Below are 56,276 nucleotides of genomic sequence, written 5' to 3' on the forward strand. Positions count from 1 at the left end.
TGCCGAAGAGCAGCCCGGCCAGCCCGCCCACCATGAGGATCACCCCGATCACCTGGATGTCGATGCCCGCGACCGCGAAATCGACTGCCCAGGTGAGGATGGCCCCCAGCATGATGAGAATGATGCTTCCGGCGATGGTCATGGCGAATCCCTCCTTCGCCCTTTGCTCTATCCCCTCCACGAATCTCAAACTTCGGCGTGTGCGCGGGATCGCCGGGCAGCATGGGTTTCATGACCGATATACCCGTAGTGGTGATGGGCCTCATGGGCGCGGGGAAGAGCACGGTGTCCAGACTCGTGGCCGATGCGCTCGGCCGTCCCATGCGGGACAGCGATGCCGACCTCACGGCCCGGTACGGTGCGACGGCCGCCATGATGGCCCTTGACCTGGGCGCCGACGAGTTGCACGCGCGAGAGGCACTGGTGCTGAGGGAGGCCCTGGCCGCCGATCCGGTGCCGGTGATCGCCGCGGCGGCGAGCACGGTCGATGACCCGGAGTCCAGGAAGGCGCTGGCTCCGGCGTTCGTGGTGTTCCTCGACGGGCCACCGGAAGTCCTCGCCGAACGGATGAAATCGAGCCCCCACCGGCCGCACTTCAAGCCCGACCTGGTGGAGATGCTGACCGAGCAGCGCGCCCGCCGACTGGGCCACTTCCAGGAGGTGGCCGACCTGAGCGTGGACACGTCGGCGCACACCCCCGAGGAGATCGCGGCGACGGTGCTCGCCCACTTCCGCCCCCGGCAGCCCATCCCCCCAGCGGAACGGAACCCTTGAACGAGACGTCAGGTGGCGGAGCGGCTGGGCCGAGGGCCGGACCTCGGTCAGGTCGTCATTCGGTTCCACCCGCCTCGTCGACGACCTTCTGGGTGACGACGGCGGCGGCGCTCAGCATCGTCCCGGCTTCGCCCCTGTCGGAGTCGGTGAGCAGGTAGTCACTCATGCCCAGATAGGGACCTGTCCCGTTGCGCCTGCCCGGTTCCTGTGATCTGTATCACGGAAGGCTCCGCCGCAGCGCGGCCGGAGATCAGCACTCGGCCGCCCGTCTCGCCGGGACACGTGCGTGCGCTCTCACTCTGTCAGCACACCGCCGGACGCCTCAGGCGAGGCTCGACTTCTCAGAGGGCGTTTCGCGAGGTCATGACTGTTTGTTCCGGCCTGCCAAAGCGACGTGTTGCGGCATGGGCAGGAATAGCGCACAAAGCGTCCACCGATATGTCGCCTCCTGCAAGCGCTTGGCAATCGGCAACCGATCCCGGGGGATTACAACGGTGGCATGATCCCAGTTCCCACTCCCGCGTTGCTCAAGCAGATCACGGCAAACGAGAACAATGTCTACGCCTCCTACCGTCGGCTGATCGATGCTGCCCTCGCGAAGCAGGCCACGCGTGGCGACTCCTACCAGCGGCTCATCGTCCAGTGGAGCAAGCTCAACCTCATCCCTCCCGGGGAGGCCAAGGAGGGTACGGCACGACGCAGGGCGGCCGAGCTGCCGCAGTTCATCACTGACCTCAACCAGCTTCTCGCTCCCGCAGCCACCCAGGCACAGCAGCCGGCGGAGGATTTTCCACCGGTGGCAGGGAGCCCGTGGATCATCCGGCTGCTGAAACTGGTCGAGGAGAAGGTGGTCCGCCCGATCGAGACTGGTTCGCCGCGAGCGATGGCGAGTGTGCGGACCTGCTTCGGGGACGAGGCCGCGGCGGCCGTCCCCCGGTTCCGGGAGATCCTGCAGCAGCTGCAGGCCATCCATGCCCGCTCAGACGGCAAGAGCAAGGGGATGCTCTACAATCCGGCGCTGCCCCGCTCGATGGGGGCGCTCGGGCGGGGCAGCGGCGCGGTCGCATGCATCGACCTGTCCTCCGAGTTTCGCCCGCACCTCATGTCCGACGTGAAGGCTGCCTCCACGCTGGTGCACGAGGGTTCGCACACGCTCGCGGTGGAGCCCACTGTCGACTTCGCCTACCGCGACGCCCACGCCCACTACTTGCTGCCGCCGAAGCTGGCTCTCCTCAACGCGGGCAACTACGAGCAGGTGGTCATCGACCTGATCGGCGGAATGCCGGGTCAGCTCAACGCCGGTGAGGTCGAGGCGCTCCGGGACGGTGCGGGCGACTCGCTGGCGCAGGTGCACGCGCTGATGTGCTCACGGGTGGTCCGCGCCTGGGTCCGCGTCTACGACCTGATCGGCCTGGCCGCGAACGGGCGGATCACCGCCGGGGAGCTGCGCGGACTGCCGCCGCTGCCTTCAGACTCCGGACCACTGCTCACCGCTGTGCTGAGAGAGCTCTTCGCCCAGCTCGAAACCCTGATGAGCGCGGTGAACGACTACCTCGTCCTCAGGCTCGGCGCCCAGGCGGGAGGCGGGCTCAACCGCGCTCCGGAGCAGCGCACCAAGGACGATCCCGGCGCGCACCAGCGGCCGGCAACGCTCGACGACACCCAACCCCTGACCTTCGAGTCGACGCCCACCGCGACCACGGTCACCGTCTCCTTCGACTGGGCCTCGAAAGGAGCCCCGGACGCCATCGCCAGAAACATCCTCTTCGAGTTGACCGACCGCATCTGGCAGGGCAAGCAAGCCGCCTTCAGCGGCTCCGAAGTGGCCCACGTCGTCCAGTCGATCCAGCTCACCGACCGCCCAGCGCTCCGCATGATGCTTGAGGACTACTACGCGAGGCTGAGCAGAAAGGCCAAGATCGACTAGGGCGTGTTTCGAATGATCGTGAGGCGCCCTGCACCGTCGTCTGGTCCGCGACTACGAATACCGCTCGGCCAGTTTCGAATCGCGCGCGTACCGGGCGACGAGCGACGTGATGGCCCGCTGATCCCAACGACAAAGGGACATCAACTCGCGAACTGCCCTCTCAGACGAGAGCACGCGGGACTCGACCCCTGAGGGTGACGTCAGGCCCGCGCGGAATCAGGCCAGGCCCGGACACCCCAGCGGTGGCTGACATGATCGCCGGGCGTGAGCCGGATGAGGTCCTCCCCTGTCGCGAACGCGTTCGGCGGGCAGCTCATCGGCTCGACCGCGATCCCGGCCCGGCGGTAGCCGTCGGGGAGCGTGTCACCTGTGTAGACCTGCAGCCACTCGATCCCGTCGCCCGCCCACAACTCGACGCCGTATGCCCCGTCCGCGGAGCCGTCCGCGGGACCGTCCGCCGAGGCGTCCGCGGAGCGCAGCCGCACCCGGACCAGCCCGTCGGCGTCGCGCCGCAGGCCGGTGAACGGCGTGTCGAGCGCCAGCCCGCCGACAGGCCGTGCCGTACGGAAGTCGTAGTCCGTTCCTTCGACGCCATGCCGGGCAATCGGGATCTTGCGGTCGTCGACCTCCAGCCACTGGGCCGCGGGCAGCTCCAGCACGGCGTCGTCCACGGCGTCGTCCACGTGCCCGGTGCCGAGCGTGAGGTACGGATGGGCGCCCATGCCGTACGGCGCGGCGCTCGCGCCGACGTTCGTGGCGGCCACCTCCACCTCGAGACCCGAGGGGCTGACCGAGTACGCCACGGTGAGATCGAGCACATGGGGGTATCCGAGCTGGGGGAACAACCGCAGCCTGAAGCGGATCGAGGTGGCGTCCTCAGCCAGGACCGTCCAGGGGAGCCACCGCGTGAACCCGTGCGTGGCATGACCCGTCCTCGGCTCACTGATCGCGAGCTGCCTCGTCTGGCCGTCGAAGTCGTAGCGGCCGTCCTCGACCCGGTTCGGCCAGGGAAGGAGTAACTGCCCCGCCCCTCCGACCGCCGGCTGGCCGGCGGGGTAGTCCATGAGAAGCGGGCGGTCGTCATAAGTCAGGGACCGGATTCCCGCGCCCACCTCGGTCAGGACGGCCCGGTAGCCACCGGCTGCGATCGTGTGCTGCGTCCCGGTCGGCGCGACGGTCGGGACGCTCCTGCCGACACCGGCGCCCGTTTCAGTCCCGCAATCGGGGCTCGTCCCGGTCCCTTTCTCGGCGCCGTTGCCGGGGCCGGTCTGGGGGCCGTCGCCGTTTTCAGGGCTGTGTCCAATCGCGGAGTCCGTCACCCGGCGATTTTCTCATTTCGATCTGCCGCTCGCGTCGTTCGGCCGCCTCCGCATCATGGCGAGCATGTCCCGGCCGCCCGTCCGGAAGAAGCGGACCAGCAGCGCCGCGGCGAGCACGAGGAAGACGACGTTCAGCACGGTCGTGTAGTTGAGCGACGGGTGAGCCTCCAGCACCTTGGCCGCGCGCTGGGCAGGGATCAGCCCCAGCAGCCCGAACAGCACCTCGACGGCGTACCCCGCGATCACCATGGCGGCGTAGAAGGTGACGGTCAGGAAGGCCATCATCCGCCAGCTGTAGTACTTGCGATAGATGTCCAGGATCGGCAGCACGATCAGGTCGGCGAAGATGAACGAGACCACGCCGCCGAAGCTGATCCCGCCGTTCCACAGGACGGCCGCGAGCGGGACGTTGCCGATCGAGCACACGAAGCTGACCACCGCGACCAGCGGCCCGACCAGCGGCCCCCAGATCTTGGCCTCCACCGGATGGCCGGTCAGAAAGAACGAGCGCCAGAACGACTCGGGCACCCACGCGGCCAGCGCCCCGGCGATCAGCAGCCCGCCCACGACATCGATCCAGACGGCCTGCCAGTCCATGACGAAGTAGTGCGCGACAGTCGTACGACCCTGTGGCGAGAGGAGTCTGCGCCACAGGGGACCGTGCTCGACGCTCATGTCCATCTGGGCATGAGCCTCCATGCGGCCCTGCACTCCCCGGCGGGCGATCACGCGGGCCTTCTCCACGAGCCGCGGCCGCAGGAACACGCGGAACATCAACGCGAGCAGGACGATCATGAGCGGGCCGCCGACGAACTCCGCGAGCGTGAACTGCCAGCCCAGCAGCAGCGCCAGCAGGATGCCGAGCTCGATCACCAGGTTGGTCGAGGCGATCTCGAAGGCCATCGCCGCCGTGAAGTTCGCGCCCTTGACGAAGATCGACCGGGCCAGCGCGACCGCCGCGTACGAACACGACGACGAGGCCGCCCCGAGGCCGGCCGCCTTCAGCAGCGAGCGCGGCGAGCCGTCCGGAAGCAGGCGCACCATCTCACGTTTGCTGACCACCGCCTGCACGGCGGCCGACAGCGCGAACCCGAGAATCAGCGCCCACAGGATCTCCCACCCCATCGCGAAGGCGAGCGAGAGAGCGCGCCACAGGGCGTGCAGGGCCGCCGGCGCCACATCCGCGAGCAATGGCCGCTCCCTGAAGCGAGATCCGCGTGGTCACCGCATTCCCCGCACAGCGCGCGTCTCACCCCCGCACGCCGCTTATGAGGAGATCATCTGGCTTCCCAGCCGCTCCTGAGCGGAGAGAAGGCCGCGCAATTCCTCCGCGCTCTCGCCTGAGGCCGTCATGACCAGGCCCTTGTCCATCTCGGCGCGGGACAGCGATCTCGTCAGCCGGGTCGCGTACCAGCGGCCCACGTCACTCCTCCAGATCGACCAGCGTCCGGCGTACTGGCTGCTCAGCTCTCTCCAGGCAGCGTCCTCGGCAGAGAAGCGCACGCGTCACCACCTCCAGGCTAGGTGCCGGGAAACAACGATGTGCTCGTCCGGACACGATGGGTAGTGAGAGGCGGTCTCCCCCTTCCGGAGGCGCCGCCACCCCCGGCACGGCGAAGATCTCCCACTCGCTGCGGTCACTTCACCTGATCTTGATCCGAGCCTCCGTGACCCGAGCCGCCCCATGCCTCCGCCGGATATGACGCGGGTATTCGGAGAAGGTTAGAGATCAGGCCATGTGGGGTTATCTGTCCTGGTAATCGGCGGCGCCACCATCTCGGCAAGGTGCAGTGCTCTCGCTGACGCTCCCCCGGGATGGACCATGAGGATCGTACGGCTGGCCAACTTCGTCGCCCCTCGTTCGGGTGGCCTCCGCACCGCTTTGAACGAACTCGGCGCCGGGTACGCGGCCGCAGGGCACGAGCCGCTGCTCGTGATCCCGGGAGCCGAGTCCGGGGAGCGGGAGACACCGGCGGGACGCGTCATCAGCGTGCCGGGACCGGTCGTGCCGGGGACAGGCGGCTACCGGGTCATCGTCGCGCGAGAGCCGGCTCCTCGACCGCCTGAAACCCGATCGGCTGGAGGTCTCGGACCGCACGACGCTGCGATGGACCGGCCGGTGGGCGCGATCGCGCGGGATCCACTCGGTCATGGTGTCGCACGAGAGCCTCGACGGCCTCTTGCGTCTGTACGGCTCCTGCCTCCTGCCCGGAGCCGGGCCTCCGCTCGGCGGGCTGGCGGACCGGCTCAACCGGGCGAGCGCGGCCGACTTCGATCTCGTGGTCTGCACGACGGGATGGGCGGCGGCCGAGTTCAGCCGCCTCGGCGTGCCCAACCTGGCACGCGTGCCGCTCGGCGTCGACCTGGCCCACTTCACCCCCGAACGCCACGACCCGGCGCTGCGCCGGGCCATCAACTCGGTCGTCGACCACGTGGCCGGCAGGTACGACACGGTCCACGTGGACCTGGCCTCCCATCCCGCGCTGTACAAACGGCGGATGTGGGGAGCCGACCGGCTTCACCCGAGCGAGCGCGGCCACCGGATGCTGGCCCGTCTCTTCGCCGCCGAGCTGGCCGCGAGGGATTTCCCGTACACGCCCTGCCGGACGAGGAGCCCACCGGCGCGAATCCGTCGGCGTGGGCGAGCGCGCGCTGGCTGGCCACCGAGGGCACCGGCTGGGTGGTCAGGCGCTCCAGGGACTTCCTCCCCACGCTCGGAAGGCTCGTCCTCAGCGAGGCCTGGCACGAGATCCGAGGTCAGACCGCCGTGCTCGACGACCGGTTCCACGCCGAGCTCGACGGCATCCTGCGGCGCGTCGATGCCCAGCCCCTCCTCGCGTGACAGCGCGATCGTGAACGTCTCCCCCTACGGAAGATCCCGCCCATGAGAGTCGCCATCGTCTCCGAGTCCTTCCTCCCCCAGGTGAACGGCCTGACGAACTCGGTCTGCCGCGTCCTGGAACACCTGGCCGCCCACGGACACGAGGCGATGGTGATAGCGCCGGGGCCGTGCCCGGCGAGCCATGCCGGATTCCCCGTCCACGCCACCCCGGCGTTCCGCCTGCCGTTCTACCGGTCGTTCCGGGTAGGCCTGCCGAGCCGCGAGATCCGCTGCGTGCTGGAGGAGTTCGAACCGGACGTCGTGCATCTCGCCTCGCCCACGGTCGTCGGAGCGTCGGGCATGACGGCCGCGGCCCGGCTCGGCGTGCCCGCCGTCGCCGTCTATCCAGACCGACCTCGCCGGCTTCGCCCGCCAGTACGGCATGCGCGGCACGGACAGCGCCATCTGGTCATGGCTCCGCCACATCCACAGCCGGGCTGACCGGACGCTCGTCCCCTCCTCGGCGACCATGACCGAGCTGACCGAGCACGGGATCCCCCGGCTCCGGCTCTGGGGCCGCGGCGTGGACCTCGACCGCTTCAACCCGCGCCACCGATCCGAACGGCTACGCCGGGAGCTCGCCCCGGGCGGTGAGGTGATCGTCGGCTACGTCGGCCGCCTGGCCGCCGACAAGCGCGTCCATCTGCTGACCATGCTGGCGGGCCTGCCGGGAACCCGGCTGGTGATCGTGGGTGACGGCCCGGCCGCGAGGGGATTGCGCCTGCCGGACGCCGTGTTCTGCGGGCTGCGCACCGGCGAGGATCTGTCCGAAATTCTCGCCTCGTTCGATATCTTCGTGCACACCGGAGCGAACGAGACGTACTGCCAGGCCGTACAGGAGGCTCTCGCGGCCGGAGTCCCGGTCGTCGCGGCAGCCGCGGGCGGGCCTCTTGATCTGGTCCAGCCGGGACACAACGGGCTGCTCTACCCTCCCGACGCACCATCCGAGATGCGGGAGGCCGTGGCCCGCCTGTCCGCCGATGAGGTGACACGGGTCCGTATGAGCGGCAACGCTCGCGAGTCCGTGCTCGCCCGCACCTGGAGCGCGGTGTGCGACCAGCTCTTCGGCCACTACGAGAGCGTCCTCCACGAGCCGGAGCCCTGGACCGCGCCAGCGACCGATCCGCCGGAGATCCCGGCTGGGTTCGACATGTCTCATCTCGGGGCGTGAGCAGGTGAGCTCGGGGAGAGGTTCGGCTTGAATACCGCGCCGAACCGCCGGGGAGGCGCGCGAAAGCTACATGAAGTAGTTGATATTGGTCACCAGCCAGAACACCAGTGCCGCGACGAGACCCACTCGGATCATCGTCTTCACGCCACCCCATGCCGCCTTGCGTCGGACGGGAACCGCGGCGACGCTTTCGCGCCACCCTTTCCACAGGTCGGCCATTCTCTGCCATTGGCGCCCTGCGGCGAACAGCGCGAAAGCGATGGCGATGAACAGCAGGATCCGCTCATTTGCACCCATGCGTCCTCCTTTGCGGGGGGCACAGACACGTGGACGCGCAGCTCAACGTAACCCTTGTGACGCTCCGCTGTCATCCAAGTTCGCTGCGATACCGACTCTTTCCGTGGTCTCCGGCGGGCCGTACGCCAGGGCACCCCTGCCGTACGGCAGGCTTGGTTACATCCCGGATCGTGCTTCAGTGCTGGAGAAGATCGGCCAGGCGGAGGCGGTCGCTGGGGCGTTCCGCGACGGCAGACGTTCGACCTGCACCCGGCCGTCACGGTCAGTCCGGGAATCGGAGGAAGGCGGACGGGACGTGGTCCACCAGCCACACCCCGTTGGCGCTCACCCGGAAGGCATGACCGGTTGCGTGCATCGCGGCGGCGTCCACCACCAGGACGACCGGCTTGCCCCGCCGCGCGCCCACGCTCGTCGCGGTCTGCCGGTCGGGCGACAGGTGCACATGCTGCCGGTCCATGGGCCGCAGGCCCTCGGCCCGGATCGCGGCCATGCTCCTGGCCACCGTGCCATGAAAGAGGAACGGCGGCGGCTCGACCACCGGCAGATCGAGATCGACGGCCACCGAGTGCCCCTGGCTGGCCCGGATCCTTCCTTCCTCGATCACGTACCGCTTCTTGTCGTTGTCGGCCACGACCTGCCGCAGCTCGACGTGAGAGATCGGGAACCCGTGCGAGGCTGCGGGCCGGAGAAGCACGCCGACCTCCACCCAGCCGTGCGCGTCCAGCTCGATCCCGATCCGCTCGGGCTCATGCCGCAGATGCTTGGCGAGGAACTTGGAAACCCGCACCAGCCGCTCGTTCATCACGACAACCCTTCACCATCGGTCCCGCGACTACGACCAGGGCTTCGGCGGGTGCCGGCGGGACTGGTTGTTGCCGCTCGTGCAGGTAATCAGGCTGCGTGGGCTTCGAACCACAGAGAACCGAGATCGTGTCCGGAAGTAAGCCGCACATCCGCGTCGAGAGCGGCGGCCAGATGCCGCAGCAGCGCGACTGTCGGCGCCGTGCCTCCTTCTTCGATGCATTCGATCTCGTCCTCGGCCATGTCCGCACGCTGGGCGAGCTCCGCGACGGTTAGGCCGAGAGCGATGCGCCGGTCATACAGGGCCTTGCCGAACGCCAGTGCCTCGCGGATCGCGATCCGTTCGGGATCATCGGCCTCCGCGCCAGGGCGTACCCAGCGGGTGTGGTAACCAGCCATCACACCAGCCTTTCAAAGATCTCGGTCGCCGGTCCACGATGGTCACGCTCGCAAATCTTCTGCGCCCGAACCGCCGGTCAATCTGTCGTTGATCATGCTGCTTGGTCTTGCGGAAGACGGTCAGCAACACGATGGTCCTGCTCGGAGTACACCAGTACGTTACCCGGGCCGCAACATCGCGAAGCCGGACCCGCAGCTCCCAGACAGGCCCTTCCAGATGGTCGGACCATGGTCCGCCGAGTTCTGTGCCCTTTTCCGCGAGCAGCCCGGCCACCTCATCGACACGCTTGAAATCGCTGTCACTCACGGTGTCGAACCATTCACGAACTTCCGGCTCAACCTCGAACCTGTACAGCTCGCGCACCCGAGATCCTTTCAGCGATTGCCGATCGTGACCGCATGGACCGTGCTGCTGCACTCACCCTGCGGGGGCTCGACGGAGCAATGCATACGCTTCGCTTCGCCAAGAGCACGGAAAGTAGCATTTTCTCTGTTCGGTTTGCAGTCGATACGTGGCAGTCGGCCCCTGAGGGCTCATGACTGCGGAGGGCCCGGCATCAGTGGCGGGTCAGGTATCCGTGGAGGCGGCGGCATTCCTGGGTGAACATGCTCGTGTTCTTGCGTCCGGCGATCACGCCGACCTCGGGGATCTCACCTCGGGCGTCGGCCCAGCCCGCCACCGTGACGGCGAACTTCACCAGCTTGGCCGCGCCTGGACGAGGCGACTGTCCCGGCGCGGGAAGCATCGCGGGCACCAGCGTCCGCAGCACCTGCCAGACCTCGCGGTGAGCGCCGCAGTGGGCCGCGCTCTCCAGTGCGTTCACGACGTGCTGCTGTTTCAGCCAGGTCCACCGGATGAGCAGCCCCAACTGGGCACCGATCTCTGCTGCGGGAAGATCCCCGCACGCCGCCATCGTCAGGAAGACCGACACCGCGTCGCCGGATTCCTTCTGCGCCATCAGGTACGCCAGGACCAGCGCGGTCGCCGCACCGACCGGACCGTCGGCCGCGGCGAGTCTCGCGGCGTGAACCGGGTAAACGCCAGGCCCGTTCCACTGGTGCAGCAGGTGCGGCAGCAGGTTGACGGCCACGACCTCCCGATGCGAGGGCAGCGTCGGTGACCACCAGTCCATGCAGCCGCCATGGTCCTCCCAGGCCCACTTCGAGGGTTCGGTGAGCAACTCGTCGATCAGGTCCAGCCCGGTCGGCACGGCGTTCAGCACGGGCGTCAGCCGAATTCCGTCGACGCGACCCGGCGGGCGCTCGTCGAAGTAGTGCTCGTTAGCGTCCTCGATGTAACCGCAGCGAACCCCCGCCTCCGGGTCGCGCAGGCCGTCGCCGGCCAGCCAGCGGGCCGCCGTACGGCCCGCCTCGGAGGTCAGCCGCGCCGCCCTGGCCGCCGCTTCGGGATGGGCGCCACGCGGCAGGCGAAGGAGCGCCTGCTGCAGATCGGCGGCGAGGGGCCCGGCATGGGCTGCCTCGCATTCCTCCAACCTGGAGACTAGGACGTCCGGGTCGAGCGCCCCCGTCGAGGAGGTGGGCGTGGCCAGCAGAACCGGGGGCAGCGTGCCGTCCTTGAGCGCGGCCATGACCTCCGCGCACCTGCGCAGGAGGAACAGGTGCGGCGGCGAGACACGCGGAGGGTCGGGTAACCGGTCGCGCGGCGCCTCGGCCACGTGTTCTTTCGGCATGCCGGCCTGTTCGAACTGGGCGAATATCTGCTCCCGAAACTCCGCGGGCAGGTCGGCGAACGCGATGACCTCGCCGTCCTCCTCATCGCTCTGGGAACCGGCACCCTCTCCAGGTGCCTGCCCGTGCCAGTCGCTTACCTCCACCACCTCCACGCCGCTCCACTCGACGTCGTCGCCTTCGTAGTCCCACGTATCGTCCTTCTCGATGAGAACCGATGAGAACGAGGAAAGGCGCCGGCCGTACGGTGTGGGCTCCTCGATCCGGATCCCTGGGTCGGCGCCAGGGGTGATCAGCTCCCTGGCCATCGCGGCCCGCCAGTAGTTGTCGTCGGTCCAATAACGCATGTCGAACAGATGCGGGTAATTGCCGCCGAAAGTCTCAGCCAGAGCCGACCGCAGGCCGTCCCTGTCCTGCCCGGCGAGACGGACGAAGCCGGCCAGCCAGCGCTCGCCGTCCTGCCAGCGCCAGGTGTGCGTGCCGAGCGCCCGCATCTCCACGGGGCTCGCCGGGACGGTCGGAAAAGCCTCAGCCGGGGACGGTTCGGGCAGCGGCGGCGGGGTGAAGGGCGCGGCGGGTTCCTCCACTGCGGGCTCCCCGCCGAAGACCTTGACCAGCCGGGCGCCCAGCGCGGGCGGCAGGGCCCGGATGGCGTCCCTGATCTGTTCGGCGCCGAGAGGGCTGAAGCGCGCCGCGTGCTTGAGCGCCAACTGGGCGACGCGGCCCTGGACGTCGTAGGACTCGTGGTGGAAGGCCGTGACGAGCGCCGGCGCCAGCTCGCCGGCCCGCTCGGGCTCCTGCCGTACGGTCTGGTCGAACCACGTGAGACCGGCCCGGACCAGCGTGGCCTCGGCCCGGAACAGGAGCCCTTCCACCGCCTCCACGACGTCGGCGGGCTCGTGCGCGTCGAGCCGTCGCAGGTGGCGCAGGGCGAGCTCGGCGACCGGCCCCGGGGCGGCGGGCAGCAGCCGCAGGTAGTCACGCCGGCGAGGCTCCACCTCGGCGGCGGACGGTTCGAGCAACTCGTGAAGGCGGACGAAGAACCGCAGGTCCTGTGCGGTCCCGCCGCGCAGGAACCGGCGCACGCACCCGTCGAGCAGCGACTCCCGGTCACCCGAGTCGCGCAGCGTCCTGAGCCACGGCGAGATGGGGTCGACGCGTTCGTGCTGCAACGCCCTGCCGACCCCGTCGGCCTCGAAGATCCGGGGCAGCAGCACCGGGAGCAGCGGATCGGGCTCGGACCCCACCCCGGCCGACACCCAGGCCACGACGAGCGGGTCGTGCTGGGGCGGCTCCGCCCCGGTGTGCCGCAGCATCGCCAGCGCGAGCGGGATCCCGGCATCGCGGGGCCCGCGAATCTTGGCGGCGAGCCGTACGGCCAACTCGGCCTGCCACTCGGCGGGCCTGTGGTCGAGGAGCCGCACGACCTGCGCGGGGTCGCCGAACTCGGCGTTGCGGGCGAACCGGCGCCAGGTGATGAGGTCACGGCGGGTCACCCAGGAGGCCACCGCGCTGACCGCGCTCAACGTGCCGGCTCCGGCCAGCCGTAGGAGGTCGGCCCAATCCTCCCAGGGCTCGTGCTCCGGCTCGCGCCAGGCTCGCCGCCCCCGATAGTCCTCCTCGTCCCACCGCCGGCTCTCCTCCGCCCAGCGTCGCTGCCGCATCGTCTCGGCGTGGTCACGCAGCACGGGGATGCGGCCGCGCAGCTCACCGGCGACGAGCTTGCGCTCGCCGTCGTCCAGCGCGACCAGGCGCTCGATCAGCTTGCCGGCGTCTCCCGCGTCGATGAGGTCGCGGATCTCGTCCCAGGCGGTCATCGCAGGGCTCCCTCGGTGTCGCGTACGGCGATGCGGGCGGCCAGCACGTGCTTGCAGGGGCCGCGTGATCCTCGATGGTCGAACCACCATGGGCAGGTGCAGGAGCCGGCCTCCAGCCCGACCTCCCGGGCTCCTCCGTCGGTGGTCACCCGCGCGACGCCGGCTCCGTCGAGCCGTACGGCACCGGCCGCCACCAGCGCCCGCGCGGCGGCGAGCCGGGGGTTCAGCGTCTCCACGTGCTCGCGGTCGTAGGGAAGCTCGCGGTGGAAATGTCCCGCCTCGGCCAGGTCGTACCCCACCCGGCCCGCCATGCCGAGCTGGGTGAGCGCGGCCCGGACCCTGGCCGGAGTCAGCCCCGAGCGACCGGCCAGCAGCCCTGTCTCCACGGCCGGCTCGAAGTTGAGGAGCATGCCGACCACGTCCGCGTCGGCTTCCGCGTCCTCGCCGGCCAGATCAGCCAGCACCTGCCCCTCGCCGGAGAAACCCCGCCAGGCCTGCGGGGACAGGACCAGCGTGTACCGCATGCCCGGGAGCTCCAGCTCCCACGCGCTCGACGCGACCTGATCATGTACGGCCGGGCCGTACACGCGCAGCGTCTTGGCGAAGCGCAGCAGCGGGTGCAGCGTGGCGAGCCGCCCGACACCGGACAGGCACACCCCGCCACTCGCGGGAGCATCGGTCACCCGCAGGTCACGGCCCGCGGGGACCGCCCATACGGTCGCCGTGGCCTTCCTCGGCAGGCCGCGAAGGAAGCGGACGGCGGCCATCCCCGCCAGCTCGGCGCGCCGGTCGAACCCGGAGACGATCACCTGCACCTCGGCGAACCCGCGTAGCCACCGCTCGGGCAGCGGCACCTTCTTCTCCACCACCGCGCCGTCGAGCGTGGTGACGGTCAGCTCGTCCGCGCCCACGCCGAGATGGAGCGGGTCACGCCCTCCGGTGCGGGCCAGCGCCTCGCGCAGCGGCCCGTTGACGTCGACATTGGTGGTGCCCCGGTCGAACACCTCGCCGTCGAGCGCGCCGCCGAGCAGGTCGAGCCGGGCGTACACGCCGCCGCAGGCCGAGAACGACTCGAGCCGCAACCGCTCCCCGTCGCAGGTGATCACCGGGTCGCGGGTCCAGCCGCCACCGGCGCGCGGCTGGTGGTAGCGGGCCAGCGCCACGTCGGCGACCGCCAGCAACGCGGCCGCGGCCGGGGCCGCCTGCGTCACCAGCCCGCTGAAGAACTTGGGGCGGCCGACCAGGCCGCCGGCGGTTCGCCCGCCCGATGTGGAAAGTCCCAGCTGGTCCCCCACGAGGGTGGAGGGCCCGGCGTAGGAGTACGCCTGCACCGCACTCGTCATGCCAGGCACAGTAGAGATCACTACCGACAAAAGGCGGCCCTGACAGCGCACGGCCCAAGAGCCGGCCCGGCCTCACCGCGGGGCCGCTTCCTTGATCACGCCGCCTGTTCGTTATGGACATTGACCGCGAACTTCCCGATAATTCTGGGAGAACTGTTGCTCGCGAGCCTCTGTCACCGCGGCCTCGCAACCCATCGCCATGTCGATGCCCGGTGACCTCCCATGCCCGGGCACCAGAAGGGTTGTCCCCCCATGAAGCGAACCCCCCGCCTCCTGGTGCTGGCAGTCTCGTTACTGCTGGCGATCGTGGGTGTCCTCGTCACGCAGACGGCGGCTCAGGCCGCCAACCTGCTTGTGAATCCGGGCTTCGAGACCGGAAGCCTCTCGCCCTGGTCCTGCACCGGCGGGCTGGGATCGGTGGTCGGCTCTCCGGTCCACTCAGGCACGAAGGCACTCGCCGGCGCGGCGAGCGCCTCCGACAACGCCCAGTGCACCCAGTCCGTCAGCGTCAAGCCGAGCACCGCCTACACCCTCACCGCCTGGGTCCGCGGCAACTACGTCTATCTCGGCGTCACCGGCGGCCCATCGACCTGGACCCCGTCGGCGACCGCGTACACGCAGCTCACCCTCAACTTCACCACCGCGGCCGGCCAGACCACCGCGCAGATCTACCTGCACGGCTGGTATGCGCAGGGCACCTACTACGCCGACGACGTCAACTTCGACGGGCCCGGAGGGACGACCTCGCCCTCTCCCTCACCGTCTCCCTCGGCTTCTCCTTCTCCTTCTCCTTCGCCGTCGCCGTCCCCCTCACCGTCGCCCTCCCCTTCGCCGTCTCCTTCGCCGTCTCCTTCGGCCTCACCTTCGCCGTCCCCGTCGCCGTCCGCCTCGCCGACGGGAGGCACCTGCGCGGTGAAGTCGAGGCCGTCGGGCAAGGTCCTGCAGGGGTACTGGGAGAACTGGGACGGCGCGTCGAACGGCGTGCACCCGCCGTTCGGATGGGTCCCGATCAACGACTCCCGCATCAAGGCCCACGGCTACAACGTGATCAACGCGGCGTTCCCGGTCATCCGCTCCGACGGCACCGTCCTGTGGGAGGACGGCATGGACGCGGGCGTCAAGGTGTCCACCCCGGCTGAGATGTGCCAGGCCAAGGCCGCCGGCGCGACGATCCTGATGTCCATCGGCGGCGCCGCCGCCGGCATCGACCTCAGCTCCAGCGCCGTCGCCGACCGCTTCGTCGCGACCGTCGTGCCGATCCTCAAGAAGTACAACTTCGACGGCATCGACATCGACATCGAGACCGGCCTCACCGGCAGCGGCAGCATCAGCCAGCTGTCCACGTCGCAGGCGAACCTCATCCGCATCATCGACGGCGTGCTGGCCCAGATGCCCTCCAACTTCGGCCTGACCATGGCCCCCGAGACGGCGTACGTCACCGGCGGCAGCGTCACCTACGGCTCGATCTGGGGATCCTACCTGCCGATCATCAAGAAGTACGCCGACAACGGCCGCCTCTGGTGGCTGAACATGCAGTACTACAACGGCAGCATGTACGGCTGCTCCGGTGACACCTACCAGGCGGGCACGGTTCAGGGATTCACCGTCCAGACCACCTGCCTGAACAACGGCCTGACCGTCCAGGGCACCACGATCAGGGTCCCCTATGACAAGCAGGTCCCCGGTCTGCCGGCGCAGCCCGGAGCCGGGGGCGGCTACATGACGCCCTCCCTGGTGTCTCAGGCCTGGAACAGCTTCAACGGCAGCCTCAAGGGCCTGATGACCTGGTCCATCAACTGGGACGGGTCGAAGAACTGGACCTTCGGCGACAACGTCAAGTCGCTGCAGGGTCGCTAGCCAGTACGCGCGAAGGCCACTCCCGAGTGATCGGGAGTGGCCTTTGCCCTGGTCACAGGTTCTTCCTGGTGCCGAGAAAACAAAAGCCCAGGCCGGTGTCACCGGCCTGGGCTTCGTGTCTGTGCGCCGCCAGGGACTCGAACCCCGGACCCGCTGATTAAGAGTCAGCTGCTCTAACCAACTGAGCTAGCGGCGCTTGCGACGTCCGTAACCTTAGCAGTCCCGTCCACGGCACGCACATCGGAAACGTCGTCGGTGGCTCTCTTATGGGCAAACCCCCAGAGGTGACCCGAAGAGCCGTGCTCAGCCGCTCCAGGCGCCCGTGGAGAAGGGAACGGGCTCGCCCTTCATGCCCGGTCCGTCGCCCCACTTGGTCACGACGTACTGGACATCGATGTGGCCCTCGTCGCTGTTGACCGTGAGCGTGTCGCTGTTCCAGCGGGTGCCGGTCAACTCGGCGAAGGTCTGGCCGTCCATGTCCAGCATGACACCGTCGTCCGACGGGGTGCCGGGGCCGCGGTCACCGATGAAGAACTTGGCCGCCTTGCCCTTGTAGAAGACGTAGCCCTCGGTGCCGAGCGGCCAACTGGGGCTGGCGAACAGACCCTTCTGCATGGGCTTGCCGATGGCCGGCATGCCGGTGTCGCCCTCACGCCCGGAAGCGTCGTCCCAGAAGTACGAGCCCTTGGTGCTGCCACTCAGCAGGACCTGCTCCTTGTTGAAGGTGGCAGAGATGCCGACGACGTTCTCGCTCACCGGAAGCTTCACCGCGGGAGCGGGGGCGGCGGCCATGATCGACATGCCGAGGGCCGCGGCGCCCACCAGGGCGGAAAGGGACTTGACGGTTCGATTACTACGCACGTCGAGCAGAGTCTTCATGAAAACTGGGGGTCTTCCGTGAGACGACAGGGAGAGCGGGCCGTGCGTCACCCATGGGCCTGCCTGGTGAAGGCAGGGCCCACGGAAACGGCCCGCTAGGCCGGGCGAGAGAAGTCGATCGCCCGCAGGACGCGCGCTGAGGCGCTGAGCTATGGGGACCGGCCGGAATGGCGGTCTATGTCACACATATGGTCCGAAGGACCTGGGTCGGAGATCGCTGTGAGGGGTTCCTCACGCGGCCTCGTCACCCGGGACAATCCAGCCACCGGTCGGCAGCAATTTGGACTCTACAGGACGAGTCAGGACAGAGCAAAGCAAATGCCCCATAACACCCAGAAGATCTACGCGCTTACCCCAAGGCCAGGCCAGAAGGCCAAGCTCATGTCACGAAACCACACCCCGACGGAGACCCTCCCAAGAGGCTGTCAAGGACCGCGCGTACGGCAGGCAGCCCCCGGCGTGATCACGCGGAACCATGGGCTGTCTTGCCGGCCGACCGCGGAAATCCAGGCCTGATCGGCGGGCGACGGCCGGGGTCGCACGGGCCGGTCCAGGAGCCGCCACCTGATGACGAGCAAGGGGCGCCCGCTCGGGGATCCACCCGGAAACAGTGACCACGGCAACGGTCCGGCTGCCCAGAGGGCGGCTCCGAGGGGTGTCCGCGCCGATCAGGAGGTATGGCGAGCCCTGCCGATGACAGTCCGGGGGTGATCAGGCGGGAGGAAGAGGGAACAAAAATGCCGGGGCCGGACAGTCCCCCAACTGTCCGGCCCCGGCTGAAGCGGTTCCGCCAGGGAATGCCCTCCCCAAAGGCACCGGCGGGCCCCCGCTTTCTATCGGACGTGGTTCCCCCTCCACGTCCTTTCGGCAAAGCTCTCGGTCGCTCTGATCTGCTCGACCTGCTACCACAGTACAAAGCCGGATGTCATGAAGTCGTCATCCAGAGGTGGATTTTCGGCCTACATCTCCCTACATCCGGGCTTTACCGACCAGATCCGACTCGCACGACTGCTCTCACTCCGCCACACCGGCCACATCGACCCCGCGCCGTCCACAGCCGCCGCGCCCATAGCCGGCGCGTGCAGACCTACTCGCCGAGGACAATCTTGACTTCGGTGCCCTGCTGGAGCGAGCGGCTCACGATGCAGTGCCGTTCGTGGACCCGCTCCGCGACGGTCTCGAACACCTCGCGGCCCTCCGCCGTGGGCGCTTCGGCGTCGTAAGTGACGGTGACGGATCCCAGCAGGGTCGGTGCCGCCTTCTCCGCCGTGACGTCGACCGCCAGCCGTACGAGCCGGTGGCCGCGCTGGGCGGTGAGCGGCTCGACGGTCATGATGTTGCACCCGCCCACGGCGGCCAGCAGCAGTTCAACCGGGCTGAACACACCGTCGCCCGCCCCAATTTTGATCTCCGCACCGCGGCTGTTTCGGGCAACAAATCCGTCTTCAGTGCGCTCTACGTGGACAGATGCCATGCCGTCACCCTACTGGCAGGGCAAGCCGTACGAGCGTGCCTCCCCCCGGAGCGGCGGTGGCCGAGACGCTGCCGCCGTGGCTGTCCACGACCTGACCCACGATCGCCAGGCCCAGCCCCGATCCGGGCAGCGCGCGGGCCTCGGGCGCCCGGTAGAAACGGTCGAAGACGTGGGGCAGATCCTCGGCCGAGATCCCCGGCCCGTGGTCGCGGACGGTCAGCACGCCATCCCGCAGCGAGACCTCGACCCGGCTCCCGGCGGGGCTGTACTTGGCGGCGTTGTCGAGCAGGTTGGCCACAGCCCTCGACAGCCGGTCGGGCACGCCGCGCACGACGGCGGGCTCGACCGCGACCGAGTAGGACGTCGAGGGCCAGTGCCGGGACGCCCGCGCGACCTCCCGCCTCACCAGCTCGTCGAGCCGCACCGTCTCGACCAACGCGGCCGGCTCCTCATCCCGCGCCAGCTCGACCACGTCGGAGACGAGCGCCGTGAGCTCTTCCAGGCCGCCCAGCACGGCCCGGCTCACCTCGTCACGGTCCTTCGGCGACAGACCGCCTCGGATCAGCAGCTCGGTGTTGGTCCGCACGGCCGTCAGCGGGGTTCTCAGCTCGTGCGAGGCGTCGGCGACCAGCCGTTTCTGGGCTTTCGCCGACCGTTCGAGCGCGTCCAGCATCGCGTTGAAGCTGCGGGCCAGGCTGGCCAGCTCGTCGTCGCCCGAGATGTCGATCCGCGTGGTCAGGTCACGGGTGGCCGCCACCCGCCGGGCGGCGTCCTTGAACGCCCCCACCGGCCGCAGCGCCGTCCGCGCGGCGAGCCAGCCGAGCGCGCCCGACAGCACCAGCCCTCCGAGGGCCACGGCGAAGAACGGCCAGCCGAGATCGTCGATGTCCGCCAGCCCCGCGAGCACGCCCCTCGGCGACACATCCGGATAGCCGTCGAACTGGCCCATCGCGCTTTCGACCCTGCGGCAGGTGATCAGGTACGCCGCGACGATCACCACGATCACGCTGACCGCCGCGGCCATCGCGGACGCCAGGGCGAGCCGCCAGTGCAGCTTCACGAGGACTCCCCGGCCGTCTCCCGCGCCGCCTCTCGCGCCGTCTCCCGGGCGGCCTCTCGCGCCGTGTCCCTGAGCGCGTAGCCGAGGCCGTGCACGGTCTGGATCAGCCGCGGCTCCCCGCCGGCCTCGGTCTTCTTGCGCAGGTAGCGGATGTAGACCTCCAGGGAGTTGGAGGCCGGGCGGAAGGCATGGCCCCAGATCCGCTCGAGGATCACCTTGCGGGTGAGCACCTGGCCGCCGTTGCGGATGAGCAAATCAAGCAGGGCGTACTCGGTTCTCGTCAGGTCGATCAGCCGGCCCCCGCGCCTCGCCTGCCTGCTGTCCGGGAGCAGGCTGAGGTCGGCGAAGCCCGCCTCCGGCTCCAGCGGGGCCGTACGGCGGAGCAGCGCCCTGACCCGCGCGAACAGCTCCTCCAGCGCGAACGGCTTAACCAGATAGTCGTCGGCCCCGGCGTCGAGCCCGGCGACGCGGTCCCCGATGCCGTCGAGCGCGGTCAGCATGAGCACCGGGATGCGGTGGCCGTTCTCGCGCAGTGTCCGGCAGACCTCCAGGCCGTCCATCTGGGGCATCAGGACGTCGAGCACCACCAGGCCCGGCGGGCTGCCCGCGATGGCGGCGAGCGCGGCGACGCCGTCGTCGGCGGTGGCGACCCGGTAGCCCTCGACGCGGAGGGCACGCGCGATCGCGTCACGCACCTCCGGCTCGTCGTCCACGACGAGCACGCGTGTCTTGGTCACAGCCGCCATCCTGGTGAGGAGAGATGAAAAGTTCCTGAAGGAACGCCGCCGCGAAGTGTCCACGACCCCGGCGGTGTGGGCGATCCCGCGGTTTCCCGTAGGTTACTCGTTCAGATCTGTCTCATAACCGTCAGCGACCGTCGAAAAATGGGACCCACCGACCCGACTGGCGCGGCCCCACCGGTCCACTCGTGGACGGGTACGGCTCGGGCCTCGATGACGTGGCGCTGGCCGGCGCTCTTCTGGTCGGGCGCGGCCGCCGTCCTGGCCTCATGGGCGGTCCACGCGCGTGGCGACCTCGCGTCCGCCCCGATCACCGCCGTCGGCAGGCTGACCGGCCTGCTCGCCGGATATCTCATCGCGATCCAGCTCATCCTCATGAGCCGGGTGCCGGACACGCGGATCGTCTCTCTATGGCACCGCAGGCTCGGCGGCATGATCTTCACGCTCGTCTGCGCCCACATCGTGTTCACCACCGTGGGCTACGCCGCGGGGGCCAGCCTGGCGGGCCAGACGATGACGTTCATCGAGAGCTACCCCTGGCTGCTGGCGGCCTATGCCGGCACGGCGGTGCTCGTGATGGCCGGCCTGACCTCGGTCCGCGCGATCAAGCGGCGGCTGCGCTACGAGACCTGGTATTACGTCCATCTCTACGCCTACCTCGGCACCGCGCTCGCCTTCGCCCACACGGTCACCATCTCCACCGACATCGCCGGCGTCGCCAAGGCCCTGTGGATCGCCATGTACGGCACGGCCCTCGCCCTGGCCGTCTGGAGACGGATCGTCCGGCCGGTCGCGCTGGCCGCGAGGCACGGCTTCCGAGTGTCGCGCGTGGTCAGGGAGACGCCGGACGTCACCTCCATCCACATCGGGGGCCGCCGGATGCGGGAGTTCACCGCCCGGTCCGGGCAGTTCGTCCGGCTGCGGTTCCTGACCCGCGACAGCTGGTGGCAGGCCCATCCCTTCTCGCTGTCGGCCGCGCCGGACGGGTGCGGCCTGCGCGTGACGGTCAAGGCCCTCGGGGACCACACCCGTGCGCTGCGGAGCGTCCCCATCGGCACCCGTGTTCTGGTCGACGGTCCCTACGGCGGGTTCACGGCCGCCTCCCGCGTCAACGACAAGGTGCTGATGATCGCGGCCGGGATCGGGATCACCCCGATCAGAGCCCTGCTGGAGGAGATGCCGCCCGGAACGGTCGTCGTCTACCGGGCCCGATCCGAGAAGGAGGTCGTCTTCCGCGACGAGCTCGACGAGCTGGCCCGGACTCGCGGCGCCCAGCTCGTATACGTGCTCGGCGAGGACCACCTGCCGAGCCGGAACCCTTGCCCGGACGGGGACCACTCGCCGGACGGGGGCCACTCGCCGGACGGGGACCACTCCCCGGAGGGCGACCACCCGCGAGGCGGGGACCGCCACACGGTCGGCATCGGTGGCCACCGCCGCGTTCCCGAGGCGCTCACCGCTCCGGGTTTGGCGCGGCTGGTGCCCGACATGAGATCCCGCGACGTCTTCCTGTGCGGGCCGCCCGGCCTGGTCCGTCACCTGCGGGCGGAGCTGCGCAAGGCCGGCCTGCGGGACCGGCACGTCCACGTCGACTGCTTCGAGCTGTAGGAATGCCGCAGATTCGCCGTGGCCGGTGCCGGCAGCACGCGGAAAACCTGGAGGACACGACCAAGGGAGGCCGACGTGAAACGAGCCGTTCTCGCCTTGCTGACCACGATCGCCGGTGTGGCCCTCATCGTGACCCACCGGACGACCCCGATGGCGCCGACCGGCATGACGAGGACGGCGTCGCCGAAGACCGTTACCGGTGAGCCGGCGGACACCGGTCACGGCATGATCGCCGTGACCCTCACCCTCTCGCGCGGCAGGATCACCAGAGCGACAGCCGTACAGCACGCGACCTCTCCCCGCTCCCGGCAGGTCAGCGCCCGCGCCATCGCCCGGCTCGACCAGGAGGTGCTGACGGCTCAGAACGCCCACGTGGACACGATCAGCGGCGCCACCATGACGACCGACGGCTACAGACGGTCGCTGCAGAGCGCCTTGGACAGGTCGGGCACCACCCGGTGACAGGCACCGGCACGGGCGGCGGGCGGCGCGTGGAGATGGTCATGGGCACCGCCGTCGGGATCGACGTCCGCACGCCGCTGCCGCCGAGGCTGCTGGACCGGCTGCTCGACGGCGTCTTCGGCTGGCTGCGCTGGGTGGACGACACGTTCAGCACCTACAGGCCCGGCAGCCCGATCAGCCGCCTGGCGCGCGCGGAGCCGGCCGGCCTCCTTCCGGACGCTCATGAGATCCCAGAAATACGCGAGGTCCTGGAACGCTGTGCGGAGCTGCGCGAGACGACAGGGGGCTACTTCGACGCCTACGCAGGCGGCAGGCTCGACCCCTCCGGATACGTGAAGGGATGGGCGGCCGAGCGGGTGTCGGGGGCGCTGGCCGCCGCCGGGGCGACCGACCACTGCGTCAACGCCGGAGGAGACGTGCGCGTCCGGGGCTGGGCGGGGCCGGGCACGGCATGGCGAATAGGCATCCGCCACCCCCACAGGGATGTGGTCTGCAAGGTGCTGGCCGCCCGTGACCTGGCGGTGGCGACCTCGGGAAGCTACGCGCGAGGTCCCCACATCATCGACCCGCACCGGGCCCGGGCGGTGACCGAGCCCGGTTCCGTCACAGTCGCCGGCCCCGACCTGGCCGTGGCCGACGCCTACGCGACGGCGCTCTACGCGATGGGCTCGATGCGGGCGCGAAGCTTCGCCCTGCCCGAGCCGTACGACTTCCTGATCATCACGGACGACGGGCGAGGCCTGAGCACGCCGGGCTTCGCCCGCCACGTGATCACGCCTTCACCGGCCCGGGTGCGGCCCCCCACACAGCCGGACGTACGGCGGGCCGAGGGTCAGGCGTCGGGGTGCCGGGACAGATATTCGACGTAGACCGGCCGGAGCGCGTCGCCGAGCTCGCCCTCTCCTGCCGCCATCGCGTCGCTGAGCAGTGCCGACACCCGGCTGAGGTCGTTGGCCGTCTCGTCGGTGTTGCCGCTCGCGGCCTCGGCCGCCGGGATGACCTTCAGCAGATCCCAGAGGAACGCGAGATCGCCGTGCCGTACGGCATAGTGCACGGCCCGGTCGTGCAGCTCCTTCGCCGACAGCGACTCGAGCTCTTCCACGTCCATCCGCTCACCCCCAAGCCTGGTGATTTCCCGGAGTTTTGCCAGTTATGCCCATGAGCGGGAAAAAGCCAGTCAGAGGCGGACGATCATTTTGCCGGTGTTCTCACCGCGAAGCAAGGCGAGGAACGCCTCCGGCGCGTTGTCGAGCCCCTCCGCCACGGTCTCCGCAAAGGTGATCTTGCCTTCGCGGAGCCAGCCGCCGACCTCGGCGATGAGATCGGGCATCCGGGCGGCGTGGTCGCTGACGATGAAGCCGCGGAGCGTGAGCCGCTTGCCGACGCACTGAACGAGGTTGCGGGGCGCCGGCTGCGGCTCGGTCGCGTTGTAGTTCGCGATGGCACCGCACATGGCGACCCGGCCGAAGGGGTTCAGCGATTCGATGGCGGCTTCGAGGTGGTCGGCTCCGACGTTGTCGAAGTAGACGTCGATGCCGTCGGGGGCGGCCCTCTGGAGCTGCTCGGCGACCGGGCCGTTCTTGTAGTTGAACGCCTCGTCGAATCCGAGCTCCTCCTTGAGGTAGGCCACCTTGGCGTCGGACCCGGCGCTGCCGACGACCCGCGACGCGCCCTTGAGCCGGGCGATCTGCCCGGCGAGGCTCCCCACGGCCCCCGCGGCGGCCGAGACGAACACGGCGTCGCCCTCCTTGAACTCGGCCACGTCGAGCAGCCCGGCGTAGGCCGTCAGGCCCGGCATGCCGAGGACCCCCAGGTAGGCCGAGGGAGAGACGCCGGGCACCTCCGGGACCTTCCGCGCGGCGGACGCGTCGAGCACGGCGTGCTCCCGCCAGCCGAGACTGTGCAGGACGAGGTCGCCCTTCTGGAAGCCGGGCGCGCCGGACTCGACGACCTCGCCGATCGCGCCCCCTTCGAGGGGCCGGCCGATCTGGAACGGCGGCACGTACGACTTGACGTCGTTCATCCGGCCCCGCATGTACGGATCGACCGACATGAACAGGTTGCGGACCAGGACCTGACCCTCGGCGGGACCAGGCAACTCGGCCTCGGCCAGGTCGAAGTTGCCCGGCTCGGGCCAGCCGGTCGGCCGGGATGCGAGGCGGATCTCGCGAGTCCTCATGATGGCTCCCCTCGATCGGCTGAGCCGGCGGCTCGGCGGCCGGCTCAGCGACTTGACTCAGTCACTCGATACAGCGAGTTGATACAGCGACTCGATCCAGCGACTCGATACAGCGCAGCGACGAACATGCGGCTTCACCAGCCCTCATGGCGCGCGCACCATACGATCACACCGTGTCGGCGTGGCGGGTCACCGGGGGGCGCCGAGCGGGCGTGCCCTGTCACGGACCGAAAGCACGTCGAGCCTATCCCCTGCGCACCCGCGCGCGTTTTGCCCCGACATGGAAGGATCTCCCCGTGAAGGTCATACTTAAGATCGTGGTCGTCGCCGCGGCCCTGTGGGCGTCGACGAAGCTGGTGACCGGCATCGCGGTCACCGCCGACACCACCGCCAAGCAGATCGCCACCCTCCTGGCGGTCGCCCTCATCTTCGGCCTCGTCAACGCCATCATCAAGCCGATCATCAAGACGGTCGGCTGCGCGTTCTACGTGGTCACGCTGGGCCTCTTCGCCCTCATCGTCAACGCCGCCCTGCTGCTGCTCACGAGCTGGCTGGCCGAGAAGCTGGACCTTCCCTTCCACGTCAGCGGATTCTGGGCCGCTTTCTGGGGCGCGATCGTCGTCGGCGTGATCAGCTGGGTCCTCAACATGATCCTCGGCGACGACTGAGATCCTCCGGCGGCGCCTTCAGGTGCCTGCCGTACGGCCCGGCCCGTGCCGAACCCAGCCGCTCAGCCGAGAGGCTGGACCGACACGCGCTCGCGCAGGTCGGGGGCCTGGACGATGCGACGGCGCCGCGTCTTGCCGTCCGAGGCGGCGACGACGAGCCGTACAGCGGCGCGGACGATGCCGTCCAGGTCCCAGTTGACGGTCGTCAGCCCCAGTAACTCCGACATCGGATGGTCGTCGTACCCCATCACGGCGACGTCCCCCGGCACCGACAGCCCGAGCTCGGCGGCCGCCTTGTAGACGCCGTACGCGATGGAGTCGGAGAAGCAGAACATCGCGCTCGGCCGGTCGGCGCGGGAGAGGATCTCGCTCGCGACCCCGGCCGAGTCGGCGAGCCCCTGCCGGGCGGTCTGGACCTCGATGTCCAGGCCCAGCCGCTCGGCCTCGGCGATGACATGCACGTCGGCGGGCCGGTCCGGGGTGCTGGGACGGGTGGGGGTGAGCACGGCGACGCGGCGATGGCCCTTCTCGCGCAGGAATTCCAGGGCCATCGTGACCCCGCTCCGGTTGTCGAAGACGACCTCGGCGGCGGTCTGACCGTTCCGCAGGGCGTCTCCGATGGCCACGACCGGCAACGAGTCGGTCAGATCGGCCCAGAACCTGGCCGCCGGGTCCACGGGTTGCACGATCAGCCCGTCGACCCGCTGGTCCCTGAGCTGGAGGGCGAGCGTCCGCTCGCGGGCGGGGTCTCCGGCCGCGTCCAGGATGAGCGCGTAGCGGTCCTTCTCACGCAGTGACCGCCCGATACCGACCGCGAGGGACTGCTGCCAGAGGTCCTCCAGCGAGCCGCAGAGCAGGCCGATCATGCCGGTCCGGCCGCTGGCGAGGGCCCTCGCTATCGGGTCGGCCTCGTAACCCAGCTCGGCGGCGGCCTGCCGTACGCGGAGCATGGTCTCCTCGGACACCTGCATCCCGCGAAGGGCGTAGCTCACCGCCGCAGGTGACAGGCCGGTCGCCTGGGCCACCTCACGGATCGTCGCGCGCTTACGCGGAGCCACTCCGTAACCCTATGCCGGACAGGCCCCGACGTCTTGACAGTGCGGAGGTGAAGCGTTTCACTGAAACGGATCAGTGAATCGCTTCAACGGCTTGACATGGAAGACCTCTAGCCATTACATGTATTATGAGTCGGGAATGGGGACAACGAGGAGGTGGCGATGAGCATCGACGTGCACCAGCACCTGTGGACGCCGTCGTTCCTCGACGCCCTCCGCCGTCGCTCGGAGCCGCCATTTCTCGACGGGTGGACCCTGGTCCTGGACGGCGAGGCGCCCTACGAGGTCGACCCCGGCGACCACGACGTGGACGCCCGGGTGAAGCTCAACGCCGATCTCGACCTCGCCCTGATCTCGCTGTCGAGCCCACTTGGGATCGAGCACCTGCCGCCGTCCGAGGCGTGGCCGCTGATCGACGCCTACCACTTCGGCGCCCGCGGGCTGCCCCGGCCGTTCCGGGCCTGGGCCGCCGCCCCGGTGACCGACATCGATCCCGTACGGCTCTCGCACACCCTGGACCAGGGGTTCGCCGGGCTCCAGCTTCCCGCGACGGCCCTGCAGAGCGCCGAGGGTTTCGGCACGGTGGCCCCGCTGCTCGACGTGCTGGAGGAGCGCGGCCTGCCGCTGTTCGTCCACCCCGGGCCGGCCGCCACCTCCGAGGGGCCGTCGTGGTGGGCCGCGGTCGTGCCGTACGTGCAGCAGATGCACGCCTCGTGGTTCGCCTTCCAGGCTTTCGCCAGGCCCAGGCATCCCGGGCTGAAGGTCTGCTTCGCTCTGCTGGCCGGTTTAGCCCCGCTTCACTCGGAGCGGCAGATCAACCGGGGAGCCTCCGGACGGGGGCTCGTGGACCCGGACGTGTTCGTCGAGACCTCCTCCTACGGGCCCCGCGCCATCGACGCCGTGATCCGGGAGCTCGGGATCGACGTCGTCGTCAACGGCTCGGACGTTCCGTACGCCGAAGCGCCGTCGCTGGAGTTCGGCGACGCCGCCCGCCACGCCATCCGCGTGGCCAACGCCAACCGCCTGTTGTCACGAAAGGAGTCGCAGTCATGAGCACCCCCACCGTCCAGGTCGCCGAGAGCTGTGCTCCTTTTGAGGACCTCCCCGCACGCCCACTTGATCGTTCTGAACTGTCGGCCTTGGTCAACGAGCTGGCGGAGCAGCCCGAGCTGTGGAAGGAACACCTGAGCTTCGAGGGAGCCGAGGACGGAGGCCGCCACTACGCGTCCCTCTACCGGGATTCCTACGTCGATGTATGGCTGCTGTGCTGGCGACCCGAGGACGACACCGGCTGGCACGACCATGACATCTCGTCCGGTGCCGTGCGCGTGGTGTCCGGCGTGCTGAAGGAGTGCAACCCGCGGATCGGCGGCGAGCATCTGGAGACGACGGTCAAGGAGGGTGAGTCCTTCACCTTCGGCCCCGACCACATCCACCGGCTGACCGGAGCGGAGCACGGCAGCGTCTCCATCCACGCCTACTCGCCGCCGCTGTGGCGCCTGGGGCAGTACTCGATCAGCCAGGGCGGGATGATGCGCCGCCTGTCGGTGAGCTACGCCGACGAGCTGCGCCCGCTCGACCCCGCCTGACGAGCGGCCGGCCCTCTTGACGAGCGGCCGGCCCCTCTTAAAGGAGGAACGCCTCTCCGCCGGTATGCGACGCGTATGGTGAAGGTATGAACCGTATCAGCGTCGCGATGCCCGAGGATCTAGAGGCGCATCTCCGCGAGCTCGCCGGCGGCAACATGTCGGCGTACATCATCGACGCCGTGCGAGCTCGCGTCGAGCGGGATCTGAAGGTCAACGCGTACTACGCCAGCATCGGCGGGAAGCCCGACACGGCGGCGGCGGAGCTCTCGGCCGCCGAGGCCCGCATCAGGTCGTTCCTGCAGATTCCCTCGTGACGGTTCTGGGGCGAGGGCTCGTCCTGGACCCCAGCACGCTCCGCGCTCACGCCGCGGGCGACATCTACACCCAGACGATGATCGGCTGGGCGCTGGAGAACGAGCGGCCGATCGTCATCCCAGCCCTGGCGCTCGCCGAGAGCTACCGAACTGCGGCGACCCAGCAGGCGCGCGAGCGCATCACGAGCCTGACACGACTCGCCGAAGCGGTCGACTCACTGGACGCGGCCGGAGGCCGCGACGTGGGGCTGATCTGCGCGTTCGGCAACGAGCCGGAGCTCGCCCACGGCCACACGGCCCTCGTCGCGCTGCTCCGCAGGCGCTCGGCCAGCCCGCTGTACGACTGGGCGATAGTCACCGAGGAGCCGGACCGCTACCGCAAGATCGCCCCCGCCGTCCCCACCGGCTGGAGGTGACCACGTCACATCAATCACGGTCTTGGGGGAACAATCAGAGAGAGCGACGAGACGACGAGATTGTATCCCGATGACCACGAACGGTGACGGCGACGACGCTACGCTGCGTGACATGACCAGCGTGCTTGCCGACTGGCCCTACCCTCCGCCAGGGGGGTGGACGGCCGACGACCTCGACCTGCTCCCCAGCGACGGCCCCAACGGCGAGCTGGACTTCTTCAAGCACGTCGAGCTCGTCGATGGAGCCCTCATCTTCATGTCCCCCCAGAAGCGCTTCCACGAGCGCGTCCTGTACGGCTTGCGCACGATCCTGAACGCCCAACTGCCCGAGAAGGTCGTCGCGGTGGGGCAGATGGACGTCAAGCTCGGCCAGCGGCAACGGCCCTGCCCCGATGTGTCACTCGTGGACTCTTCCGCGGCGGAAGACGACGGCAGGACCTACTACCTGCCGGAGGAGATCTGTCTCGTGGTCGAGGTGGTCTCCCCGGAGTCCGAATATCGGGACCGGGAAGTCAAGCCTCAACGCTACGCCGCTGCCGGGATCCCGCACTTCTGGCGTGTCGAGAACAATGACAACCGGCCGGTTGTCTACGTCTATGAGCTCGATCCGGCCACGCGGACGTACGCGGTGACTGGGATCTACCATTCCCGGCTCGCCGTGGAGGTGCCGTTTCCCATCGAGATCGACCTGGACGGCCTGCCGCGCTAGCGCATGGATCAGACGACGCAGCAGGTGGAGCAGGGGTCGGCGTCGGGAAGGGTGATCCAGAGGCAGCAGGTGCGGCGGCGGTAGCCCGTCTCGTGGGGAACCACCAGACCGTCCACTGGCTCGCCGATCTCCTTCAGCAGCGCCGCCGCCTGGCCGTACGTGCCGGATCTCAGCAGTGGGTGGACGAACGCCTCGGCGGTGGAGCCCCACAGCGTGCGGGCGCCCACCTTTGTGAGCCTGCCGAGGGCCGTGATCAGCGGCTCCTGGCCGTCGAGCAGGGCGTCTCCGATGGCGGTTCCGAGATGGTCGACCACCTTCGTGCCGGGGGCGCCCGCCAGCGGATCGTGCGGGAGCACGGCCACGGTGATCTTCAGCGCCGCGATCGTCACGCCCGCGTCCGACGATCTCACCACGGTGTCCGCGAAGCGCATCAGCGGCACCCGACGCCCGAGCGCCCAGCCGAGGGCCATCGGCAGCGTGTGCCAGTAGCTGTAGGTCTTCCACAGCAGCGCGGCGGCCACATGGCGCGGCGCGCCCCACCGGGCCGCCGTCTCGTCCACCAGGGACAGCAGCGTGCCGTACGGCTCGCGCACCAGCTCGGGGGCGCGGGTCCACTCCGACGAGTCCTCGGTCACGAGCCGGGGAAGGACGCCGAGGGCACCGCCGCGTTCGGCCGCGAGGCTCTCCAGCGTCGCGGCGAGAGGATCGAGCAGCGGCACGCCCCCAGGGTAGGCCGTCACAGGGTCATCAAGGGTCGTCATGGGGCCGTCGCACAGCCGCCACGGAGCGGTCGCGGGCCGTCACTGGGCCCTCGCGGTGGGGCGGGCCGCGAGCACGCCGAACCCGAGCTGGACGACGCACGCGCCGATCCCGGCCAGCAACGGCAGGCTCCAGCCGCCGGACACCTGGTGGAGCAGGCCGATGGCGAACGGCCCGAGCGCGGCGAGGACGTAACCGGTCGACTGCGCGACGGCCGACAGCGCGGTGACCGAGGCGGGGTCCGGCGCCCGCAGCGCGATGATCAGGAGCGCGAGCGCGATAGAGGCGCCCTGCCCGATGCCCAGAACGACCATCCAGAGCCACGGAAGCGTCGTCGGCGCGAGCAGGATTCCGGCATATCCGGCGATGGTCAGGACGGCAGCCGCCGCCACATGGGGCACCTGGGATCTTGCTCTGCCGGCGTGCACGGGCACGCTGAGAGTCGCCGCGATCTGGGAAAGGTTGGTGAGGCTCAGGAGATATCCGGCCTGATCGGCGGGAAGCCCCGCATTCTGGAAAATCGTCGGCAGCCAGGCGAGCACGATGTAGAAGGTGAGCGACTGAAAACCCATGAACGCCGTCACGAACCACGTCGTCCTGCTCCGGAGCAAGGCGCGGTAGGGCCGGTGGCCCGGGTCCCCGCCGCCTCCCTTCCGTGAGCGGACCGCCTGGGGCGCCCAGAGCACGGCCGCCACCAGGGCGAAAGCGGCCACCGATCCGGTGGCGGTCCGCCAGCCCACCTGGCCGGAGAGCGGCACCATCGCCGCCGACGCCGCGGCGGCCCCCGCCACCAGGCAGGAGACGTAGACCCCGGTGAAGATCCCGATATGGGAGGGAAAGTGCTGCTTCACGATCCCGGGCATGGCCACGTTCATGATGGCGATGGCCGTGCCGGCGAGCGCGGCCCCGCCGTACAGGGCGATGAGGCCGCCGGCGCTCCTCACGGTGACGCCGGCCGCGAGTATGAGCAGGCCGATGAGGAGCGTGCGGTCAAGGCCGAGCCGGCCCGCCAGAGCGGGCGCCAGCGGGCCCAGCAGGCCGAGGCACACCACCATGACCGTGGTGATCGCGCCGCCCGCCGCCGGGCTGAGGCCGAGATCGCCCATGATTTGGTTCAGCACGGGAGAGACCCCCGCGAGCGCGGGCCGGAGGTTCAGAGCCGCCAGGACGAAACCGGCTAAGAGCAACACTCGACCACGATCGACCACAATCGCCCTCATCATCCCCCAAACCCTACCGGCGTGATCATGCACACCTTCCTGGACTCCCCTCCTTACCTGCTCCGACTCCCAGCGTGATCATGCAAGGATTCCCGAAACCCGCCTCTCACCTGCCCCAAGGCGCAGCGTGATCATGCACGGGGCCATGCACGCACGGCCCTCGCCGCTCTGGACCCAATAGCAAAGCCGCCGATCCGGCCTCAAGAGTGCATGATCACGGCGACCACTGGCCCAGCTCAGGCGCATCGGCCGGGAAGGCGTGCATGATCACGGCTACCGCTGGCCCAGCTCAGGAGCATCCGGCGGGAAGGTGTGCATGATCACACACAGGGGTTGGCGCGGTCCGGGGGATTTCCAGGAATCTGCGCATGATCACCGCAAGATCAGCCCTAAGGTGGGGGGTGGGTGACAACGTTGTCACAGCCGCCGAATGGGAGATGATCCACTAGTGGGAGACACGAGACGCGGCCGTCCGACCATGAACGACGTCGCGGCCGCCGCCGGAGTGGCGCTCAAGACCGTCTCCCGTGTGGTCAACAACGAGCCGGGGGTCAACATCGCCACGGCCGAGCGGGTCCAGGCCGCCATCGACCGGCTCGGGTATCGGCGCAACGACAGCGCGAGGACGCTCCGCAGCGGTCGCACCGCCAGCATCGGCCTGGTGATCGAGGACGTGGCCGACCCTTTCTACTCGGGGCTGAGCAGGGCGGTTGAGGATCTGGCGCTCCGCCAGGGCTACCTCGTCTTCACGGGATCCTCCGGAGAGGACCCCGCGAGGGAGCGCGAGCTCGTCCTCGCCTTCTGCGCCCGCCGCGTCGACGGCCTGATCATCGTGCCCGCGGGCACGGACCACGGATACCTCTCCCCCGAGTTCGACGCCGGCATCGCGGCCGTCTTCGCCGATCGTCCGCCGGGCACGGGCTGTGACGCGGACACGGTGCTCTGCGACAACGCCGGAGGCGCTCAGGCGGGCATCCGGCACCTCATCTCCCATGGCCACCGCCGCATCGCCTTCTTCGCCGACTCCCCCGCGATCTTCACGGCCACCGAGCGGCTGTACGGCTACCGCCAAGCTCTGGCCGCGGCCGCCCTGCCGTACGACGAGGGTCTGGTCGCGATGGGGCCGCCGGAACAGGCGCGGGTGCAGGCCGGCCTGGAGCGGCTCCTGGCCGCACCCGACCCCCCGACCGCGCTGCTCACCGGCAACGGCCGGACCACCGTGGCGATCCTCCGCGCCCTCAGCGCGCTCCCCTCCAAGCCGGTACGGCACGGCGGCCGCCTCACGGACCTCGTGGGAATGGCCGTCGTCGGGTTCGACGACTTCGAGCTGGCCGACGTGCTGGGGATCACGGTCGTGGCGCAGGACCCGTCGGGGCTCGGCCGTACCGCCGCCGAGCTCCTCTTCCGCCGGATGTCCGGAGACGTCGGGCCGTCCCGGCGGGTGGAGCTGCCCACCCGGATCATCGCGCGCGGCTCGGGCGAGGTCCCGCCCCGCCAGGGCGGCAAAGGCGCGAGCTGAGGTCGTCGCCCCTCCCCAGGCCACCGCAGCGTGAACGCACAACCGGGCTCCACGGCCCCCGCCGAACGGCCCGGCCGCGAGTGCTATGCTCCGCAAATTCATCGGATGAGCTGAAGAATCGGAATAAGCGCATGGCAAAGTACCGCATTCGCTTCGCGGGCACCGTGACCACCACTGTCGAGGTCGAGGCCGAGACCAGGGAAGACGCCATCGAGGCGGCGTTCGAGGACCTGCCCGGCTCGCTGTGCCAGGAATGCGCCGGCCACTACGACCTCGACCAGGGCAGCCTCGACGTCGCGATCGACTCGGAGACCGGCGAGCAGGAGATCGAGCTCATCGAGGCCTGACCCGGCAGCCCTGGTCAGCCCTTCAGCGCGCCGGCCATGAGGCCGCGCATGAAGAACCGGCCGAGCAGCACGTAGACGATCATCGTGGGGATGGACGCGAGGATGGCCGCGGCCATCTGCTGGCTGTACGGCACGGTCTGGGCGCCCGCGATGTTGTTGAGCATGACCGTGGTGGGCCACGACGTCGGGGCGGTGAGGAAGACCGCGAACAGGAAGTCGTTCCACATCGACGTGAACTGCCAGATGATCACCACGGCGAAGGCCGGGGCGGAGACGGGCAGCACGACCGACCAGAACGTGCGCAGCATCCCGGCGCCGTCGACCCGGGACGCCTCGATGAGCGAATCGGGAATCGTGACGTAGTAGTTCCGGAAGATCAGCGTGCAGATCGGGATGCCGTACACGACGTGCGCGAGCGTCAGGCCCGGGATGCCGCCGTAGACGCCCAGGTTCACCATGAGCTGCACGAGCGGGATCATCACGCCCTGGTACGGAATGAACATGCCGAACAGGAACAGCGTGAACACCACGTCGGCGCCGGGGAAGCGCCACTTGGCCAGGACGTAGCCGTTCATCGAGCCGAGCACGGCCGAGATCAGCGACCCGGGGATCGCCAGCAGGAAGCTGTTGACGATGCCGGGTTCCAACTTCTCCCACGCGATGCTCCACGCCTCGGTCGTCCAGACCTGTGGGAGGTTCCACGCCTGCCCCGGGTCGGCCTCGCTCAGCGGCTTGAAGCTGGTCACGAGCAGCACGTAGATCGGGATGAGGAACACCACGACGAACAGGATCAGCAGCGCGAGCCGCACCCACCGGGCGACGGCCGCCCGCTGCCGGACGTGCGTGACCGGAGCGACGGGACGGGTCTTCTCGATGACGTCCGCGGTCATGAGCGGTTCCCCCTGCGGGCGTTCCAGATGAGGTAGGGCACGACGAAGACGGCCACGGACAGCACGATGTAGGAGGCGATCGTGGCGCCCTTCGCGGGGTCGTGGGAGTCGAAAACCGCGGTCCACATGAAGATCGCGGGCACGTCGGTGATGATCTGCTTGCCGGACACTGCGACGATCAGGTCGAAGACCTTCAGCGAGATGTGGCCGAGGATGATCAGGGCGGACAGTGTCACCGGCCGCAGTAGCGGCAGCACTACGTAGCGGTAGACCTGCCACTCGCTGCAGCCGTCCACTCGTGCGGCCTCACGCAGGTCTTCGGACACCCCCCGGAACCCGGCCAGGAAGAGCGCCATGACATATCCGGACATCTGCCAGATCGCCGGGATGGCCATCGCGGCCATGCCCCAGTCCTGGTCCCGGAACCAGTGCCACTGGAGGAAGTCCAGCCCCAGGTAGTGGAACAGCCTGTTCAGGCCGACCGCCTGCTCGCCCGTGCCGCTGTTCATGAGCCACCGCCACACCACGCCGGTGGCGATGAACGAGACGGCCATCGGGAACAGGTAGACCGTCCGGAAGCCGCCCTCGCCCTTGATCCCCTTCTCCATCAGGAAGGCGAGGAACCACCCGAGAGCGAGCGCGCCGACGACGAAGACGACGGTGAAGATGATCGAGTGCCGGACCGAGATGCCCCAGCGCTCCTGGTCCCAGATGCTGATGAAGTTGTCCAGCCCGACGAAGTGTCCCGGCGAGATCTCGTCGTGCTGGTCGGTCATCGCGACCTTGAAGTTCCATCCCAGCAGGCCGTACACGAAGACCGCGATGAGGACGATCGATGGCGACACCAGTAGCAGCCCCGGCAGCCACCTGCGCACCCGCGTCACTTGTACCTCTCAAAAGTCATGTACGGCTCACGCCCGCCGAAGTTCGCCCAGGGCAGGCGTGAGCCGTACAGGGAGATCAACTTACTGGCCGCCGGCCTTGGCCGCGGCGACCAGCGCCTGCTGGAGCTTGGCCACGTCCTGGTCCTGCTGGAACAGGCCGATAGCGTCGCTGAGCGCGGTCTTCCAGGCGTCGGGAGCCACGACACCGTGCTGGATGGAGCCGGCCAGCTTGTCGGCCGACCACTGCTCCAGGCTCCAGGCCAGGTAGTCCTTGTACAGGGACTTGTCGGCGTCCTTGCGGGCGGGGATGGAGCCCTTCAGGGGGTTGAAGGCGTCCTGGCCCTCCTTGCTGGCGGCCACCTTCAGCCACGCCACGGCGCCGTTCCTGTTGGGAGCGCCCTTGGGCAGCGTGAAGCTGTCCGACAGCCACATGAAGGTGCCGTCGGTGCCCGGCGAGGCGGCCCAGTCGAAGTCGGTCTTGGACTGCTTGCCGAGACCGCCGTCCGGCGGGTTGTGGAAGTAGCCGTAGGCCCAGTCACCCATGATGTTGAAGGCGGCCTCGCCGTCGGCGACCTGCTTGGCCGCGGGCTGCCAGTCCTCCTGCGGAGTGCCCGCGTAGGACAGGACGGTCTTGAAGTTCTCCAGCGCCTTGGTCACGTTCGCGTTCGACCAGTCGGCGTTCGGCGCCCAGAGCGCGTTGTACGCGTCGGTGCCGAGCGAGCCGAGCAGCACGTTCTCGAACAGGTGGACCACGGTCCACTGCGAGCCGATCGACAGCGGGATCTTCCCGGCCTTCTTCACCTTGGCGAGGTCGGCGATGAACTCGTCGACCGTCGCCGGCGCGGCGGCGATCCCGGCGGTCTTGAGGACCCCGGGGTTGAACCAGAGGACGTTCGAGCGGTGAATGTTCACCGGCACCGAGTACACCTGGCCCTGAACCGAGATCTGGTCGATGAGCTGCTGCGGGAAGACTTCCTTCAGCTTGAGCTCGTCGTACAGGAAGTTGAGCGACTCGAGCTTGCCGGCCTTGATGTAGCCCTGCAGCTCGGCGCCCGCGTGGCCCTGGAAGGTGTCCGGGGGCTGGTTGGCCTGAAGCTTGCTGGACAGGAGGGCGCGAGCCTGGTCGCCGGAGCCGCCGGCCACGGCGGCGTCGAAGAACGTGAAGTTCGGGTTCTGCTTCTCGAAGATCCCGCGCATCGCCTTCAGGCCGTCGGCCTCACCGGGGCCTGTCCACCACGAGAAGACCTCGACCTTCTTCTGCGCGGCCTGACCGCCTCCGCTCCCCCCCTTGTCGCCGCCTCCACAGGCGGTGAGGGTGAGCAGACCTGCCACAGAGACCGCGACGGCCGCCATCCACCGTCGTCTCATCGCAACAATCCCTTCGGGGTATCCGTGATGATTTCTGCCCCTGAGAAACCACAGCTGACAACGTTGTCAGCACCGGCCAATCAACCCACTTCGCACCACTTCGCGTCAAGGCATGTGCGGATAACGTCTCTGCATACGGCCGTCGCGGTCGTACGGCGGCGCTCCCGCGCGGGTAGGGCAGGCCGTCCCGGACGGCATGGGAAATGTCGGTGGCGGCGGTCACACTGGCAGGCATGGCGGTCACTGCTGACGAGCATTCCGAAGAGGACGAGCACGCCGAAGGGGACGGGAAGCCCGCGGAGGATCTGCCGACGCTGGCGGATATCGATTCGCCCGAATGGTTCCGGTATGGCGACACGATGGCCGGGATCGGGTTCCTCACAGTCGCCCGCCGTCTCCCCGGCCTGATCCGCCAGGCGCTCGGCATGGCCTGGCAGGCCAGTCCCAGGGACACGGTCGCCACCGTGACACTCAGCCTGCTCGGTGGCCTCTTCACGGCTTTCGGGCTTCTCGCGACCACGGGCGTGCTGACGGCGCTGTTCGAGGAGGGCCCGACCCCGGACCGGGTCCGGGCCGCGTTGCCGAGCCTGCTGCTCGTCGGCGCGGCGGCGACCATCCGGACCACGCTCCAGGCGGGCGCGGGCTGGGCTCAGGCCCGCTTAGGCCCCCAGATCAGCCGCATCAGCGAAGAGCGCCTCTACAGCCTCACCAGCCAGGTCGATCTCGTGTGCTTCGACGACCCCCAGTTCCACGACTCGCTCCAGCGGGCGCGGCTGCGCGGCATGGCCATGGCCGACATGGTCGTGGACACCGCCATCGACACCCTCACAGGGGTCATCGGCATCGCGGCGGCCGCCGGTGTGCTGGGCGTGCTGCACCCGGTGCTGCTGCCGCTGCTCCTGCTCGCCGTCATCCCCGACGCGTGGGCGGCGGTCCGGTCGGCCCGGATGGGCTACGCCACCGACCTCCTGCTCATCCCCGCCCGCCGCCGCAAGTGGATCATCACGGAGTTGCTGGCGGACAAGGACACCGCCGCCGAGGTCCGCACCTTCACCATGCGAGGCTTCCTCATGCGGATGTACGACAACGTCGCCCGGTCGGAGCAGCGGGTCCTGCTCGACCTGGCCCGGCGCCAGACGTACGCGCGCGTGGTGGGCGAGGCGCTCGGTGGCATCGGGCAGGGCGCCGTCTACGTGGCGCTGGGGCTGCTGCTGGCCGTGGGCGCGGTCCCGCTGGCGGTCGCCGGCACGGCGGTCCTCGCCATCCGCTCGGGTCAGGGTTCGCTGGCGAACTTCATGTACGCGACCAACCGCCTCTACGAGCAGGGGCTGTACTTCACGGACTTCCTCGACTTCGTCGCGCAGGCCGAGGCCCGGATCCCAGCCCAGCGGACGGGGAAGGCCCCATCGGGCTTCCAGCGCCTCACGGCCGAGGAAGTCACCTTCAGCTACCCCTCCTCCGCCACTCCGGCCCTGCGCGGCGTGTCGGTCCACATCGACCGGGGCGAGGTGGTGGCTCTCGTCGGGGAGAACGGCTCGGGCAAGACGACACTGTCGAAGATCCTCGCCGGCCTCTACGACCCCGACAGCGGCCGTGTCCTCTGGGATGACACCGACCTCAGCGAGGTCGACCCGCACGATCTGCGGGGGAACATCGCAGTCATCGCGCAGGACCACACCCGCTGGCCGCTGACCGCTCGCCACAACATCACGATGGGCATGGAGAAGGGCGAGACCGCGGTGGTCCACGCCGCCGAGGTCGCCGGCGCCGACCAGGTCATCGAGGAGCTTCCGCACGGCTATCAGACCCTGCTCGACCGCCGCTTCAAGGACGGTCAGGAGCTGTCCGGCGGCCAGTGGCAGCGGATCGCCGTGGCCCGCGGGTTCTATCGCGATGCCCCGCTGCTGATCTGCGACGAACCCACGGCCGCCCTGGACGCCCGGGCCGAGCACGCGCTGTTCGACCGGATCCGGCGGCACGCCGACGGGCGCACGGTCCTGCTGATCACCCATCGGCTGGCGAGCGTGCGCTACGCCGACCGGATCTACGTGCTCGACCACGGCAAAGTGGTCGAGCACGGCACCCACCAGGAGCTGATCACCCTCGACGGCCTCTACGCCGACCTCTACAACCTCCAGGCCCAGGCCTACCGCAGCGCCTGAGCCCCACCAAATCGTGTTGATCACATTATGCGGGCAACTGGGCGAGGATAAGCGCGACCGCCTCAGCAGCGTCAGCAACGATGTGGTCAGGCTTGCCGACCTCGTCCGGCCACAGTCGACCCCGGTCGATCCATGCCGTTCGCAGGCCTGCGGCCTGTCCGCCACCAATGTCCGCCACCCTACTGTCACCGACCATCCACCCACCGGCCGCCAAGGTCATGCCACACCGCTCAGCTGCGATCTCGAACAGCTGCCGCTCCGGCTTACGGACGCCCTCCGCCTCAGAGATCGCCCAGCCATCCACGTGCTCGGCAACGCCGCTGCTAATGATCGTGCGGAGTTGCACGTCGGCGAAGCCGTTTGTGACCAAGCCGACTTTCCAGCCCGCATGCCGCAGTTGGGCGAGTCCGGCGAGTGCGCCACGACAAGCCGGGATCAGGGCGGAGTGGCGCCTGCGATACCGCGCCCACAACTCCTCCACGGAGTCAGCCAGCGAGAACCGCTCCCGGACCTGGGCAAAGAAGGTCTCCTTAGGCACGAGACCGTCCCCATCAGCCTCGACCATCCACTCGGCCTCGGCTGGCTCGAGCCCATGTGTCCTACAGAACTCCAGCGCCCACAGGCGAAACCCCGAAACTCGGTCTACGAGCGTGTTGTCCAGGTCAAAGAGCGCCAGCCGTTGCAAGCGGCTCACCGTCCATCTCCACCAGCCACGAGATCCGCGCCTGGACCGGCGACGACGACCGCAACGGCGACGGCTTCCGTGTCTTGGGCGAGGACGGCATCGACGGCTACGTCGCCTTCTGGCTCGTCCGCCCCGACACTCCCCTCCCCGGCCAGCCCATCGTCTTCCTGGTCTCGGAGGGGGAGATCGCCATCGTAGCCCGACGTTCTTGTCGTGATCATGCACACATTCCTGTGTCCTGGCATTGACCAGCACTTTTACATGTCGTGACCATGCACACGTTCCCCAGACTGACTTTGAGCTGCGCCAATGAACATCGCGATCAAACATGAGACACGCACATGATCACCAAGCACATCGTCCGAGGTTGACCAGGCAACCAAGGAATCCGCGCATGATCACGAAACGTATCGTCCCAGATCAGCCGGACAATCGAGGAACGTGTGCATGATCACGACAAGAGGTGGCCGAGGGGCTGTCCGCCCCGGTGATCCGCGACGCGGCCGAGGGGAGCCTGCGGCGGCTCGGCATCGACCACATCGACGTGTACTGGGCCCACATCGAGGACCGGTCCGTACCCTTGGAGGAGACCGTCGGCGCCTTCAACGACCTGGTCACGGCGGGCAAGGTCAAGTCGGTCGGCGCGAGCAACCACGCCGCCTGGCGGCTGGAGCGCGCCAGATCGCTGGCCGCGTCGCACGGCTGGACCCCGTACACGCATGTGCAGCTCCGCCACTCCTATCTGCGCCCGCGCCCCGGCGTGCGGCTCGCTCGCCCAACTTGAGGAACTGCTGGCCGAAGTCAAGCTCGACGCCGAGTCGCGCGCCCGCCTCGACGGGAGGCATTAGTTCAGGGAGCTTGCCTGAACCCGGCACGCGCGGTACGGACCCTTGGCGGTGTCCTGGCGGACGGTGCGTCCGTCCACCTTGATGCGGCATGTCACCGTGCCTTCGGCGTTCCCGTTCCGCGCCCACAGGGACAGCGCGGACTCCGGGTCTGCGACCTTGATCGTCTTGGTGTAGGGGAGTGGAACGTCGGCTTCCCGCCTGACTCGCAACGCGACGCTATAGGCGACGTTCCCCGCCTTGGTCGCGCCGCCGTACCCCTCCGCTTCGAACACGACGGTATGGGCTCTCCGCGCAGGTGGGGTGACATCGGAGATGGCTTTCTGTGCCTCGTTGGCGCCTTCGCTCGCCGCCCCGACCACCACCGCGAAACCTCCGCCGAGCAGCAGGAGGGGGACGGCGATGACCATGACCCAGAAGAAGAGGCTCTTGCCCTTTGGCGGTGGAGGCGGCGCGGGCTGGTAGCCGTAAGGTGCGCTGTAGGTGCCGCTGTCCTGGGGACCTTGCTGGTACGCCATCGCATGGCTCCCGGTGGGGGGGATTCTAGTGTCGTCTGTGCGTCGATGATCCTTCCGGACGAGTCACCTGGCCCGCAGACTGTAGATCGAATCGTTGCCCTCCGGAACCCTGCCGCGCTTTCCGGTGATCCCCATGACGTGGTCGGTCGCCTTTGTACGGCTGCGGGTGCTCGTCGAGCGAAACGGGCGGGAGTTCGGCCTCGGTAGTTATGTGGCGAGGCCCTCCGGCCAGTGCGGCAGCCGGAGCGCCGCGCACCAGCCGTCCTTGGCGCTGAGCTCAGTGAGCACCGATACGGCGTGCCGTACGAGCGGGTGACGTTCGGCCGTCCGCCACACCAGCGACCACGGGTAAACCGGCATGGGGTCGACCAGGTCCACCACGCGCAGGCGCGGGTCTTCCGGATTCCGCACGTCGGTGCCGGTGAGGAACGCCGGCCCGCGGTCGCGCGACCACCGCAAAATCTCCTCGGCGGTCACGTTGTCGACGTTGGGAAAACGTAGAGCGCAGCCGAAGCTCTGCGCCAAGTGGCTGACCAACCCGCTCCACTCCGACGCGCTGTCCGGCGTGGACGTCCACAGGCCGAACTCGGCGAGGTCGGCGGGGCGAACGGCGTCCAGCGCGGCGAGCGGGTGCTCGGTGTCCACGACGACCATCAGCGGCTCCAACCGGATGAGACGGTGGCTCAGCGTCCGCGACTGCCGGCCGACGATGCGGCCGAAGGTCAGGTCGATCTCACCGCGCAGCAGCGCGGGCACGGTCAGGGTGAGGGTGCGCCGCGAGCTGAGCTCCACCGGGATGGCCGGGGCTTCCTCGATCAGCCTGCGGGTCAGGACCGCCGGCGCGAGGCGTTCATGCAGGACGTCGACACGAAGGCTGCGGGGGCTCCCCTGCATGGCGGCCACGGCGGCGTCGGCCGCGGCGAGCGCCTCGCGGGCCGGCAGCAAGAACCGCTGACCCGCGTCGGTGAGCGCGACACTCCGGGTCGAGCGGTCGAACATCGTGGTGCCGAGACCGGACTCCAGCTTGGCGATGCGCTTCGACAACGCCTGCTGGGTCATCGACAGCCGCTCCGCGGCCCGCCCGAAGTGGAGCTCTTCGGCGCACACAATGAACGCCCGGATCAGCGCCATGTCGAGGTCCATGCCGGACATCCTTCGATTGACAACCACTCGTTGTCAATTCCTCGCGGGGTTGTTGGACCGGCGCTCGGGACGGCGGCTGCAATAGTGCCCTGGCTTCGGCCATCGACCACTCGCATCGTTCGATGGAGCTGACCATCATGTCCACCTTCGAAGACACCCGAGTGCCGGAGAGCACAGGGGCCAATCCACTGCGGTGGAAGGCGCTTTCGATCCTCGCCCTGGTGCAGTTCATCATCTACCTGGACGCCACCATCGTGAACGTCGCGCTGCCCACGATTCGCAAGGAACTCGGCTTCACGTCCGACGGGCTGATCTGGGTCGTCAACTGCTATTTGATCGCGGCGGGCGGCCTCCTCCTGCTCGGCGGCCGCCTCGCCGACCGGATCGGCCGGCGTCGGGTCTTCTGCGTCGGTTCGGCCGCGTTCGCCATCGCGTCGCTCATCGCCGGTCTCGCGGTCAACCCCGGCATGCTGCTCACCGGACGGGTGATCCAAGGCGTCGCGGAGGCCCTGGCCGCCCCCGCCGGCCTGGCGATCGTCGCGCTGCTGTTCAACGACCCAAAGGAGCGCGCGAAGGCGTTCGGTGTCTGGGCGGGCCTGTCCGGGCTCGGCGCCTGCGCGGGCGTGTTGCTGTCCGGCGTGTTCACCGGCCTGCTGACCTGGCGCCTCATCTTCCTGATCAACATCCCGCTGGCGGTCGTCCCGCTGCTGACCCTGCCGAAGATCCTTGAGGAGAGCCGCATGCCCCAGGCCGACCGGCGGATCGACTGGGCCGGTGCGGCGCTGATCACGGGCGGCCTCTTCGCGGTGATCTACGGCCTGCTGACCGCCGTCCACCAATCGTGGAGCGCGGTGGGTGTGTGGGCACCGCTCGTGGGCGGCCTGGCCGCCCTGGCCGTCGCGCTGGTCGTCGAGGCGAATGCCGCCGAGCCGCTGCTGCCGCTCCGCTTCTTCCGCAACCGCATCCGGCTGACCGCCAACGGCGTCACCGCCATCATCGGTGGTGTCTCGGCCGCCGTGTTCTTCATGGTTGTCCTGTACGCGCAGGACGTGCTGGGCTACACGCCACTGCGAAGCGGCCTGGCGTGGGTGCCGTTCTGCCTCGCCTTCATGGGCGGTCTCTTCGGGTCGATGCGGATCATCATGCGGTTCGGCCCCCGCCCCGCCATGTCGCTTGGCCTGCTGATCGCCGCGGCCGGGTTGTTGCTGCTGGCCCAACTCCCCGTCAACGGCTCGTTCTGGGCGCACCTGCTGCCCGCGACCGTCCTCGTGGCGATCGGCTTCGGCATGACGAACCCTGCCATGCAGCAGGCGTCCATGCACGGCGTGGCCGAGATGGACGCGGGCCTCGGCTCCGGTGTACTCACGACACTGCTGCAGCTCAGCGGCGCGCTGGGCCTCACCGTATTCGTGCCGATCGCCCTGCGGGAGCAGTCGGCCTCCGTCGCCGGTGGCGCGAACGCCGTGGAGGCGGCCGTGTCGGGCTTCACGTCGGCCTTCCAGGTCGGCTCGATCGTGCTCCTCGCCGGCTCCGCCGCGGTGCTGTTCCTGCTGCGCGGCATCCCGAGCCCGGCGCGGACGCGGCACTCCGGCTGAGATCCACTGTGGACGTCACTGCGAGCACGGGGGTGTCGCAGTGACGACCACCGCACCGCCGGTCAATCCATGAACTCCAACGGCGGGATCCAGGCGAGGGCTCCGCGCGGCCTCCCCGCACCCAAGACCGCCCGCCTGCCGTACAGTCCCCCCTCGGCAGGCGGGCCACACTGCGCTCCCGAGATCTGCGACGGCTACCGGGCTCTCGCCGCACAGGACGCCACGACGTCACCCAGGCGCGGTCGTCTTCTTGTCCCAGATGAAGACCTCGGTGTCTGGCACGACCTCGGTGAACCGACCGACGGCCGAAGTCCGGTGCAGCAGCCACCGAAGATCGGCCTCGAACTGCGGAAGCCGCTCGCCGAACAGGTGCGGAGCCGAATCTGATCGCGAATAAGTCCACGCCACCACGTCGTCGGCGCTGCGCTCGACTACCTGGCCTCCGGGAACCACGAGGTGGCGGGGCCCGGCGAAACCCGCGGCCCGTAGCACTCGCGCCTCGCCGGACGGCGTGCCGTCGGGCAACAGACCCTGCCCGGCACGTCGCGTCGCGCCGAGGTAGCTCCGCACCAGGCTCTTGATCTCGTCGAAAGGCGGCCTGGGTGCCGCCCCAGTCGGCAGCGGCGGCAATTCCTTCAGATCGCTGATGTGCACCAGGGACCCACCGTCGGGCAGCATCTCGCGGCTCGTGGCCGCGACCTTCTCCCTGTCCATCCAGTGGAACGACTGCGCGAAGACGATGACGCGGAACGAGCCGAGGCCGGCCGGCAGGTCCTCGGCTCTCAGCTGGACCCATTCCGCGTTGGACACCCCCGCCTCGACGCCACGCCGCCGCGCCTCCTCGATCATTCCCGGGTCAGGATCCACGCCCACGACCTCCTCGAAGAGGGGGACCAAGGTCAACGCCACCACGCCCGGGCCGCAGCCCACGTCCAGCAGCCGTCCGCTCCCGTCCAGGCCGAGAGACTCCCGTAGTGCCTCCGCCAGACCGGGGGCATAAGGAAGTCGTCCTCTGGCGTAGTAAGGCGCGCTTCCCAAATAGAGCGTCTCGTCCCATGCCCAGGTCATGTGCCTCCCTCGACTGCCTGCTTCTCGAGATGTGTGGTCGCGATTGGGAAGGCCGTCAGCGTGGCCGCCGTCTTCAACGACGCCATCGCGGAAAGTGCTCGGCGAGCTGACGGTGGGCGCGCCAAACCCTGTGGAGTTATCCGAGGTGGTCGGAGAGGTAGCGGCGGACGAGGCGCTTGCACTCGGCGATCAGGTCGGGGTCGCCGTCGGGGTGGGCGCGGAAGGCGAGCTTCAGCACGGCGTCGGCGGCCTCGACGGCGACCACGAAGGCCCGCGCGATCTCGTCGCTGCGCGGCACGCCGAGCAGTTCCACCGTGAGCGAGCGCAGCCGGTCGGCCACCACGACGTTGTTCTCCAGCGCCGCGTCGAGCATCCGCTGGGTTCCCGGCAACGCGGGACCGCCCGGCGCGGCGAGCACCTCACCGAAGTCGACGACCCCGAACCCCGGCGTGGTGCGCTTCATCCGCACGAACTCGTCGATCCCGAGGTCGACCGCGCAGGCCCAGTCGGTGGGCGGCGCGTCGGCCAGCCTCGTCGCGACGCTGTCGAGGAACGCGTCGAGGTTGCGCAGGGCGAGCGCCCTGACCAGGCCCTGCTTGTCGGGGAAGAACTGGTAGAAGGTTCCGATAGGCACCTCGGCCCGGCGGGCGACTTCCTTGGTGGTCAGCGCGTCGTACCCGACCTCGTCGAGGAGCCCGGCGCACTCGTCCAGCATCCGCTCGACCCGCTCCTGGCTGCGGCGCTGGGCGGGCCGGCGACGCAGCGTTCCCCCAGTGGCGTTCGTCATGCCGACATTGTCTACCTACCAGATGGCAAGCGCACTAACATGAGTTGTACTCACGTCACATGACGTGCGCACAGGAGGGCGTACACATGTTCCTCTGGGGTACGGCTACCGCGTCCTATCAGATCGAGGGAGCCGTCGGGGAGGACGGCAGAGGGCCCTCGATCTGGGACACCTTCTCCCACGAGCCGGGCCGGACCCGCGACGGGCACACCGGCGACGTGGCCTGCGACCACTACCACCGCTGGCCGGAGGACGTGGCGTTGATGGCCGAGGCCGGCCTGAACGCCTACCGGTTCTCGATCGCCTGGCCCCGCGTCCAGCCCACCGGCCGGGGCGAGCCCGGCAAGAAGGGGCTCGACTTCTACGACCGGCTGGTGGACGCGCTGTGCGAGAAGGGCATCGTCCCCGCGCCGACGCTCTTCCACTGGGACCTGCCGCAAGCCCTGGAGGATGAGGGCGGGTGGCTCAATCGCGATATTTCCGGCTATTTCGCGGATTACGCCGCCATCGTCGCCGAGCGGCTCTCCGACCGGGTGAAGATGTGGATCACGCTCAACGAGCCCTTCGTCCACATGGTGTTCGGGTACGGCCTGGGCGTCCACGCTCCCGGCAGGGCGCTCTTCCTCGACGCTCTCCCGGTGGCCCATCACCAGTTGCTCGGGCACGGCCTCGCCGTACAGGCATTGCGGGCGGCCGGAGCCGAGCAGGTGCTGATCACCAACAACTGCACGCCCGTGTGGCCCGCTTCTGATTCCGCCGAGGACCTGTCCGCCGCCGACGCCTACGACACGCTGCACAACCTGCTGTTCAACGACCCGGTCCTCCTCGGGACCTATCCCGATTTCTCGGCGTACGGCATAGCGAAGCTGGACTTCATCCGTACCGGCGATCTGGAGACCATCGCCCAGCCCCTCGACGGCCTGGGGATCAACTATTACAACCCCACCCGGATCGCGGGGCCGGGCTCGGGCGGCCTGCCGTTCGAGGACGCGGGCATCACCGGCTACCCGACGACCGCCTTCGGCTGGCCCGTCGTCCCCGACGGCCTCCGCGAGCTGCTCGTCTCCCTCAAGGCGAGGTACGGCACGGCGCTCCCGCCCGTCTACATCACCGAGAACGGCTGCTCCTACGAGGGGGTCGACGACCAGGAGCGGATCGCCTACCTCGACGGCCACATCGCGGCCATTCGGCAGGCCCAGCGCGAGGGCGTCGACCTCAGGGGCTATTTCGTGTGGTCACTGCTCGACAACTTCGAGTGGGCCGAGGGCTACCACCAGCGGTTCGGCCTGGTCCACGTCGACTTCGAGACCCAGAAGCGCACGCCCAAGGCGTCCTACCACTGGCTGAAGGGCCTCATCGAAACGCTAAAGGACTGATACGTGGACGTGGTCGTAGTGGTTGGCCGTGATGCCGCCCCGGTCTGACATCATCCGCCAGCCGGTGCCCGTACGCATGTCGTAGAAGCGCTGCTGCCAGATGATGTACATGATCCCGTACTGCTGGGCGTGAGCGATGCACCACTGGGCGAGGGCGTCGCCGCGCTCCTTGGCGTCGGGCTCGGGCATGCGGCCGCCGCTGCTCATCATGAAGTCGCAGGCCCGGCCCTTGCCGTGCTCTCCCGGGTCGCCCGGCCGCAGGCAGCCGACGCTGAACGGCATCGGAAACTCCTGCATGATGGCGTTACGCACGGTGATCATGCGGGGGGTCAGGCCCGACCCGGCGTCCGGCGCCTGAAAGCCGAACTTGGCCATGCGCCTCTCGACCTCGCGCCGCTTGGCCTTCAACTCCTTGATGTGCGCCTGGAGCTTGTCGATCTCGTCGTCGGCGTCCTTGCTGGCCTTGCGCTGCTGCGCGATCAGATCCTTGACGTGGTTGAGCCGCTCGGTCTTCTGGCTGGAGAGGTAGGCCATCGTCGAGACCGTCCCGAGATCGACCCGCATCGTGAACAGCTGGGAGTCGTCTATCCCGCCGTTGATGTAGGACGTCTGCGCGAACTCGGCCACCTGCCGCTCGGCCGTACGGAGATCGCGTTTGAGTTTCTTCACCCGCTTCGAGGCCTTCTCGGCCGCCTGCTGGGCGTCCTCCAGGCTGATGATCTCGCCCCGGTACGCCTTGGAGAGCTCGGCTGCCTCCTTGGTGAGCGCGCGCAGCTTGGCCTGCGGGTCCGGCTTCGCCTCTGCCCCGGGAACCGTGAGCGCGCCGAGTAGTGCGGTGGTCACCACCGCCAGCCCGATCCAGCGCCCCGGTTGCACGCGACCTCCACTCACATTCGGTCCGAAACTATAGAAGGCGATCTTTATGCCTGCTACCGGAACAGGAGAAACACATGCACCTTTGGTGAACAATGTGACACTCTGCCGCCACTTGACCCAATTCATCGGGGACAGGACGTGATCAATTTGTGACTTACACGAGTCCTGACATGGGTTGCACGTGACCTTACGCGCGGTCAGATTCGGGTGATCGTCCCCCTCACGAAGGGCCGTACCCATGTCCCGACGACTGATCATGTCAGTCCTGGCGGCCGGCGCGCTCGGAGCGGCACTGCTGACGCCGATCGCCGGAGCGCAAGCCGCCTCCGGAGACCCCCTGCCGCCATCGGACCGGAGCGACCTCTACCAGCTCGACAGCCCGCCGGGAACCGCCGGCGCGCTGCTGCAGAAGGGCTTCGACGTCGTCCAGCAGAAGATCGCGGGCGACAAGGAGCACATCGAGCTCACCGCCACCCAGATCGATCTGAAGAAGCTGCAGGGCCTCGGCCTGAGGCCACAGCCCGTCCGTAACCCGCAGGGCCAGACCCAGCTCCAGGCGGCCAAGGCACAGGCGGCCGGCGGATACACCGTATGGAAGTCCTACTCCGAGAAGGGCGGCATCGCCGACCAGCTCCGCGCCATCGCCGACGCCAACAAGGACGTCGCCAAGCTGGAGTCCATCGGGAAGACCGTCCAGGGCAAGGACATCCTGGCGATCAAGCTGACGAAGCTCGCCCGGGTGCTGCCCGACGGGGCCAAGCCCGCCGTGCTGTACTCGGCGACCCAGCACGCGCGGGAGTGGATCGCGACCGAAGTGGACATGCGGCTGCTGAAGCACCTGGTCGCCGGCAAGTCCACCCCGGACATCGGCCGGCTCCTCGCCACGACGGAGATCTGGTTCGTGCCGGTGGCCAACCCCGACGGCTACGACTTCACCTTCACCGAGGGCAACCGGCTCTGGCGCAAGAACCTCCGGGACAACGACGGCGACGGCGTCATCACGCGCAACGACGGCGTCGACCCGAACCGCAACTTCCCCACGAGGTGGCGCTACGACGAGGAGGGCTCCTCAAGCGTCCTCAGCAGCGAGACCTACCGCGGCACCGCCCCCGGGTCCGAGCCGGAGACCCGCGCCATGGACGGGCTGCTCAGGAGGCTCCGCTTCAAGGCCCAGGTCAACTACCACTCGTACGGCCCGCTGCTGCTCTACCCGGAGGGCTGGCAGGTCGAGACGAAGACCGCCGACGACCCCGTCTACCTGGCCCTGACCGGCACGGACGAGAAGCCGGCCGTCCCCGGGTTCGACCCCGGCGTGGGCGCGGAGCTGTACACCACCAACGGCGAGACCACCGACCACGCGCACAGGCAGTACGGCACGCTGGCCTGGACGCCGGAGCTCGAAGAGGGGTGCGAGGGCTGCGGCTTCGTCTTCCCCGACGACGAGGCGCTCGTCCAGGGCGAGTTCGAAAAGCAACTCCCCTTCGCGCTCGACGTGGCGAAGTCGGCGCTGAACCCGAGCGAGCCGGTCAGCCACCTCGGCAACACGGTCCCCGACTTCGTCGTGGACAAGTTCGACGTCAGCTACGGCACCGACCAGGTCGTCCAGGTGGACGCCAAGCGCAAGCTCGGCCCCGTTTTCCTGAAATATCAGATCAACGGCGGGCCTACGAAGATCGCCCTGACGTCGGAGTGGAAGGGCGGCGAGCGCTACGGCGACGGCTACAACACCTACTTCCACCAGCTCAGGGGCACGGTGACGGGAGCGAAGCCCGGTGACACCGTGAAGGTCTGGTTCTCCTCGATCACCAAGCAGAGCGAGGATTTCACCTACAAGGTCGCGACCGACATCGGCGGCAAGGTGCTGGTCGTGGCGGCCGAGGACGTGACGGGCGCCAGCCCGGCGCAGGGAGTCACCGAGGCGAAGTACGCCGACGACTACGCCAGGGCGCTGTCGGAGGCCGGCTACTCCTCCGACGTCTACGACGTGGATGCCAACGGCCGCAAGGCGCCGCACCCGCTCGGCGTGCTGAGCCACTACAAGGCCGTCATCTGGGAGACCGGCGACGACACCATCCCGCGGGCCGTGGGGCAGCCGGGCGGCACCGCCGCGAACCTGGCCGAGGCTCTTGAGCTGGCCTTCCGCGACTACCTCAACGAGGGCGGGAAGCTCCTCACCACCGGCAAGTACGCCCTCTACGCGCAGAACGTCAACGGCGCCTACTGGTACGAGCCCGACTATCCGGCGCAGCCGGAGTGCACGACCCGCACCAAGCCGCCGTGCCTCGCGCTGAGCAACGACTTCGCGCAGTATTACCTGGGCGCCTACAGCTTCGTGGACGGCGGCGGCCAGGACGCCGACGGGAACACCCTCCCGCTCAAGGGCACCGGTGGCGCGTTCGCCGGGTTCATCGGCACGCTGAACGGCGGCGACTCGCCGGGCAACCAGAGCCACACGTCGACCTTCGTCAGCACCTCCTCGGTGCTGACGCCGGACAAGTTCCCGCAGTTCGCCAGCGCCGCCCCGCTCAAGTGGCAGTACAGCGCGGGAGCGCCCTTCAGCCCGCACACCGGCGCGTGGGACGTGCAGAGCGGCCAGGCCGACGTGTCCTGGAAGCGCCTGACCCGGACCATCGACCTCACCGGGAAGACCAGTGGCAGCCTGTCGTTCTGGACGTCGTACGACACCGAGCCGAACTGGGACTTCCTGACCGTCGAGGCCCACACCGCCGGCCAGGACGACTGGACGACGCTGCCCGACGCCAACGGGCACACCTCCGAGGAGCCCGGCGACAGCTGCGGCGGCGGCTGGGCGTCCATCCACCCGTTCACCGCCCACTACCAGACCTACGACGGCGCGTCCTCGTGCACCGCGACCGGCACCACCGGCGCGTGGCACGCGGCCTCCGGCTCCTCGAACGGCTGGCAGCAGTGGTCGATCGACCTGTCCCCCTACGCCGGCAAGCAGGTCGAGGTCTCGATCTCCTACATCAGCGACTGGGGCACCCAGGGCCTCGGCGTCTGGCTCGACGACGCGACAATCAAGGCCGACGGTGCGACGGTCTCGGAGACGTCGTTCGAGAGTGACCTCGGCGGCTGGACCGTCGCCGGGCCGCCTCCGGGCTCGGCCGCCGCGATCAACGACTGGGCGCGCAGCGACCAGTCGCTTGAGGACGGCGCCGGCATCACGACCAAGGACACCGTCTACTTCGGCTTCGGCGCCGAAGGCGCGACCACCCAGGCCATGCGCACCGACCTGGTCAAGCGCGCGATGACCCACCTGCTCAGCACGCCCCTCCCCTGAACCGATCCCGTACGGCTCCCGCCCCCATTCCGAGGGCGGGAGCCACCCCCCTTCTCCGGCGTGATCATGCACACGTTCCCGCAAGACCCCTCCGGCCTGCGCACACTCCATCCGTGATCATGCGCCGGATCCGCGACGCGGCGCGGACTCTTGCCAACGGTCGATAGAACATGATTCGGTCTCACTGTGGCGTGGGGCTTGTCCCGGCCCCCTCGCGAGAAGAGACTATCCAAGCAAGCATTCGCTCAAGTCCATGAGGCGCGCCCGACCAGGAGGCAGACACATGCTTCAGCACGACAAGCTCTTCATCGGGGGCGACTGGGTGGCCCCCGCGGGCACCGGGATCATCGACGTCATCTCGCCCCACACCGAGGAGATCGTCGGCCGCGTGCCGGACGGCACGCCCGCCGACATGGACCGCGCGGTCGCCGCGGCGCGCGACGCCTTCGACAACGGCCCCTGGCCCCGGCTCAGCATGGCCGAGCGCGCCGCCGTCGTCGCGAGGCTGGCGGAGATCTACGCGGCCCGCCAGGGCGAGATCGCCGATGTGATCACTCTGGAGATGGGCTGCCCCATCACCTTCTCCCAGCTCGCGCAGGCCCCCCAACCGCTCGGCATGCTGCAGTACTTCGCCGAGCTCGGCAAGACCTTCGCCATCGAGGACGAGCGGCCCGGCATGTTCGGACCGGTGACCGTCCGCCGCGAGCCAGTGGGAGTCGTCGCCGCGATCGTGCCGTGGAACGTCCCGCAGTTCGTCATCATGACCAAGCTCGCCCCGGCGCTCATCGCCGGCTGCACGGTCGTGCTCAAGCCCGCTCCCGAGACGCCCCTCGACTCCTACCTGCTGGCCGAGATGATCAAGGAGGCGGGGATCCCGGCGGGCGTCGTCAACATCGTGGCCGCCGGACGCGAGGCCGGTGAGCACCTGGTCTCCCACCCCGGCATCGACAAGGTCGCCTTCACCGGCTCGACCGCCGCCGGCCGCCGGATCGGGGCCATCTGCGGGGAGCAGCTCAAGCGGTGCAGCCTGGAGCTGGGCGGCAAGTCCGCCGCGATCATCCTGGACGACTGCGACCTGCCCTCGGCCATGGGGTTCCTGTCCATCGCCTCGCTCATGAACAACGGCCAGGCCTGCGTCGCCCAGACCCGGATCCTCGCCTCCCGGAGCAGGTACGACGAGGTGGTCCAGGCGGTGGCCGACATGGTCGGCGGCCAGCCGGTCGGCGACCCCGCGGACCCCGCCACAGGCATCGGCCCGCTGGTCGCCAAGCGCCAGCAGGAGCGGGTCGAGGGCTACATCAAGATCGGGATCGACGAGGGCGCCAAGCCGGTCGTCGGCGGCCTCGACCGCCCCTTCGACCGCGGGTGGTACGTCGCGCCGACCGTCTTCGCGGGCGCCACCAACGACATGCGGATCGCCCGCGAGGAGATCTTCGGCCCGGTCCTGACGGTGATCCCGTACGACGACGAGACCGACGCGATCCGCATCGCCAACGACAGCGACTACGGCCTGTCCGGCACGGTCTGGACGGCCGACACCGCGCACGGCATGGACGTCGCCCGCCAGGTCCGCACCGGGACCTACGGCGTCAACATGATGAACACGATGGACCCGGGCACTCCGTTCGGCGGCTACAAGGCCAGCGGGCTCGGCCGCGAGCTCGGCCCCGAGGGCCTGTCGGCCTACCTGGAGTACAAGTCGATCGCCCGTCTCGGCTGAAGCGAGTCCGACCCCCGTGGCTCTCCCCGTCCTGTACGGCATGCCGTACAGGACGGGGAGAGCCGCCCAGCGCGCCCCCGCGACGCTGGGCCACACCAGGGATGGTGTGCGCCGATCCCCGTGATCGGCGGCGCGGACCCCTCACGGGACCCGTACATCACCCATAGACGACCGTTATCAGGATTTGGTTCGCGAAATCCATCGGCCGATTTTCCGGACCAGCTCAGGGGTGGCCGCCGACTCGGCATGGGCGTACCCCGGCTCGACCCAGAGCTCCTTCGGCTCCTTGGCGCCGTCGTACAGCTGATAGGCGTGTTCCAGCGGGAAGAACGGGTCGGCGTCGCCGTGGACGATCAGCAGCGGAGTCGGGGAGATCATGGCCACGGCCTCGTACGGCGGGATCGGGATGGGGTCCCAGGTTCCGCGGGCGATCCGGGTGCCCTTGGCCACCCTCGCGGCGAGCCGTCCCGACCACTGCTCGATGGCCCAGTGCACCTGGCGCATCGGCTTGGTGCCGCGGTAGTACCACCGCGCCGGGCCGCTCACCGCCACGACGGCGTCCACGCCGCCGTGGAGCGCCGCGTGCCGCACGACCACCGCCGCGCCCATCGAGAAGCCGACGGTCGCCACCCGCTTGTAGCCGATCGACCGGGCGTGTTTCACGGCGGCGTCGACGTCGAGCACCTCCAGGTCGCCCACCGTGGACTCCCCGGACGATCGCCCGTGGCCCCGGAAGTCGAACGACAGCACGCCGCCGAAGCGGGACAGGACGTGGACGATGCGCCGGGTCTGGCGCTCCCGCCACGAGCCGGTGAATCCGTGAGCGACGACGATGCCGAGATCGAGAGAGCCGTTCGGGGTATGCGCCGCGTCGATCCGGACACCGTCCGACGTGCGCAGCATCGCACCGAACGAGGGAGCAAAAGCCATGCCCCCGACCTTATTCGCCGCCCCGCCGCGACCACGTGACCGACTCCGGCCCTTGCCGCTCGCGCCCCCGCACTCTTGTTGATGATCATGCACGGAGTCCCGGGAATGGCTCCGACCTCCACGAACCTGACAGGTGATCATGCACAGATTCCCCCGCTCACGGCGGAACAGGAGATTCACTGTCCATGATCATGCACTCCTCACCTGCTGTCCCTCTCGTACAGGTCGGCGAGAGCGGCCAGCTCCCCCTCACGGACGCGGAGCCGTACTGGACCGTCCAGGGACTCGACCTGGTCCCAGGTCACGTAGCGGCTGCCCCGGTGCAGCCACCGGATCAGTGCGCTGACCGGCGCGGGCCCCCGGCCTCCCGGCCCCCGCTCGTAGCCGAAGAGCTGCCCCGTGTGCCGCGGGACCACCACGAACCCGTCGATCCGGAACGCCTGCTGAACGGCCGCCAGCATCGGCCCATCCTGGACGAGCCTCACGTCGGCGATGCGTCCGACGATGTCTCCGGATGAGTCGCGGACCTCCCGCCCGAGCAGGCCGCTCAGCCGCACTGCCTCCGGGCTCCCCGCCTCTCGCCCCTCCGTTCCCCCCTCCACGGCCCGGCGGCTCGCCGGCCCGGACGTGACCCGCTCCGCTCCGGGGATCCTGCTCACGACGTTCTCCGCCAGCCAGCGCTCCAGCGCGAGCTCCTCCAACTCCCCGCTCACCCTGACCGCGCTGCCGATCTCGGTCGCCAGGCTCATGCCGATCCGGTAGGGCTGGGGATCCTCCTCGCGCCGGAACAGCCCGTTCACCGCCACGATGAGCCACCCCAGGACGCCGCCGATCCGGGGCCCCAGCGCGAGCGGCCCCGCCAGGATCGCCGTCACGTACGGCGTGCCGTGGTCGTCGGCCCCCAGCTCCAGGTCGTCGACCTTGCACAGAAGCCGGTCGTCGCCGGCGCGGACCACCTGCCGGTCGAGCAGATGCAGCTGCGCGTGCAGAGTCCGGGCGTGCGTGGTGCGGGGGTGCGTGGTGCGGGCGTGCGGGGTCGGGGTGCGCGGGGTCGGGGTGTGCTCGCTCATCGATACCTCCGCCGGCTCATTGCCCCGCCTTGGTGGCGATCATCAACGGGATCGCCGCGACGGCGACCAGGAGCAGGAGCACCATGTACGCCGTCCCGAGCGTGTTGGAGAACCTGCCGTTGACCCGGTCACCCATGTAGTCGGGGTCGTTGGCGATCATTAGCACCGGCAGGTACGTCAGCGGCAGCGCCGCCGCCGAGAAGACCAGCGAATACTCCGTCACCTTGATCGCGTCCACCGTCGTGAGGATGAGCGCCGTGGCGACGATCGTCGAGACCAGGACGGTCACGTGGAACCGCGCCGCCCGCCACGGCCGCACGTACTTGCCCCACTGCCACCCGAAATACTGGCTCAGCGTGTAGCCCGACGACAGAGCGGTCTCCAGCGTCGCGCCGAACGTCGCGGCGAAGACCCCCAGGATCACCACGCCCAGCCCGATCTTGCCGAGCGCCGCCCCGACGGGGAGCACCATCTGGCCGAGCGTGTCCGGCTGGGCCGCCACCGGCAGGAAGACCGTGGCCGCGCACGCCGCGATGGCCAGCGACAGCACGCCGCCCAGCGGGAAGCCGACGAACACGTTCGCCCGCTCGATCATCAGGCTCTTGCGCGTCCACCGCTCCTCCACGCCGCCCGACGAGAAGAAGAACACCTCGTACGGCGTCATGGCCCCGCCGAGCAGCGCGATGCCGTAGTAGATGTAGGTCGGCACGCCCTCGTCCTGCGGCGGCCGGGTGAGCTGGTGCGACAGCGCGCTCCAGTCCGGGCCGAGCTGCCACAGCGCGACGAGGAAGACGACGAGCGCGAGGCCCATCAGGCCGAAGATCCGCTCCATGGTCTCGAACTTGACCCGCCACATCACGAGCCAGGCGACCAGGGCGACCGCCGGCACCCACAGCAGGTAGTTGACGCCGGTCACCAGCTCCAGCGCCAGCGACGCGCCGCCGATCTCCGCCGCCAGCGTCAGCACGTTGATGAAGAACGACGCGCCGAGGTTGACCAGACCCGCCCGGGGCCCGAGCCGTTCGCGGACGAGGTCGAAGACCGGCCGCTGCGACACCGCCGCGATCCGGCCGGACATCTCCGCGAACAGGCAGATCCCCACGACCCCCACGAGGACGACCCAGGCCAGCGACATCCCGAACCTGGCCCCCACGACCGCGTTGGCGACCAGGTCGCCGATGTCGACGAACCCCCCGAAGGCCGTCAGGATCCCGAGAGTCACCGCGAACAGCTTCTTCATCGGTGATCCTCCGCGAACGCGCCGAGCTTGTCCGCGAGCCGTCCCAGCTCCCGTACGGCTTTCGCCGGGTCCTTGACACGATCACGCCTGACCTCGATCAGCAGGTCCTGCACCTGGCTTTCGGCCTCCTCGGTCATCCCGGTCACCTGGTCCCTGACCTGGTCGGCGGCGTCCGATGGCGGCTGCACGCCTCCGAACTGCGCGTTCACGCTCCCCAGCGCCTCGGCTGCCTCGGTCAGGACGACTTTGAGATAGGGCCGGGTCAGCCGGTCCTCATGCTGTACGGCGGAGCGCACGATCTGGAGCGACGACGCGGCCGACTCGGCGGTCGCACCGGCCTTCAGCTCGTAGTCGTGGTCGTTCCAGGCCGGGCTGACGCACGAGCTCAGGAGCACGGCCACAAGCAGGGCCAGGGGCGCGAGCCGTACCAGCCGCCTCATGTGCGGCGCCGCAGCAGGAAGTAGGCGAGCACGCCGAGCAGGGCGAGCAACTCCGCCCACGCGCCCAGGAGCACCAGTCCCTCATCGATCACATCGGCCTGCTGC

General features: G+C 69.2%; 55 protein-coding genes, 1 tRNA gene and 1 pseudogene (1 of these 57 only partly in view). 23 read left to right on the forward strand and 34 right to left on the reverse strand.

Annotation, left to right across the window (positions count from 1 at the left end; translation table 11 throughout):
* On the reverse strand, nt 1-142 hold the 5' portion of the coding sequence (locus tag N5079_RS24990; RefSeq protein WP_261586482.1) for a DUF6458 family protein. It extends 116 nt beyond the left edge of the window; the window shows 142 of its 258 coding nt (coding positions 1-142); the start codon lies at nt 140-142; its stop codon lies beyond the left edge, outside the window.
* An 89-nt stretch (nt 143-231) separates the two neighbouring features.
* On the opposite strand from N5079_RS24990, the gene N5079_RS24995 reads away from it, so the two are divergent.
* The gene (locus N5079_RS24995) at nt 232-774 is read left to right on the forward strand and encodes a shikimate kinase (protein ID WP_261586483.1); all 543 of its coding nucleotides are present in this window, start codon (nt 232-234) and stop codon (nt 772-774) included.
* Between the two features lie 499 nt (nt 775-1,273).
* Complete coding sequence (locus N5079_RS25000; protein ID WP_261586484.1) at nt 1,274-2,701, forward strand: M35 family metallopeptidase; 1,428 nt, start codon at nt 1,274-1,276, stop codon at nt 2,699-2,701.
* 200 nt (nt 2,702-2,901) lie between these two features.
* On the opposite strand, the gene N5079_RS25005 is transcribed toward N5079_RS25000, so the two are convergent.
* The 3 genes from N5079_RS25005 to N5079_RS25015 form a co-directional block, all read right to left on the reverse strand.
* Nucleotides 2,902-4,020, reverse strand: coding sequence for an aldose 1-epimerase family protein (locus tag N5079_RS25005; RefSeq protein ID WP_261586485.1), 1,119 nt, complete (start codon nt 4,018-4,020; stop codon nt 2,902-2,904).
* Between the two features lie 12 nt (nt 4,021-4,032).
* The gene (locus tag N5079_RS25010; RefSeq protein WP_261586486.1) at nt 4,033-5,211 is read right to left on the reverse strand and encodes a permease; all 1,179 of its coding nucleotides are present in this window, start codon (nt 5,209-5,211) and stop codon (nt 4,033-4,035) included.
* Between the two features lie 75 nt (nt 5,212-5,286).
* Nucleotides 5,287-5,523: a hypothetical protein gene (locus N5079_RS25015; RefSeq protein ID WP_261586487.1), complete on the reverse strand. Its 237-nt coding sequence runs from the start codon at nt 5,521-5,523 to the stop codon at nt 5,287-5,289.
* A gap of 542 nt (nt 5,524-6,065) precedes the next feature.
* On the opposite strand from N5079_RS25015, the pseudogene N5079_RS25020 reads away from it, so the two are divergent.
* From N5079_RS25020 to N5079_RS25030, 3 genes and pseudogenes are all read left to right on the forward strand, one after another.
* Nucleotides 6,066-6,908: pseudogene (locus N5079_RS25020) on the forward strand (glycosyltransferase); the annotation flags it as partial.
* On the forward strand, nt 6,905-7,342 hold the full coding sequence (locus N5079_RS25025) for a glycosyltransferase (protein ID WP_261586489.1): 438 nt from the start codon (nt 6,905-6,907) through the stop codon (nt 7,340-7,342). The pseudogene N5079_RS25020 and the gene N5079_RS25025, both read left to right, overlap by 4 nt.
* Nucleotides 7,284-8,072 (forward strand): glycosyltransferase, encoded by a 789-nt coding sequence (locus tag N5079_RS25030; RefSeq protein ID WP_261586491.1) that lies wholly within the window; start codon nt 7,284-7,286, stop codon nt 8,070-8,072. Before N5079_RS25025 ends, N5079_RS25030 begins: the two co-directional genes overlap by 59 nt.
* A gap of 66 nt (nt 8,073-8,138) precedes the next feature.
* On the opposite strand, the gene N5079_RS25035 is transcribed toward N5079_RS25030, so the two are convergent.
* From N5079_RS25035 to N5079_RS25060, 6 genes are all read right to left on the reverse strand, one after another.
* Complete coding sequence (locus N5079_RS25035; RefSeq protein ID WP_261586493.1) at nt 8,139-8,369, reverse strand: hypothetical protein; 231 nt, start codon at nt 8,367-8,369, stop codon at nt 8,139-8,141.
* 262 nt (nt 8,370-8,631) lie between these two features.
* Nucleotides 8,632-9,171: an RNA 2'-phosphotransferase gene (locus tag N5079_RS25040; RefSeq protein WP_261586494.1), complete on the reverse strand. Its 540-nt coding sequence runs from the start codon at nt 9,169-9,171 to the stop codon at nt 8,632-8,634.
* An 89-nt stretch (nt 9,172-9,260) separates the two neighbouring features.
* Nucleotides 9,261-9,569: a helix-turn-helix domain-containing protein gene (locus tag N5079_RS25045; RefSeq protein WP_261586495.1), complete on the reverse strand. Its 309-nt coding sequence runs from the start codon at nt 9,567-9,569 to the stop codon at nt 9,261-9,263.
* Nucleotides 9,520-9,933: a type II toxin-antitoxin system RelE/ParE family toxin gene (locus tag N5079_RS25050; protein WP_261586496.1), complete on the reverse strand. Its 414-nt coding sequence runs from the start codon at nt 9,931-9,933 to the stop codon at nt 9,520-9,522. Before N5079_RS25050 ends, N5079_RS25045 begins: the two co-directional genes overlap by 50 nt.
* A gap of 193 nt (nt 9,934-10,126) precedes the next feature.
* Complete coding sequence (locus N5079_RS25055; protein ID WP_261586497.1) at nt 10,127-13,075, reverse strand: DUF6493 family protein; 2,949 nt, start codon at nt 13,073-13,075, stop codon at nt 10,127-10,129.
* Nucleotides 13,072-14,418, reverse strand: a complete 1,347-nt coding sequence (locus N5079_RS25060; protein WP_261586498.1) for an SWIM zinc finger family protein — start codon at nt 14,416-14,418, stop codon at nt 13,072-13,074. The genes N5079_RS25055 and N5079_RS25060 overlap by 4 nt, the downstream gene beginning before the upstream one ends.
* 252 nt (nt 14,419-14,670) lie before the next feature.
* On the opposite strand from N5079_RS25060, the gene N5079_RS25065 reads away from it, so the two are divergent.
* Entirely contained in the window at nt 14,671-16,275 is a 1,605-nt protein-coding gene (locus N5079_RS25065; protein WP_261586500.1) for a glycosyl hydrolase family 18 protein, read from the forward strand.
* Between the two features lie 122 nt (nt 16,276-16,397).
* Here the strand turns inward: N5079_RS25065 and N5079_RS25070 are convergent.
* The 5 genes from N5079_RS25070 to N5079_RS25090 all read right to left on the reverse strand — a co-directional run bounded on the left by N5079_RS25070 (nt 16,398) and on the right by N5079_RS25090 (nt 20,425).
* Nucleotides 16,398-16,471, reverse strand: a tRNA-Lys gene (locus N5079_RS25070).
* A 107-nt stretch (nt 16,472-16,578) separates the two neighbouring features.
* Nucleotides 16,579-17,154 carry a hypothetical protein gene (locus N5079_RS25075; protein WP_261586501.1) on the reverse strand — a complete coding sequence of 192 codons (576 nt, stop codon included), beginning with the start codon at nt 17,152-17,154 and terminating at the stop codon, nt 16,579-16,581.
* Between the two features lie 1,087 nt (nt 17,155-18,241).
* Entirely contained in the window at nt 18,242-18,538 is a 297-nt protein-coding gene (locus tag N5079_RS25080) for an OsmC family protein (protein ID WP_261586502.1), read from the reverse strand.
* Nucleotides 18,539-18,632: 94 nt separating this feature from the next.
* Entirely contained in the window at nt 18,633-19,688 is a 1,056-nt protein-coding gene (locus tag N5079_RS25085; protein ID WP_261586503.1) for a sensor histidine kinase, read from the reverse strand.
* On the reverse strand, nt 19,685-20,425 hold the full coding sequence (locus N5079_RS25090) for a response regulator transcription factor (RefSeq protein WP_261586504.1): 741 nt from the start codon (nt 20,423-20,425) through the stop codon (nt 19,685-19,687). The genes N5079_RS25085 and N5079_RS25090 overlap by 4 nt, the downstream gene beginning before the upstream one ends.
* A 147-nt stretch (nt 20,426-20,572) precedes the next feature.
* On the opposite strand from N5079_RS25090, the gene N5079_RS25095 reads away from it, so the two are divergent.
* From N5079_RS25095 to N5079_RS25105, 3 genes are all read left to right on the forward strand, one after another.
* Nucleotides 20,573-22,036: a ferredoxin reductase family protein gene (locus tag N5079_RS25095; RefSeq protein WP_261586505.1), complete on the forward strand. Its 1,464-nt coding sequence runs from the start codon at nt 20,573-20,575 to the stop codon at nt 22,034-22,036.
* Nucleotides 22,037-22,111: 75 nt separating this feature from the next.
* Entirely contained in the window at nt 22,112-22,498 is a 387-nt protein-coding gene (locus N5079_RS25100) for an FMN-binding protein (RefSeq protein WP_261586507.1), read from the forward strand.
* Between the two features lie 41 nt (nt 22,499-22,539).
* Complete coding sequence (locus tag N5079_RS25105; protein ID WP_261586508.1) at nt 22,540-23,367, forward strand: FAD:protein FMN transferase; 828 nt, start codon at nt 22,540-22,542, stop codon at nt 23,365-23,367.
* Here N5079_RS25105 and N5079_RS25110 read toward each other — a convergent pair.
* Nucleotides 23,331-23,606: a hypothetical protein gene (locus N5079_RS25110; RefSeq protein WP_261586510.1), complete on the reverse strand. Its 276-nt coding sequence runs from the start codon at nt 23,604-23,606 to the stop codon at nt 23,331-23,333. The genes N5079_RS25105 and N5079_RS25110 overlap by 37 nt on opposite strands.
* A 69-nt stretch (nt 23,607-23,675) precedes the next feature.
* Nucleotides 23,676-24,677 (reverse strand): NADP-dependent oxidoreductase, encoded by a 1,002-nt coding sequence (locus N5079_RS25115; RefSeq protein WP_261586512.1) that lies wholly within the window; start codon nt 24,675-24,677, stop codon nt 23,676-23,678.
* 296 nt (nt 24,678-24,973) lie between these two features.
* Here N5079_RS25115 and N5079_RS25120 point away from each other — a divergent pair, with 296 nt between their 5' ends.
* Nucleotides 24,974-25,345: a phage holin family protein gene (locus N5079_RS25120; protein ID WP_261586513.1), complete on the forward strand. Its 372-nt coding sequence runs from the start codon at nt 24,974-24,976 to the stop codon at nt 25,343-25,345.
* A 62-nt stretch (nt 25,346-25,407) separates the two neighbouring features.
* Here the strand turns inward: N5079_RS25120 and N5079_RS25125 are convergent, their stop codons facing one another.
* The gene (locus tag N5079_RS25125; RefSeq protein WP_261586514.1) at nt 25,408-26,403 is read right to left on the reverse strand and encodes a LacI family DNA-binding transcriptional regulator; all 996 of its coding nucleotides are present in this window, start codon (nt 26,401-26,403) and stop codon (nt 25,408-25,410) included.
* A gap of 159 nt (nt 26,404-26,562) precedes the next feature.
* Here N5079_RS25125 and N5079_RS25130 point away from each other — a divergent pair, with 159 nt between their 5' ends.
* From N5079_RS25130 to N5079_RS25150, 5 genes are all read left to right on the forward strand, one after another.
* Nucleotides 26,563-27,453: an amidohydrolase gene (locus N5079_RS25130; RefSeq protein WP_261586515.1), complete on the forward strand. Its 891-nt coding sequence runs from the start codon at nt 26,563-26,565 to the stop codon at nt 27,451-27,453.
* Nucleotides 27,450-27,989, forward strand: coding sequence for a cysteine dioxygenase (locus N5079_RS25135; RefSeq protein WP_261586516.1), 540 nt, complete (start codon nt 27,450-27,452; stop codon nt 27,987-27,989). The genes N5079_RS25130 and N5079_RS25135 overlap by 4 nt, the downstream gene beginning before the upstream one ends.
* Before the next feature lie 86 nt (nt 27,990-28,075).
* Nucleotides 28,076-28,303: a hypothetical protein gene (locus N5079_RS25140; RefSeq protein WP_261586517.1), complete on the forward strand. Its 228-nt coding sequence runs from the start codon at nt 28,076-28,078 to the stop codon at nt 28,301-28,303.
* Nucleotides 28,300-28,719: a hypothetical protein gene (locus N5079_RS25145; RefSeq protein ID WP_261586518.1), complete on the forward strand. Its 420-nt coding sequence runs from the start codon at nt 28,300-28,302 to the stop codon at nt 28,717-28,719. Before N5079_RS25140 ends, N5079_RS25145 begins: the two co-directional genes overlap by 4 nt.
* Before the next feature lie 70 nt (nt 28,720-28,789).
* Nucleotides 28,790-29,428 (forward strand): Uma2 family endonuclease, encoded by a 639-nt coding sequence (locus N5079_RS25150; protein WP_261586519.1) that lies wholly within the window; start codon nt 28,790-28,792, stop codon nt 29,426-29,428.
* A gap of 8 nt (nt 29,429-29,436) precedes the next feature.
* Here the strand turns inward: N5079_RS25150 and N5079_RS25155 are convergent, their stop codons facing one another.
* Together N5079_RS25155 and N5079_RS25160 are read right to left on the reverse strand one after the other, a co-directional pair.
* A complete protein-coding gene (locus tag N5079_RS25155) occupies nt 29,437-30,147 on the reverse strand; it encodes a (2Fe-2S)-binding protein (protein WP_261586520.1) in 711 nt (236 codons plus the stop codon).
* An 81-nt stretch (nt 30,148-30,228) separates the two neighbouring features.
* Nucleotides 30,229-31,377 carry a CynX/NimT family MFS transporter gene (locus tag N5079_RS25160; RefSeq protein WP_261586522.1) on the reverse strand — a complete coding sequence of 383 codons (1,149 nt, stop codon included), beginning with the start codon at nt 31,375-31,377 and terminating at the stop codon, nt 30,229-30,231.
* Nucleotides 31,378-31,885: 508 nt separating this feature from the next.
* On the opposite strand from N5079_RS25160, the gene N5079_RS25165 reads away from it, so the two are divergent.
* Both N5079_RS25165 and N5079_RS25170 read left to right on the forward strand, forming a co-directional pair.
* On the forward strand, nt 31,886-32,926 hold the full coding sequence (locus tag N5079_RS25165; protein ID WP_261586523.1) for a LacI family DNA-binding transcriptional regulator: 1,041 nt from the start codon (nt 31,886-31,888) through the stop codon (nt 32,924-32,926).
* 131 nt (nt 32,927-33,057) lie between these two features.
* Nucleotides 33,058-33,273 (forward strand): hypothetical protein, encoded by a 216-nt coding sequence (locus tag N5079_RS25170; RefSeq protein ID WP_261586524.1) that lies wholly within the window; start codon nt 33,058-33,060, stop codon nt 33,271-33,273.
* Between the two features lie 14 nt (nt 33,274-33,287).
* On the opposite strand, the gene N5079_RS25175 is transcribed toward N5079_RS25170, so the two are convergent.
* The 3 genes from N5079_RS25175 to N5079_RS25185 all read right to left on the reverse strand — a co-directional run bounded on the left by N5079_RS25175 (nt 33,288) and on the right by N5079_RS25185 (nt 36,415).
* Nucleotides 33,288-34,163, reverse strand: coding sequence for a carbohydrate ABC transporter permease (locus tag N5079_RS25175; protein ID WP_261586525.1), 876 nt, complete (start codon nt 34,161-34,163; stop codon nt 33,288-33,290).
* The gene (locus N5079_RS25180) at nt 34,160-35,038 is read right to left on the reverse strand and encodes a sugar ABC transporter permease (protein WP_315967883.1); all 879 of its coding nucleotides are present in this window, start codon (nt 35,036-35,038) and stop codon (nt 34,160-34,162) included. Before N5079_RS25180 ends, N5079_RS25175 begins: the two co-directional genes overlap by 4 nt.
* A 90-nt stretch (nt 35,039-35,128) precedes the next feature.
* Nucleotides 35,129-36,415 (reverse strand): ABC transporter substrate-binding protein, encoded by a 1,287-nt coding sequence (locus tag N5079_RS25185; RefSeq protein WP_261586528.1) that lies wholly within the window; start codon nt 36,413-36,415, stop codon nt 35,129-35,131.
* 1,295 nt (nt 36,416-37,710) lie between these two features.
* On the opposite strand from N5079_RS25185, the gene N5079_RS35615 reads away from it, so the two are divergent.
* Nucleotides 37,711-38,577 (forward strand): ABC transporter ATP-binding protein, encoded by an 867-nt coding sequence (locus tag N5079_RS35615; protein ID WP_410007828.1) that lies wholly within the window; start codon nt 37,711-37,713, stop codon nt 38,575-38,577.
* Nucleotides 38,578-38,602: 25 nt separating this feature from the next.
* Here the strand turns inward: N5079_RS35615 and N5079_RS25195 are convergent, their stop codons facing one another.
* Together N5079_RS25195 and N5079_RS25200 are read right to left on the reverse strand one after the other, a co-directional pair.
* Entirely contained in the window at nt 38,603-39,271 is a 669-nt protein-coding gene (locus tag N5079_RS25195) for an HAD family hydrolase (protein WP_261586530.1), read from the reverse strand.
* Nucleotides 39,268-39,483, reverse strand: a complete 216-nt coding sequence (locus N5079_RS25200; protein ID WP_261586532.1) for a hypothetical protein — start codon at nt 39,481-39,483, stop codon at nt 39,268-39,270. Before N5079_RS25200 ends, N5079_RS25195 begins: the two co-directional genes overlap by 4 nt.
* Before the next feature lie 242 nt (nt 39,484-39,725).
* Between N5079_RS25200 and N5079_RS25205 the strand changes: the two genes are divergently transcribed.
* A complete protein-coding gene (locus tag N5079_RS25205) occupies nt 39,726-40,046 on the forward strand; it encodes an aldo/keto reductase (RefSeq protein ID WP_261586533.1) in 321 nt (106 codons plus the stop codon).
* 60 nt (nt 40,047-40,106) lie between these two features.
* Here N5079_RS25205 and N5079_RS25210 read toward each other — a convergent pair whose 3' ends face one another.
* Together N5079_RS25210 and N5079_RS25215 are read right to left on the reverse strand one after the other, a co-directional pair.
* On the reverse strand, nt 40,107-40,625 hold the full coding sequence (locus N5079_RS25210; RefSeq protein ID WP_261586535.1) for an MmpS family transport accessory protein: 519 nt from the start codon (nt 40,623-40,625) through the stop codon (nt 40,107-40,109).
* Nucleotides 40,626-40,832: 207 nt separating this feature from the next.
* The gene (locus N5079_RS25215; protein WP_261586536.1) at nt 40,833-41,768 is read right to left on the reverse strand and encodes a LysR family transcriptional regulator; all 936 of its coding nucleotides are present in this window, start codon (nt 41,766-41,768) and stop codon (nt 40,833-40,835) included.
* A 122-nt stretch (nt 41,769-41,890) separates the two neighbouring features.
* Here N5079_RS25215 and N5079_RS25220 point away from each other — a divergent pair, with 122 nt between their 5' ends.
* Nucleotides 41,891-43,363, forward strand: a complete 1,473-nt coding sequence (locus N5079_RS25220; protein ID WP_261586537.1) for an MFS transporter — start codon at nt 41,891-41,893, stop codon at nt 43,361-43,363.
* Between the two features lie 228 nt (nt 43,364-43,591).
* Here the strand turns inward: N5079_RS25220 and N5079_RS25225 are convergent, their stop codons facing one another.
* Complete coding sequence (locus tag N5079_RS25225) at nt 43,592-44,431, reverse strand: class I SAM-dependent methyltransferase (protein WP_261586538.1); 840 nt, start codon at nt 44,429-44,431, stop codon at nt 43,592-43,594.
* Between the two features lie 136 nt (nt 44,432-44,567).
* Nucleotides 44,568-45,218 carry a TetR/AcrR family transcriptional regulator gene (locus tag N5079_RS25230; protein WP_261586539.1) on the reverse strand — a complete coding sequence of 217 codons (651 nt, stop codon included), beginning with the start codon at nt 45,216-45,218 and terminating at the stop codon, nt 44,568-44,570.
* A gap of 86 nt (nt 45,219-45,304) precedes the next feature.
* Here N5079_RS25230 and N5079_RS25235 point away from each other — a divergent pair, with 86 nt between their 5' ends.
* Complete coding sequence (locus N5079_RS25235; protein WP_261586540.1) at nt 45,305-46,594, forward strand: GH1 family beta-glucosidase; 1,290 nt, start codon at nt 45,305-45,307, stop codon at nt 46,592-46,594.
* Here N5079_RS25235 and N5079_RS25240 read toward each other — a convergent pair.
* Nucleotides 46,583-47,470 carry a coiled-coil domain-containing protein gene (locus tag N5079_RS25240; RefSeq protein WP_261586541.1) on the reverse strand — a complete coding sequence of 296 codons (888 nt, stop codon included), beginning with the start codon at nt 47,468-47,470 and terminating at the stop codon, nt 46,583-46,585. The genes N5079_RS25235 and N5079_RS25240 overlap by 12 nt on opposite strands.
* Nucleotides 47,471-47,708: 238 nt before the next feature.
* Between N5079_RS25240 and N5079_RS25245 the strand changes: the two genes are divergently transcribed.
* The gene (locus N5079_RS25245; RefSeq protein ID WP_261586542.1) at nt 47,709-50,771 is read left to right on the forward strand and encodes a M14 family metallopeptidase; all 3,063 of its coding nucleotides are present in this window, start codon (nt 47,709-47,711) and stop codon (nt 50,769-50,771) included.
* A 283-nt stretch (nt 50,772-51,054) separates the two neighbouring features.
* Nucleotides 51,055-52,491, forward strand: a complete 1,437-nt coding sequence (locus tag N5079_RS25250; RefSeq protein WP_261586543.1) for an aldehyde dehydrogenase — start codon at nt 51,055-51,057, stop codon at nt 52,489-52,491.
* A gap of 177 nt (nt 52,492-52,668) precedes the next feature.
* On the opposite strand, the gene N5079_RS25255 is transcribed toward N5079_RS25250, so the two are convergent.
* The 4 genes from N5079_RS25255 to N5079_RS25270 all read right to left on the reverse strand — a co-directional run bounded on the left by N5079_RS25255 (nt 52,669) and on the right by N5079_RS25270 (nt 56,171).
* Nucleotides 52,669-53,421 carry an alpha/beta hydrolase gene (locus N5079_RS25255; protein WP_261586544.1) on the reverse strand — a complete coding sequence of 251 codons (753 nt, stop codon included), beginning with the start codon at nt 53,419-53,421 and terminating at the stop codon, nt 52,669-52,671.
* 200 nt (nt 53,422-53,621) lie between these two features.
* The gene (locus N5079_RS25260; protein ID WP_261586545.1) at nt 53,622-54,491 is read right to left on the reverse strand and encodes a hypothetical protein; all 870 of its coding nucleotides are present in this window, start codon (nt 54,489-54,491) and stop codon (nt 53,622-53,624) included.
* A gap of 16 nt (nt 54,492-54,507) precedes the next feature.
* The gene (locus N5079_RS25265) at nt 54,508-55,731 is read right to left on the reverse strand and encodes an NRAMP family divalent metal transporter (protein ID WP_261586546.1); all 1,224 of its coding nucleotides are present in this window, start codon (nt 55,729-55,731) and stop codon (nt 54,508-54,510) included.
* A complete protein-coding gene (locus tag N5079_RS25270) occupies nt 55,728-56,171 on the reverse strand; it encodes a hypothetical protein (protein WP_261586547.1) in 444 nt (147 codons plus the stop codon). Before N5079_RS25270 ends, N5079_RS25265 begins: the two co-directional genes overlap by 4 nt.
* Between the last annotated feature and the right edge of the window lie 105 nt (nt 56,172-56,276).

This window comes from Planotetraspora sp. A-T 1434, assembly GCF_025420585.1.
In the GTDB taxonomy this organism is placed as follows: domain Bacteria; phylum Actinomycetota; class Actinomycetes; order Streptosporangiales; family Streptosporangiaceae; genus JAOEGB01.

Bases quoted from the DNA above. Each gene is read 5' to 3' on its own strand.
- N5079_RS25130 (WP_261586515.1), top strand. From the start codon at position 26,563: ATGAGCATCGACGTGCACCAGCACCTGTGGACGCCGTCGTTCCTCGAC.
- N5079_RS25185 (WP_261586528.1), bottom strand. From the start codon at position 36,415: ATGAGACGACGGTGGATGGCGGCCGTCGCGGTCTCTGTGGCAGGTCTG.
- N5079_RS25140 (WP_261586517.1), top strand. From the start codon at position 28,076: ATGAACCGTATCAGCGTCGCGATGCCCGAGGATCTAGAGGCGCATCTC.
- N5079_RS25035 (WP_261586493.1), bottom strand. From the start codon at position 8,369: ATGGGTGCAAATGAGCGGATCCTGCTGTTCATCGCCATCGCTTTCGCG.
- N5079_RS25115 (WP_261586512.1), bottom strand. From the start codon at position 24,677: ATGAGGACTCGCGAGATCCGCCTCGCATCCCGGCCGACCGGCTGGCCC.
- N5079_RS25095 (WP_261586505.1), top strand. From the start codon at position 20,573: ATGGGACCCACCGACCCGACTGGCGCGGCCCCACCGGTCCACTCGTGG.
- N5079_RS25045 (WP_261586495.1), bottom strand. From the start codon at position 9,569: ATGGCTGGTTACCACACCCGCTGGGTACGCCCTGGCGCGGAGGCCGAT.
- N5079_RS25220 (WP_261586537.1), top strand. From the start codon at position 41,891: ATGGAGCTGACCATCATGTCCACCTTCGAAGACACCCGAGTGCCGGAG.
- N5079_RS25055 (WP_261586497.1), bottom strand. From the start codon at position 13,075: ATGACCGCCTGGGACGAGATCCGCGACCTCATCGACGCGGGAGACGCC.
- N5079_RS25250 (WP_261586543.1), top strand. From the start codon at position 51,055: ATGCTTCAGCACGACAAGCTCTTCATCGGGGGCGACTGGGTGGCCCCC.
- N5079_RS25040 (WP_261586494.1), bottom strand. From the start codon at position 9,171: ATGAACGAGCGGCTGGTGCGGGTTTCCAAGTTCCTCGCCAAGCATCTG.
- N5079_RS25170 (WP_261586524.1), top strand. From the start codon at position 33,058: ATGGCAAAGTACCGCATTCGCTTCGCGGGCACCGTGACCACCACTGTC.
- N5079_RS25165 (WP_261586523.1), top strand. From the start codon at position 31,886: ATGAACGACGTCGCGGCCGCCGCCGGAGTGGCGCTCAAGACCGTCTCC.
- N5079_RS25025 (WP_261586489.1), top strand. From the start codon at position 6,905: ATGAGAGTCGCCATCGTCTCCGAGTCCTTCCTCCCCCAGGTGAACGGC.
- N5079_RS25105 (WP_261586508.1), top strand. From the start codon at position 22,540: ATGGGCACCGCCGTCGGGATCGACGTCCGCACGCCGCTGCCGCCGAGG.
- N5079_RS25135 (WP_261586516.1), top strand. From the start codon at position 27,450: ATGAGCACCCCCACCGTCCAGGTCGCCGAGAGCTGTGCTCCTTTTGAG.
- N5079_RS25060 (WP_261586498.1), bottom strand. From the start codon at position 14,418: ATGACGAGTGCGGTGCAGGCGTACTCCTACGCCGGGCCCTCCACCCTC.
- N5079_RS25030 (WP_261586491.1), top strand. From the start codon at position 7,284: ATGCGCGGCACGGACAGCGCCATCTGGTCATGGCTCCGCCACATCCAC.
- N5079_RS25150 (WP_261586519.1), top strand. From the start codon at position 28,790: ATGACCACGAACGGTGACGGCGACGACGCTACGCTGCGTGACATGACC.
- N5079_RS25245 (WP_261586542.1), top strand. From the start codon at position 47,709: ATGTCCCGACGACTGATCATGTCAGTCCTGGCGGCCGGCGCGCTCGGA.
- N5079_RS25255 (WP_261586544.1), bottom strand. From the start codon at position 53,421: ATGGCTTTTGCTCCCTCGTTCGGTGCGATGCTGCGCACGTCGGACGGT.
- N5079_RS25260 (WP_261586545.1), bottom strand. From the start codon at position 54,491: ATGAGCGAGCACACCCCGACCCCGCGCACCCCGACCCCGCACGCCCGC.
- N5079_RS25200 (WP_261586532.1), bottom strand. From the start codon at position 39,483: ATGATCACGACAAGAACGTCGGGCTACGATGGCGATCTCCCCCTCCGA.
- N5079_RS25270 (WP_261586547.1), bottom strand. From the start codon at position 56,171: ATGAGGCGGCTGGTACGGCTCGCGCCCCTGGCCCTGCTTGTGGCCGTG.
- N5079_RS35615 (WP_410007828.1), top strand. From the start codon at position 37,711: ATGTACGCGACCAACCGCCTCTACGAGCAGGGGCTGTACTTCACGGAC.
- N5079_RS24995 (WP_261586483.1), top strand. From the start codon at position 232: ATGACCGATATACCCGTAGTGGTGATGGGCCTCATGGGCGCGGGGAAG.
- N5079_RS25000 (WP_261586484.1), top strand. From the start codon at position 1,274: ATGATCCCAGTTCCCACTCCCGCGTTGCTCAAGCAGATCACGGCAAAC.
- N5079_RS25075 (WP_261586501.1), bottom strand. From the start codon at position 17,154: ATGAAGACTCTGCTCGACGTGCGTAGTAATCGAACCGTCAAGTCCCTT.
- N5079_RS25210 (WP_261586535.1), bottom strand. From the start codon at position 40,625: ATGGCGTACCAGCAAGGTCCCCAGGACAGCGGCACCTACAGCGCACCT.
- N5079_RS25110 (WP_261586510.1), bottom strand. From the start codon at position 23,606: ATGGACGTGGAAGAGCTCGAGTCGCTGTCGGCGAAGGAGCTGCACGAC.
- N5079_RS25175 (WP_261586525.1), bottom strand. From the start codon at position 34,163: ATGACCGCGGACGTCATCGAGAAGACCCGTCCCGTCGCTCCGGTCACG.
- N5079_RS25230 (WP_261586539.1), bottom strand. From the start codon at position 45,218: ATGACGAACGCCACTGGGGGAACGCTGCGTCGCCGGCCCGCCCAGCGC.
- N5079_RS25265 (WP_261586546.1), bottom strand. From the start codon at position 55,731: ATGAAGAAGCTGTTCGCGGTGACTCTCGGGATCCTGACGGCCTTCGGG.
- N5079_RS25065 (WP_261586500.1), top strand. From the start codon at position 14,671: ATGAAGCGAACCCCCCGCCTCCTGGTGCTGGCAGTCTCGTTACTGCTG.
- N5079_RS25215 (WP_261586536.1), bottom strand. From the start codon at position 41,768: ATGGACCTCGACATGGCGCTGATCCGGGCGTTCATTGTGTGCGCCGAA.
- N5079_RS25235 (WP_261586540.1), top strand. From the start codon at position 45,305: ATGTTCCTCTGGGGTACGGCTACCGCGTCCTATCAGATCGAGGGAGCC.
- N5079_RS25225 (WP_261586538.1), bottom strand. From the start codon at position 44,431: ATGACCTGGGCATGGGACGAGACGCTCTATTTGGGAAGCGCGCCTTAC.